At 72.1% G+C, this 48064-nt stretch carries 39 protein-coding genes and 3 pseudogenes; 24 read left to right on the top strand and 18 right to left on the bottom strand.

Annotation, left to right across the window (positions count from 1 at the left end):
* The 3 genes and pseudogenes from ACZ4Z1_RS39800 to ACZ4Z1_RS39790 all read right to left on the bottom strand — a co-directional run.
* Positions 1 to 398, bottom strand: a pseudogene (locus tag ACZ4Z1_RS39800) (two-component sensor histidine kinase); the annotation flags it as partial.
* 404 nt (positions 399 to 802) lie between these two features.
* On the bottom strand, positions 803 to 2026 hold the full coding sequence (locus tag ACZ4Z1_RS39795; RefSeq protein WP_468491584.1) for an ABC transporter substrate-binding protein: 1224 nt from the start codon (positions 2024 to 2026) through the stop codon (positions 803 to 805).
* A gap of 91 nt (positions 2027 to 2117) precedes the next feature.
* Positions 2118 to 3377: an MFS transporter gene (locus ACZ4Z1_RS39790; protein WP_468491583.1), complete on the bottom strand. Its 1260-nt coding sequence runs from the start codon at positions 3375 to 3377 to the stop codon at positions 2118 to 2120.
* A 109-nt stretch (positions 3378 to 3486) separates the two neighbouring features.
* Between ACZ4Z1_RS39790 and ACZ4Z1_RS39785 the strand changes: the two genes are divergently transcribed.
* Complete coding sequence (locus tag ACZ4Z1_RS39785) at positions 3487 to 3939, top strand: winged helix-turn-helix transcriptional regulator (protein ID WP_468491582.1); 453 nt, start codon at positions 3487 to 3489, stop codon at positions 3937 to 3939.
* Between the two features lie 97 nt (positions 3940 to 4036).
* Here the strand turns inward: ACZ4Z1_RS39785 and ACZ4Z1_RS39780 are convergent, their stop codons facing one another.
* Positions 4037 to 4411, bottom strand: coding sequence for a DUF6042 family protein (locus tag ACZ4Z1_RS39780; protein ID WP_468491581.1), 375 nt, complete (start codon positions 4409 to 4411; stop codon positions 4037 to 4039).
* A 32-nt stretch (positions 4412 to 4443) separates the two neighbouring features.
* Between ACZ4Z1_RS39780 and ACZ4Z1_RS39775 the strand changes: the two genes are divergently transcribed.
* Entirely contained in the window at positions 4444 to 5340 is an 897-nt protein-coding gene (locus ACZ4Z1_RS39775) for an alpha/beta hydrolase (RefSeq protein ID WP_468491580.1), read from the top strand.
* A gap of 123 nt (positions 5341 to 5463) precedes the next feature.
* On the opposite strand, the gene ACZ4Z1_RS39770 is transcribed toward ACZ4Z1_RS39775, so the two are convergent.
* From ACZ4Z1_RS39770 to ACZ4Z1_RS39760, 3 genes are all read right to left on the bottom strand, one after another.
* Positions 5464 to 6744: an FUSC family protein gene (locus tag ACZ4Z1_RS39770; RefSeq protein ID WP_468491579.1), complete on the bottom strand. Its 1281-nt coding sequence runs from the start codon at positions 6742 to 6744 to the stop codon at positions 5464 to 5466.
* A 160-nt stretch (positions 6745 to 6904) separates the two neighbouring features.
* Complete coding sequence (locus ACZ4Z1_RS39765; RefSeq protein ID WP_468491578.1) at positions 6905 to 7732, bottom strand: SigB/SigF/SigG family RNA polymerase sigma factor; 828 nt, start codon at positions 7730 to 7732, stop codon at positions 6905 to 6907.
* A gap of 370 nt (positions 7733 to 8102) precedes the next feature.
* Positions 8103 to 9020, bottom strand: coding sequence for an aminoglycoside phosphotransferase family protein (locus tag ACZ4Z1_RS39760; RefSeq protein WP_468491577.1), 918 nt, complete (start codon positions 9018 to 9020; stop codon positions 8103 to 8105).
* A gap of 262 nt (positions 9021 to 9282) precedes the next feature.
* Between ACZ4Z1_RS39760 and ACZ4Z1_RS39755 the strand changes: the two genes are divergently transcribed.
* Together ACZ4Z1_RS39755 and ACZ4Z1_RS39750 are read left to right on the top strand one after the other, a co-directional pair.
* Positions 9283 to 10431, top strand: a complete 1149-nt coding sequence (locus ACZ4Z1_RS39755; RefSeq protein ID WP_468491576.1) for a methyltransferase domain-containing protein — start codon at positions 9283 to 9285, stop codon at positions 10429 to 10431.
* A gap of 438 nt (positions 10432 to 10869) precedes the next feature.
* The gene (locus ACZ4Z1_RS39750) at positions 10870 to 11211 is read left to right on the top strand and encodes a hypothetical protein (RefSeq protein WP_468491575.1); all 342 of its coding nucleotides are present in this window, start codon (positions 10870 to 10872) and stop codon (positions 11209 to 11211) included.
* Positions 11212 to 11363: 152 nt separating this feature from the next.
* On the opposite strand, the gene ACZ4Z1_RS39745 is transcribed toward ACZ4Z1_RS39750, so the two are convergent.
* On the bottom strand, positions 11364 to 11825 hold the full coding sequence (locus ACZ4Z1_RS39745) for a MarR family winged helix-turn-helix transcriptional regulator (RefSeq protein ID WP_468491585.1): 462 nt from the start codon (positions 11823 to 11825) through the stop codon (positions 11364 to 11366).
* Positions 11826 to 12019: 194 nt separating this feature from the next.
* Here ACZ4Z1_RS39745 and ACZ4Z1_RS39740 point away from each other — a divergent pair, with 194 nt between their 5' ends.
* The gene (locus ACZ4Z1_RS39740) at positions 12020 to 12391 is read left to right on the top strand and encodes a VOC family protein (protein ID WP_468491574.1); all 372 of its coding nucleotides are present in this window, start codon (positions 12020 to 12022) and stop codon (positions 12389 to 12391) included.
* A gap of 9 nt (positions 12392 to 12400) precedes the next feature.
* Here ACZ4Z1_RS39740 and ACZ4Z1_RS39735 read toward each other — a convergent pair whose 3' ends face one another.
* Positions 12401 to 13507 (bottom strand): helix-turn-helix transcriptional regulator, encoded by a 1107-nt coding sequence (locus ACZ4Z1_RS39735; RefSeq protein ID WP_468491573.1) that lies wholly within the window; start codon positions 13505 to 13507, stop codon positions 12401 to 12403.
* A 221-nt stretch (positions 13508 to 13728) separates the two neighbouring features.
* Here ACZ4Z1_RS39735 and ACZ4Z1_RS39730 point away from each other — a divergent pair, with 221 nt between their 5' ends.
* Positions 13729 to 15180, top strand: coding sequence for an MFS transporter (locus ACZ4Z1_RS39730; protein WP_468491572.1), 1452 nt, complete (start codon positions 13729 to 13731; stop codon positions 15178 to 15180).
* A gap of 550 nt (positions 15181 to 15730) precedes the next feature.
* On the top strand, positions 15731 to 15907 hold the full coding sequence (locus ACZ4Z1_RS39725; RefSeq protein ID WP_468491571.1) for a transposase family protein: 177 nt from the start codon (positions 15731 to 15733) through the stop codon (positions 15905 to 15907).
* A gap of 41 nt (positions 15908 to 15948) precedes the next feature.
* On the opposite strand, the pseudogene ACZ4Z1_RS39720 reads toward ACZ4Z1_RS39725, so the two are convergent.
* From ACZ4Z1_RS39720 to ACZ4Z1_RS39710, 3 genes and pseudogenes are all read right to left on the bottom strand, one after another.
* Positions 15949 to 16847 (bottom strand): annotated as a pseudogene (locus ACZ4Z1_RS39720) (IS5 family transposase).
* A gap of 21 nt (positions 16848 to 16868) precedes the next feature.
* Positions 16869 to 17279, bottom strand: a complete 411-nt coding sequence (locus ACZ4Z1_RS39715) for a RacP protein (RefSeq protein WP_468491570.1) — start codon at positions 17277 to 17279, stop codon at positions 16869 to 16871.
* A gap of 2 nt (positions 17280 to 17281) precedes the next feature.
* Positions 17282 to 18063: pseudogene (locus ACZ4Z1_RS39710) on the bottom strand (DUF6192 family protein).
* A gap of 31 nt (positions 18064 to 18094) precedes the next feature.
* On the opposite strand from ACZ4Z1_RS39710, the gene ACZ4Z1_RS39705 reads away from it, so the two are divergent.
* Positions 18095 to 18244 carry a hypothetical protein gene (locus ACZ4Z1_RS39705; RefSeq protein WP_468491586.1) on the top strand — a complete coding sequence of 50 codons (150 nt, stop codon included), beginning with the start codon at positions 18095 to 18097 and terminating at the stop codon, positions 18242 to 18244.
* Between the two features lie 200 nt (positions 18245 to 18444).
* Here ACZ4Z1_RS39705 and pepN read toward each other — a convergent pair whose 3' ends face one another.
* From pepN to ACZ4Z1_RS39685, 4 genes are all read right to left on the bottom strand, one after another.
* Positions 18445 to 20877, bottom strand: a complete 2433-nt coding sequence (gene pepN, locus ACZ4Z1_RS39700; protein WP_468491569.1) for an aminopeptidase N — start codon at positions 20875 to 20877, stop codon at positions 18445 to 18447.
* A 261-nt stretch (positions 20878 to 21138) separates the two neighbouring features.
* Positions 21139 to 21696, bottom strand: coding sequence for a DUF1360 domain-containing protein (locus ACZ4Z1_RS39695; protein ID WP_468491568.1), 558 nt, complete (start codon positions 21694 to 21696; stop codon positions 21139 to 21141).
* A 195-nt stretch (positions 21697 to 21891) separates the two neighbouring features.
* The gene (locus tag ACZ4Z1_RS39690; protein ID WP_468491567.1) at positions 21892 to 22260 is read right to left on the bottom strand and encodes a cupin domain-containing protein; all 369 of its coding nucleotides are present in this window, start codon (positions 22258 to 22260) and stop codon (positions 21892 to 21894) included.
* Positions 22261 to 22459: 199 nt separating this feature from the next.
* Entirely contained in the window at positions 22460 to 23407 is a 948-nt protein-coding gene (locus tag ACZ4Z1_RS39685; RefSeq protein ID WP_468491566.1) for an SCO4651 family lipoprotein, read from the bottom strand.
* 370 nt (positions 23408 to 23777) lie between these two features.
* Here ACZ4Z1_RS39685 and ACZ4Z1_RS39680 point away from each other — a divergent pair, with 370 nt between their 5' ends.
* The 4 genes from ACZ4Z1_RS39680 (at position 23778) to dctA (ending at position 27938) form a co-directional block, all read left to right on the top strand.
* Positions 23778 to 24179 carry an STAS domain-containing protein gene (locus ACZ4Z1_RS39680; protein WP_468491565.1) on the top strand — a complete coding sequence of 134 codons (402 nt, stop codon included), beginning with the start codon at positions 23778 to 23780 and terminating at the stop codon, positions 24177 to 24179.
* 57 nt (positions 24180 to 24236) lie between these two features.
* Entirely contained in the window at positions 24237 to 25109 is an 873-nt protein-coding gene (locus ACZ4Z1_RS39675; protein WP_468491564.1) for a LysR family transcriptional regulator, read from the top strand.
* A gap of 252 nt (positions 25110 to 25361) precedes the next feature.
* Positions 25362 to 26420 (top strand): tartrate dehydrogenase, encoded by a 1059-nt coding sequence (locus ACZ4Z1_RS39670; protein ID WP_468491563.1) that lies wholly within the window; start codon positions 25362 to 25364, stop codon positions 26418 to 26420.
* 78 nt (positions 26421 to 26498) lie between these two features.
* A complete protein-coding gene (gene dctA / locus ACZ4Z1_RS39665; protein WP_468491562.1) occupies positions 26499 to 27938 on the top strand; it encodes a C4-dicarboxylate transporter DctA in 1440 nt (479 codons plus the stop codon).
* A 94-nt stretch (positions 27939 to 28032) separates the two neighbouring features.
* On the opposite strand, the gene ACZ4Z1_RS39660 is transcribed toward dctA, so the two are convergent.
* Entirely contained in the window at positions 28033 to 29040 is a 1008-nt protein-coding gene (locus tag ACZ4Z1_RS39660) for an SDR family NAD(P)-dependent oxidoreductase (RefSeq protein WP_468491561.1), read from the bottom strand.
* A gap of 234 nt (positions 29041 to 29274) precedes the next feature.
* On the opposite strand from ACZ4Z1_RS39660, the gene ACZ4Z1_RS39655 reads away from it, so the two are divergent.
* From ACZ4Z1_RS39655 to ACZ4Z1_RS39640, 4 genes are all read left to right on the top strand, one after another.
* Positions 29275 to 30081: an alpha/beta fold hydrolase gene (locus tag ACZ4Z1_RS39655; RefSeq protein WP_468491560.1), complete on the top strand. Its 807-nt coding sequence runs from the start codon at positions 29275 to 29277 to the stop codon at positions 30079 to 30081.
* A complete protein-coding gene (locus tag ACZ4Z1_RS39650; protein ID WP_468491559.1) occupies positions 30078 to 31349 on the top strand; it encodes a PP2C family protein-serine/threonine phosphatase in 1272 nt (423 codons plus the stop codon). Before ACZ4Z1_RS39655 ends, ACZ4Z1_RS39650 begins: the two co-directional genes overlap by 4 nt.
* A 59-nt stretch (positions 31350 to 31408) precedes the next feature.
* Positions 31409 to 31747, top strand: a complete 339-nt coding sequence (locus ACZ4Z1_RS39645) for an STAS domain-containing protein (RefSeq protein ID WP_468491558.1) — start codon at positions 31409 to 31411, stop codon at positions 31745 to 31747.
* Positions 31748 to 31844: 97 nt separating this feature from the next.
* Entirely contained in the window at positions 31845 to 32378 is a 534-nt protein-coding gene (locus ACZ4Z1_RS39640; RefSeq protein WP_468491557.1) for an SRPBCC family protein, read from the top strand.
* 147 nt (positions 32379 to 32525) lie between these two features.
* Here the strand turns inward: ACZ4Z1_RS39640 and ACZ4Z1_RS39635 are convergent, their stop codons facing one another.
* Positions 32526 to 32717, bottom strand: a complete 192-nt coding sequence (locus ACZ4Z1_RS39635) for a hypothetical protein (protein ID WP_468491556.1) — start codon at positions 32715 to 32717, stop codon at positions 32526 to 32528.
* 556 nt (positions 32718 to 33273) lie between these two features.
* Between ACZ4Z1_RS39635 and ACZ4Z1_RS39630 the strand changes: the two genes are divergently transcribed.
* The 8 genes from ACZ4Z1_RS39630 to ACZ4Z1_RS39595 all read left to right on the top strand — a co-directional run.
* Complete coding sequence (locus tag ACZ4Z1_RS39630) at positions 33274 to 35196, top strand: hypothetical protein (RefSeq protein WP_468491555.1); 1923 nt, start codon at positions 33274 to 33276, stop codon at positions 35194 to 35196.
* Positions 35197 to 35915: 719 nt separating this feature from the next.
* Entirely contained in the window at positions 35916 to 36497 is a 582-nt protein-coding gene (locus ACZ4Z1_RS39625) for an EF-hand domain-containing protein (protein WP_468491554.1), read from the top strand.
* A gap of 193 nt (positions 36498 to 36690) precedes the next feature.
* Positions 36691 to 38229, top strand: a complete 1539-nt coding sequence (locus ACZ4Z1_RS39620; RefSeq protein ID WP_468491553.1) for a PfaD family polyunsaturated fatty acid/polyketide biosynthesis protein — start codon at positions 36691 to 36693, stop codon at positions 38227 to 38229.
* A 104-nt stretch (positions 38230 to 38333) separates the two neighbouring features.
* On the top strand, positions 38334 to 43427 hold the full coding sequence (locus ACZ4Z1_RS39615; RefSeq protein WP_468491552.1) for an SDR family NAD(P)-dependent oxidoreductase: 5094 nt from the start codon (positions 38334 to 38336) through the stop codon (positions 43425 to 43427).
* A gap of 28 nt (positions 43428 to 43455) precedes the next feature.
* On the top strand, positions 43456 to 44949 hold the full coding sequence (locus ACZ4Z1_RS39610; protein ID WP_468491551.1) for a hotdog family protein: 1494 nt from the start codon (positions 43456 to 43458) through the stop codon (positions 44947 to 44949).
* Positions 44946 to 45986 (top strand): SDR family oxidoreductase, encoded by a 1041-nt coding sequence (locus tag ACZ4Z1_RS39605; RefSeq protein WP_468491550.1) that lies wholly within the window; start codon positions 44946 to 44948, stop codon positions 45984 to 45986. Before ACZ4Z1_RS39610 ends, ACZ4Z1_RS39605 begins: the two co-directional genes overlap by 4 nt.
* Before the next feature lie 218 nt (positions 45987 to 46204).
* The gene (locus ACZ4Z1_RS39600) at positions 46205 to 46687 is read left to right on the top strand and encodes a nitroreductase family deazaflavin-dependent oxidoreductase (RefSeq protein ID WP_468491549.1); all 483 of its coding nucleotides are present in this window, start codon (positions 46205 to 46207) and stop codon (positions 46685 to 46687) included.
* Positions 46688 to 46960: 273 nt separating this feature from the next.
* A partial coding sequence (locus tag ACZ4Z1_RS39595) for a PP2C family protein-serine/threonine phosphatase (RefSeq protein WP_468491548.1) occupies positions 46961 to 48064 on the top strand: 1104 nt, incomplete at its 3' end.

Below are 48064 nucleotides of genomic sequence, written 5' to 3'. Positions count from 1 at the left end.
CCGGCCACCCGCTGCGCGGTACGGGTGATACGGCCCAGCGGCGACAGCACCCGGCCCGCCATCGCGTACCCGAAGGCGAACGCCACGACGGTCAGACCCAGCAACGCCAGCAGGGAACGGTTGAGAAAGGTCTGCAGCACCAGGGCGCGCCGGTCGCGGAGGCAGTTGCTGATGGCCGCGTTGATGTCGTCGACCGTGGCGACCGACTGGAGGTCCCGGCAGTTGACGTTGCCCAGGCTGATGTCCCTGCCGGAGACCTGGAACTCCGGGGTGCCTTCCTTGAGGGTGTTGGCCGCGAACAGGTAGATGATCGCGAGCAGTACGACGCCGGCCATCAGGAACATGCCGCCGTACAGCAGCGTGAGCCGTATCCGGATGGTCGGCCGGAACCATCGCACCGGTCGGAGCGCGGACTCCGGGCCGGCCGAGGGCTTCGGGGGCGGGGAGACCGGTGGGTGCGGCTCGGTGGGAACAGTCACGGCGATCAGCCCCGGCGGCCCCGCCGAGCGGACAGGACAACCGGTACGGGGACGGGGACGGGGAACGAGCCCACTGCTGATCCTTCCTCAGGTGACGCGCGCTGCGCGACGGGTGCAAACCATGCCCATCCTGCCCGGAAGTGCGGTAAATCGGCTGTAAGGGCGGAGGCTCTCACCGGAGTACGTACGGCCGGAACCGGCATCGCGGCAGCAGACGGCAGACGATGGCCCGCAGGCCACGGACGACGGACCGCGGGCCAGGGCCGCGGGCCAGGACCGCGCGCCACGGTCGGCAGGCCGGCCGCGCGGCTTCGGCGCGGTCGCTACCGGTTCACCAGCAGGTCGGCGCTGACGGGCAGGCCGTCGGCTTGCGGGTTGGTCAGGACCGCCAGTTCGTAGTCGTGGCGGCGGCCCGGCTGCCACTGTCCGCCGGCGAGCGGGACGCTAGCGACGTTCGGTACCGGTCCCGCCGTCCAGTCCAGGCGGCCCGCGACGGTGTCCAGGCGCGTGCGACCGACCGCCTCGGCGACCGCCGCCGGGTCGGTGGGGTCGTCGGCGGTCCGCAGGGCGTGGGCGGCGACCTCGAACAGGGCGTGGGCCAGGCCGAGGGGCTGGAGCCACTGCCTGCCCGTGGCCTGTTCGTAGGCGTCGGCGAGCTGGGCGGCGGTCGTGCCGTCCAGGGAGGAGCGGTGGGGGTGGGCGGGTGTCCAGTAGACCAGGGTCGCCACGTTCGCCTGCGCGGGCTGTCGGCCGGCCCCGGTGACCGAGGGAGGGTAGGCGAGCCAGCGCGAGCAGGTGATGAGCCGGGGTGTGGCGCCGAGCTCGGCCGCGGTGGTGCGGAAGAGTGTCAGGTCGCGGCCGGTGGCCGCGCTGGTGACGAGGTCGGCTCCGGCGGCGGCGAACGCCGCGACGTGGCCGGACAGGTCGGCGGCGGGCTCGGTGTAGGCGGCCGGGTCCACCAGGTGGTGGCCGCGTGCCCGGGCAGTGGGGGCGAAGCCCCGCTCCCCGTCGCGGGACCAGGTCCCCTGCGGTCCGTCGTTCCACAGGCACCCCACCGTGCGTCCCGGGCCCCCGGCCAGTTCCCACAGGTCCGCGAAGGTGTCGGCGATGGCGTCGAGTCCCCAGCAGAAGTGGTACGCGTAGCGGAACGGTGTGGTGTCGTCCGCTCCTCGCCCGTAGTAGTAGACCTGCCACGGAAACGCGCTCGATACGCACGGTACGCCTGCCTCCTCGCAGGCGTCGGCGACGGCCGGCAGCACCTGCGTGCCGGCCAACGTCACGACGATCCGCGCGCCTTCGTCCGCCACCAGCTCCCGCACGGCCTGCCGCGCACCGTCCGCGGTGGACCGGCTGTCCCGGCACACCAGGCGCACAGGGTAGGTACGGCCCGCGTTGACGAGCCGGGTGAGCCTGGGCCGCAGGAAGGACACCGCGAAGTCGAGCGGGTCCCCCAGGGCCGCCAGCCGCCCGGTACGCGCGGCGACGACTCCGACGGCCAGGGTCCGGCCCGGTTCTTCCTGCCGGTCCCGCAGGTCCGTCAACTCCACCTGTGCCTCCGAGCGTTCGAGCCTTCGAACTTCCGCGCGCGTCCCTCGGACAACCGGTGGAAAGGCGCGCTGGGCACGGACACTCACCCGTTCAGCGGGCCACTGGGCAAGCAGGGCGGGCAGGACGGGGTCGGGTGAACCCCCACAGCGCGAGTCCGAGGCAGCTGATCCCGGCGCCCAGTGCGCACACGGCCCCCCAGCCGGCCACCGTGTAGAGGAAGGTCGCGGCGAGGGCCCCGGTGGCGCTGCCGATCGAGTAGAAGACCATGTATCCGCCGATCAGCCGGCTGCCCGCGTCCGGGTGCAGCGCGTAGATCAAAGTCTGGTTGGTGACATGTACGGCCTGCACGGCGAGGTCGAGGAGGAGCACCCCGGCGAACAGGGCCCAGAGCGAGCTCCGGGTGAAGGCCAGGGGCAGCCACGAGGCGGCGAGCAGGGCCAGGGCGATGCCGGTGGTCCGCCGGGAGAGTCCGCGGTCGTTCAGGCGGCCCGCCACGGTCGCGGCCAGGGCACCGGCCACGCCGATCAGCCCCAGCGCCCCGATCGCGCTGTGGGGCAGGAAGTACGGGGCCTCGCTGAGCGGCAGTGCGACGCTGCTCCACAGGGTGCTGAAGGCGGCGAAGACCAGCAGCCCGAACAGGGCCCGGAGCCGCAGCAGCCGTTCCCGTGCGAACAGGGTGATCGTGGAGCGCAGGAGCTGTCCGTAGCGCAGAGTCGTCGGCGCAGCGGCACTGTGACACGGAAGCACGCGGTACAGGACCAGGGCGAGCAGGGCGGTGAGCGACGCCGAGGCGAGGTAGACGGAGCGCCAGCCCGCGAGATCGGCCAGGAGGCCGGATGCGGTGCGGGCGAGCAGGATGCCGATGACCACGCCGCTGGTGACCGCACCGACGGTCCGTCCGCGTCCGGCGGGCGGAGCCAGCGCCGCCGCGAAGGCCACCAGCGTCTGCGTGACGACCGCGAACAGTCCGGTCGCGGCCATGCCCGCGAGCAGGACCGCCGCGGTACGGGCGGTGGCCACCACGGCCAGCGCCACCACCAGGAGCAGCAGCTGGGCCACGATGAGCCGCCTGCGGTCGGCCACGTCGCCCAGTGGCACGAGGAGGAAGAGTCCCAGCCCGTAACCGACATGCGTGAGGGTGACCACGCTGCCGACGAGCGCCGGGCTCATGGCGAGGTCGTCGCCGATGGCCACCAGGAGCGGCTGGGAGAAGTAGACATTGGCCACCGCGGCCCCGCAGGCGACCGCGAACAGTACGACGACGCCACGGGTCAGGACGGACGCGGCCCCTCCCCCGCTTCGGGTCCCGGTCCGTGTCACGGCCTCACCGTCCGCACCGTTGTCAGGCATCAGTGCCCCCACCCTCCACACATCTGGTTTCAACTTGCTACCAACGGCGATGAAGGTAGCCCGTGCGGTAGCATGTTGCAACCATCGCGAGAGGGAGTGAGGAACAGGCATGGTGTCCAGGACCCGCTTCGACGACAGCGCATGTCCCGTCGCCCGGTCGGTGGACGCGATCGGCGACTGGTGGTCCCTGCTGATCGTGCGGGACGCCTTCGACGGGAGCCGGCGCTTCGGGGAGTTCCAGCGCAGCCTCGGCGTGGCGAAGAACATCCTCACCGCGCGGCTGCGCACCCTGGTCGCCGGCGGCGTCCTCGAATCCGTGCCCGCCTCGGACGGCAGCGCCTACCGCGAGTACGTGCTGACTCCCAAGGGCAAGGCGCTCTTCCCCGTCATCGTGGCACTGCGGCAGTGGGGCGAACAGAACTTCTTCGCCCCCGGCGAGCCGCACTCGCAGCTGGTCGACCGCCGGCAGGGCCGTACCCTGCGCGCACTGGAAGTGCTGTCTGCGGACGGGCGACGGCTGGACCCCGACGACACGGCCGTCCACAAGGTCTCCACCGAGTGACCTCAGCCGGAGACCGGGAGCCGATACGCGTCGGCCGACCGGACGACATGCCACGGGATGGAGCGCACACCACCGCCCGTGGCTGGTGAAACGGCCCCTACCCGCGCCACATGACGGTGTCGAGGTTGATGCGGCCCCAGTCCACGGCGATCTGGAAGCGACTGTTCGCGGTCAGGTCCTTCGTCGCGACAGCGACAGGGGGCTGTCCGCGGTTCAGCCGGATCTCACCCGTGTTCGTGGCGAGGTGGTCCAGGGCGGCCCGCAGCTTGTTCGTGCCGAAGCCGGTGGCGCGCTTCAGTTGTTGCAGCGTCGTGACGAACTGTGCCGGGCGGCCGAGCGTGCGGGCGGCGTACTCCAGCAGGGCCTGCTCGGCGGGCCCGACGGTTTGCACCTGCCGGAAGTCCTGCAGACGTTCGGCCAGCCCTTCCGGCAGGGACAGCACGTCCTCCGGCCGGGGGAACCAGTCGGGCATCGTCCAACGCCCGTCGGCACACCGGGCACGGCATGGATCCCGAACTCGAAGCATTCATTCCGCTGTTCCCCAAGGCCGATCTGACCGACCCGGTCGCCGAGCGCGAGAAGTTCGCCGGGCTGGCGGCCTCGGTGCCGGCGCCGGACACCTCAGGCATGGACGTCGAGGACCGTACGGTGTCCGCCGGCCCGGACGTGCCGGTGCGGGTCTACCGCCCGCGCCGTGCGCAGGGCGCCGTCGTCTGGCTGCACGGCGGCGGATTCGTCATGGGCGGCCTGGAGACCGAGCACCCGTGGGCCGCCCGGCTCGCGGAGCTCTCCGGCACGGTGGTGATCTCGGTGGGCTACCGGCTGGCTCCCGAGCACCCGTTCCCGGCCGCCCTGGACGACGCGTACGCCGTACTGACCTGGGCGGCCGGGCACGCGGCCGAACTCGGCCTCGACGCGGAGCGGATCGCGGTCGGCGGCCGCAGTGCCGGTGGCGGGCTCGCGGCCGCGCTGGCGCTGCGGGCGCGTGACCAGCGGGGGCCTGCGATCTGCTACCAGTTGCTCAACCAGCCGCAGCTCGACGACCGGCAGGAGACGTGGTCGCAGCGGAACTTCACCGCTACGCCCTGGATGAACCGGGACAAGGTCTCCGCGGCGTGGCGGCACTACCTGGGTTCCGGCCCCGCCACCCCGTACGCGGCCCCGGCGCGCGCCGACGACCTGTCCGGCCTGCCGCCTGCCTACGTCGCCACCGCCGAGCTGTGCCCGAACCGCGACGAGGACATCGCGTACGCGCTGCGCATGCTGCAGGCGGGCGTGCCGGTCGAGCTGCATCAGTGGCCCGGCACGTTCCACGGGTCGCAGGCGATCCTGTCCGCCGAGGTGTCGCAGCGGCAGATCGCCGAACTCGGCGCCGCCCTGCGCCGTGCCGTCCGGCGCTGAAGACCACTCGGACAAGTCGGCACCTGGGGGAATCCGGCGGCGGTGGGTGGCCGGCGAGCGCCGGCCGGCTTCCGGAGGGGGCGTCGTCGAAGGCCGGTGGGTGCCGGCCACCGGCCTCCGCCCTCACCGGTCGACCTGCTGCCGGAGCACGGCGGAGGTGTGCCGGAACTCGTCCATCAGCCGAGTGGCCTCCACCACGAGCACTCCGTAGGGGTGGGCCGGGTCGGTCAGCGGCAGCCCGTCCTGCTCGGCCTGTTCGGTCACCCGGCGGCAGCACTCCTGCGCCTGGTCCGCGAGGTCGCACAGTTCGCCGGCCTGGTCGGACAGCGAGTCCTCGTTCAGCCGCCCGAGGACCTGGGTGATTCGGGAGACGGATTCCAGGAAGTCGGCGTAGCGGCGCAGGAAGCGCCGGTCCTGTTCGTCGCCGTCCTGGCGCCACTGGTCGAGGCTGCGGGTGAGCGAGGCCACCTGGTACATGGTCCGTTCCAGCGCCTTGAGCACCGCGCCGTACCCTTCGAAGTCCGTACGGCCCCGGTGGCGGCCCAGGCGGTTGCGCGGGTTGTAGTACAGGCTCTCCCGGGCCGTCCGCAGCCCGTTCTCGGCCTGGGTGATCAGGCCGCCGGTCTGCTCGGCCCGGCCGCGCCAGTGGATGATGCGCTCCTTCTCCATCTCCCCCTCCCGCATCGCCGGGTACATGTCACTGACCAGGTCGCACAGGGCGCGGGCGAGAGTGTGGATCCCGTGTTCGGCGCTGCGGTAGCGCAGTGGGGGCACCAAGGCGATGTTGACGATGACGCCGACGCCGCACCCGATGAGGACCAGCAGGATGATCTGCCCGAGGTGAGTGATCTTGCCGAGGCCGGACGGCGCCGAGACGTAGGTGGAGAAGGCGAAGAAGGCCGCCGTCGCCACCTGGGAACCCTGCGACCCCAGGGCGGGCCACCGGCCGATGGTGAGCGCCACCACCGCCACGAGCGCGAAGGTGAGCAGGTCAGGGCCGGCCAGATAACCCAGCGCCGCCTGTACGGCGACCCCGGTCGCCACGGCACCCACGTACCGCAGCGACTGCAGCAGGGACTGGTACACCGTCACCTGCATGATCAGAACGGCGGAGAACGGTGCGAACGCCGGCGACTCCGCGTCGAGCAGGTTGTAGGAGAACACCCAGGCGACGGTCGCCGCCAGCGTGCTCTTGCCGATCAGCAGCAGCGTGTGGCGTTCGTGCCCCGCCGAGCCCCAGGCCCGGCTCCACCACTGCCGGGCACGGGCGAGGTGCCCCTGCGCCGCGGGCTGCTCGCGGTGCCCTTCCGAGGCTCCCTGCTCCCCTGCCCCGGCCTCCCGCTCGTCCGTCCGACGGTTCCGCTTACGCGCCGGAAGCTGTGACTTCCGCGTCTGACCGGTCATGCACGCTCCGTTCCTCTCCGCTCCTCTTCCGGTCCGCTTCTGTCGGAGGACCGTACGTTTTCACTCGGTACCCCGTCGGCGCGGCCACACCGCATGCCTCCTCCGTCCCGGCAGCTCACTCACTCACGGCTGACGGTCCGCGCCATACGGGCACCACGGCTCAGGCGGCCTTGCGGTACTGCTCTGCCGGGGTCCGCGTCGCCTCCGCACGTATCCGGGACAGGGCCCGGTCGAGCAGGCGCGAGACGTGCATCTGCGACACGCCCAGTTCGGCGGCGATGGCGCTCTGCGTCATGTCCTCGAAGAACCGCAGGTACAGGATGCGGCGGTCTCGCTCGGGCAGCCGGGCCAGTACCGGCTTGGCCGTCTCGCGGTCCTCGACGAGCGCGAAGGCGTCTTCGAGCGCGCCGAGGACGTGCATCAGGGTGTGGCCGTCACCGCTGTCGTCGCCGTGATCCAGGGCGGCGTCCAGGGACAGGGACCGGTAGGTCTCCAGCGCCCGCAGCCCGAGGGCGACGTCCTTCTCGGGCAGCCCGGTGTACGCGGCGACCTGCTCGGTGCCGGGCGTACGGCCGTCCAGCGTGGTGCTGAGTTCCTTGACCGCGACACGGACCTTGTTGCGCAGTTCCTGGATACGGCGCGGCACGTGCACGTGCCAGGTGTGGTCGCGGAAATGCCGCTTCAGCTCACCCGTGATGGTGGGAACGGCGAACTGCTCGAACGCGTCGGCCCGCTCGGGATCGAAGCGGTCGACGGCCTTGACCAGGCCCAGGGCGGCGACCTGCTTCAGGTCGTCGAGGTGTTCGCCGCGCTCGCGCAGCCGGTACGCCAGACGGTGGGCCATCGGCAGCCAGGCGGTGATGACGCGTCGGCGTATCTGCTCCTTGACCGGCCCGTCCTCCAGCGTGGCCAGCAGACGGAACTCGTCGCTGGTGTCGACATCGTGGGCACCGCGCTCATGGGTACGCGCGGTCGCGGGGGTGGCCATCGCCGGCTCTCCTTTGCCGCTCAGGTGTGGTGGTCCACAGGCAGGCGAGAGGCCGGTCCGGAATACGGCAGACGGGCCCCTCGGCCGAGAAAAAGGGAAGGGTGCCTACGGTTCCGAAGCACTGCCGCTCGTGTGTCCCGGCCGGCCGCCCTTACACCCGGCATTCCGGCGTTGTCGCTGTGGTGTGAGTCACGGAGCCGAGCGGGACGGTGGCGGCTGGGCGGAGGGCCCCGAGTGGAGTGTCGGCCGGGCGGGCGGAAGGACGAGGAGTGGGGTATCAGCGGGTCAGCGGGTCAGCGGGTCAGCGGGTCAGCGGAGGGACGACGAGCCGAGCGCGGGGCAGGTCGAACCGTTCCGTACGAGCGGGCCGCTAACGGTGCGGCAGCGCCTCCGCGACGGCGACCTGGGACGGGGCGAGGGATGTCGCCCCGTCCTCGATGTCCCACAGGGAGTTCTGCAGCAGCCGGCCCAGCGTCCAGCCGGCCGCCCGTTCGCGGTCCAGGCCGAGCGCGTCGGTGAGCAGGTCGAACCGGCGCCGTACCACGCGGTGGGCCTCACCCGTCGCGGCGATGTCCGCCCAGCGGCTGTCCAGGGCGGGCCACAGGTCGAAGCCGGGGTCACCGGCCAGTGGTTCCGGGTCGATGGCGAGCCACGGTTCCCGGTCCCCGGCCAGCACGTTGTCGTAGTGCAGGTCCCAGTGCAGCAACCGGTCCCCCGGCTCGCCGGCCAGGTCGGCCACGACCGACGCCCAGGTCCGCAGGCGCTGCCGGTCGACGGGGTCGCGTAACGCCGTCTCCGCCGCGGGTACCTGCTCCAGCATGCCGGCGGCGATGCCGCCGAGTCCGCGCAGGCCCTCCGGGGCGGGGACGGCGACGAGGCGCCTCAGCAGGCCGGCCAGGACGGTCATCGCGGTGTCGTCGTCCGCGACGGACGCGAGCGTACGCGATCCGTCCAGCCGCTCCAGCAGCATGACGCCGCTCGCCCGGTCGTCCGCCATCAGCCGCACGGCGCCGTCGCCGTTCCATGTGCGCAGTCCGACCAGCGCGGCGTCGGTCTCCTCCGTGGGCATCTGCAACCGCAGTGCGGCGCGCGTCCCGTCCGTACGCACGACCGGCAGTACGAGTGAGGCCATCCCGGAAGCGGCCGCTCCGTCCCGCCTCAGCTCCCAGCGCTCCAGGAACTGCGCGACCTGGGCGGGCAGGGCGGCGAGCCATGCGCGTCCGGCGTCGCTCTTGCCGTACGACGCGGTCAGCGCGTCCGGGATGCCGACACTTTCCACCGTGCTCATCAGCATGACTCCTTCGCCGGGACGTTCGGGCGTGCGGGGGGGCGTGCGGTTCGAACGCGATGACCGTACGTCACGCTCTCGCGAGTGATCGCCGTACGGCAGGGTCCCGAGAGCCGGTTCCTGGGCAAGACTGGGCTCGTTTCGACCGGCCATGAGGAGGCAGAGTGGGAAATCACCGGGGCGAGCCGTCCGACAAGCCGTGGACGCCGCCGCCCGACCCGCCCAGTCCGGACGGCGACAACCCGGGCAAGATGAAGTAGCGGTGCGCTGGCGAGACGTGGCGCGCACCGCGCTCGCCGCGAAGGGGGCCTTCCGCCGGCCGTGGCTGGCGGAGGCGTTCGACGTGGTGGACCGGGAGCGGTTCGTGCCCTCCCGGTTCTGGGGGCTGCCCGCCCGTGACGACGGTCTGTATCCGCTGCTGGACCGTGCGCAGGACGAGGAGCGGTGGCGGCGGGCCGTGTGGGACACCCGCCGTTCCGCCGTCGTGCAGATGGACGACGGGGCCACCGCGCCCGACGGGCCGGCGCGCGGCGACTTCACCTCGTCGGTGTCCGCGCTGGACATCGCGTACGAGAAGCTGTGCCACCTGGATCTCGAACCGGGCCACCGCGTCCTGGAGATCGGCACGGCGTCCGGCTACAACACGGCGCTGCTGTGCGAGCGGGTCGGCAGCGCGCGGGTGACGACCGTGGAGGTGGACCCGGCGCTCGCCGCGTGGGGCGCGGACAACCTCAAGCGGGCCGGGTACACCTCGGTGCGGGCCGTCTGCGGCGACGGGCTGGCGGGCGGCCCGCCGGACCGGGCGAGTCCGGGCCCGTACGACCGTGTTCTCAGTACGGCGTCGGTGCGGCGCATCCCGACGGCGTGGCTGGAGCAGACCGCCGACGGAGGGGTGATCCTCACTCCCTTCGGGACGGCGTACGCCAACGCGGGCCTGCTCAAGCTGCGGGTGGCGGACGGCCGCGCCCAGGGGACGTTCGTCGGCAGCGCCCACTACATGTGGGTCCGGGGCCAGCGGCCCCGCCGCGTGATCGACGTACCGGACGGCTCCCGCCTCCACGCCTCGCCCCTGGACCCGGCGGAGGTGCTCCAGGGCAGCTGGCAGCAGGACTTCGCCATCGGCCTCCACGTTCGCGACATCGACTACACCCACCGCGGCGAAGGGGCGGACCAACAGGTCCAGCTCTGGGACGAGTCAGGTACGTCGGTCACCGTCGTCTCGTACGACGCCTGGTGGCGGCACGGTGCGGTCCGTGTCTGGGGGCCGCGCGACCTGTGGCGGGAGGTCGTCGCCGCGTACACCTGGTGGCGCACCCACGACCGCCCGGGCCTCCCGCGTCTGGGCGTGAGTGTGGAGGCCGACGGTACGCACAGCATGTGGCTGGACGAGCCCGGCCGGCGGGTCGGGTGATGGCGGCGTTCGTCGCCTTGCCCCCCGTGTGCCGTCCCCATCCGCCGTCCGCGCCGCCGGATCTGCCCGGGGCATGTGCAAGGTGACAAGCGCGCCAGTTTCGGCGGTCGGCGTCGGAGGTGCTTGGCCGGGGCATGGCTGCCGTCGGCGCCTCGCGGGCCCGTAGGCGACCCCGTACGGACCGGATTCCGCCAGATGCCGCCAGGAAGTTTCGCCCCTCCCGCACCGCAACCGGCACCACGCCCCCCTCCTCTCCCCGGAGCCCCTCCCTCACGAGAGAACGACGGGGCGGGAGGAAACCGCCGGGTGGCCGCTTTACCGGCCTGCGCACCGAGCGAACCAGTCGGCGTCATTCGCCCTGCGGTGCCCCGGCTCCGCACCGTTACGTTGGCTGGCGGCCCGGGGAGCGGCCCCGAGGCCGGAACCGAGGGGAAGAACATGGCGAACGCGGACTTCCGGGCCAGGACAGTCATCCGCCGGAACCAGGCCTGGACATCCGGTGACGGCAACACCCTGCTGCGCCTGCAGGAGGACGGCAACTTCGTCGTCTACCGCCACGGCAAAGCGGCCTGGCAGGCCGACAACGTCTACCCGAACGGCGAGACGGCCGCCTTCGAGATGGACGGCGACCTCGTCGTCTACGACTCCAACGGCCGGCAGATCTGGCACTCCGACACCAGCGGGAACCACGGAGCCACGTTCTCCGTGCAGGACGACGGCAATGTCGTCATCTACAACTCCGACGGCGGCCCGATCTGGCAGACCAACACCGCGGGCTGACACCCGGACGGACGCGGAGCCGCACCGGCCGCGAACCCCCGCCAGCCCACGGCGAGCCCCTGCCGACGTTCCGCGACACCGCGGCGGCGGGGGCTCGCACGCGCGGCGGAAGCCGTGGACGCCGGCACCGGGGGCCTGGGCCTGACGGGCCCTCAGTCGCCGAGCGCCTCCGTCATCCGGTCGAGGTCGGCGAGGAGGGCGGTCAGGCGCGGCTGGGGGATGGCGGCGACCATGCGGCGTTCGATGGCGTAGACGGCGCCGCGGGCCGCGTCGAGACGGTCGCGGCCCTCGTCGGTCAGATGGGCGGGAAGGGCGCGGCCGTGGTCCGTGGTGCGGGGGCGGGAGACCAGCCCGGCGTCCTGCAAGCCGCGGAGTACGACGTTCATGGACTGCCGCGTGACGAAAGCGCCGCGGGCGAGTTCGGCGTTGGACAGGCCGGGCTGCTGGTCGAGCAGTTCGAGGCAGGCGTACTGCGGCACGGTCAGGCCGTACTCGCGCAAGGCCTTGTCCATGGCGCCGCGCAGGGCGGCGGCGGAGCGTTTGAGGCGGTACCCGACGTGCTCGGTGACGTCCTGGGCGGGGTGCGGGGGCTCCACGGGCCTGCGGTCCTGCACGGGCTTCCGGTCTTCGGCGGGCTTCCGGGCTTCAGTGGGCTTCCGGGCTTCAGTGGGCTTCCGGTCGTTCATGTCAGGAGTTTGACACACCTTGCCGCCCTGCGTACCGTTCTGAATGTCAGAGTCCTGACATCACCATCGCGCACGGCACAGCAGTTCCGCCACGCCTGAACACCGTGAAACGAGTGATCCCTATGACCGCCACCCTCCTCGGCCCCGACTTCCTCGCCCTCCAGGTACGCGACGTCCAAGCGGCGGCCGCATTCTGCGAGACCCACCTCGGCCTGCGCCGGTCCCCCGCATCGCCGCCCGGCGCGGTGGTGTTCGCCACCGAGCCGGTCCCGTTCGCCGTCCGCGAGCCGCTGCCGGGGGTGGATCTCGACGAGGTCGCCCGGCCCGGCCTCGGGGTGGCCCTGTGGTTCCGCACCACGGACGCCCAGGAGCTGCACGACCAGCTCACCGCGGCCGGCGTGACCATCCTCAGCCCGCCGCAGGACACTCCCTTCGGTCGCGCCTTCACCTTCACCGGCCCCGAGGGCTACGCCATCACGGCGCACGGCAACTGACCGGCGGCGTCACCGCGTGGCGCTGCGCTCCTGCCGCGAGCAGGCCGCCTGTTGGGCCGGGCGGCCCGCCGCTGCCGCGGCGTACCGGTGGGCCAGTTCCTCGCACGCGGCGGTGAGTTCCGGCGGGCCGATCACCTCGATGTCGCAGCCGAAGGTGCCGATCAGGGCCGCCAGTCCCGGCCACGACCACGCGCCGAGGCTGAGCCGGCAGCGGTCCGGGGCGACTTCCTCGACCACGGCGCCACCGGGCGCCCAGCGGGCGACGACCGCGGCGGGGGCGTCGAGGATCACCTCGCCGTGGCAGGACCACTGGCCGGGGGTGTCACCGCGGTCGAACTGGCCGATGACGAACGCCGTGACGTCGGCGCCGGGCAGTTCCCGCGGCGTGAAGCGGACTCCGGTGGGGGCGTGCGGTGTGATCCGGTCGACCCGGAAGGTACGCCAGCGGGAGCGCCCCACTTCCCATGCGACGAGGTACCAGCGGCCCGACCACATGACGAGGTGATGCGGCTCCACGCGGAACGACGGTCCCGGGCCGTCCGTACGGCCATCGGGGTCGGGCCCGCGGCTGTCCGGGCGGCTCGGGCTGTCCGTGCCACCCGGGCCCGGGCGGCTCAGGCTGTCCGGGCGGCTCGCGTAGTCGAAGGTCAGCACCTCGCAGTGGCGGACGGCGGTGCCCACGGCGAGCAGCACCCGGGAGTCGACCGGGGGCGCCGCGAGATCCCAGGCGTTGTCGATGGACGTCACCCGTACCGAGTCGACCCGTTGCCGCAGCCGCTTCGGCATGACCTGGCGGACGGTGGCCAGCGCTCGGCCGGCCGCTTCTCCGAGACCGGCCACCGTCGAGGGGGCGGTCTGCAGTGCGACGGCGACCGCGACGGCCTGTTCGTCGTCGAACAGCAAGGGCGGGATCTTCGCCCCGGCGTCCAGGCGGTACGCGCCTCCCGGCCCCTTGGTGACGCGTACGGGGTAGCCCAGCTCCCGCAACCGGTCGATGTCCCGGCGCACGGTGCGCGGGCTCACCTCCAGCCGTTCCGCCAGTACCGGTCCCGGCCATTCGCGCCGGGACTGCAACAGGGAGAGCAGCAGGAGGAGGCGCGCCGATGTCTCTGCCATGGCGCAACCGTGCCAGGAATAGCGGCCGTTATGTGGCCGGTACTCCTGTGACGCTGGCGTGCATGACTCAGTCTTCCGCAGCACGAACGGCACAGCAGAGAGGCGCGTCCGCGTCCGGACCGGGACGAACAGAAGCAGAGGGAGGGGGTGGGGCAGGGGCTGGTCCGGGGCCGGAGGCCGGGCCGGGACCGGGGGCGGCCGCCGTCTGCGGTTCCTCCGCGGTGGTGGCCCTCGTCGTGGTGCTCATCGCCTCCTTCATGGAGCTTCTCGACGCGACGATCATCACGGTCGCCGCCCCGGCGATCGCCGAAGGGCTCGGGGCCGGTGAGGCCACGCTGCAGTGGACGGTCGCCGGATACACCCTCGCACTCGGCTCCGGGCTGATCACCGGTGGACGCGTCGGCGACCAGTTCGGACGGCGGCGCGTCTTCCTGATCGGGCTGGCGGGGTTCGCGGTCGCCTCGGCGGCCTGCGCGCTCGCGCCGGACCCGGTGTTCCTCGTCGCCACCCGCGTCGGCCAGGGGCTGGCGGGCGGGCTGATGGTCCCGCAGGTGTTCGGCATCATCCGGTCGTCGTTCGCGCCGGCCGCCCGGGCGAAGGCGTTCGGCGCGTACGGTGCGGTGCTCGGGCTCGCCTCGGTGGCGGGGCCGCTGCTCGGCGGCCTGCTCGTCGACGCGGACGTGTTCGGCCTGGGCTGGCGGACGATCTTCTGGGTGAACGTTCCGGTCGCGGCGGCCGGACTCGTCCTCGGCATGCGGTTCCTGCCCGAGTCGAACGCGGTCGGAAGGGCCCGGCTGGACCTGCCCGGCGCGGCGCTCGCCGCGGCGGCAGCGGTGTGCGTCCTGCTCCCCCTGGTCCAGGGCCACGAATGGGGCCGGCCCTGGTGGGGCTTCGTCCTGCTGTCCCTGTCCATGCCGGCCACGGCGCTGTTCCTCAGGAGGGAGCGCCGCTTGGTCGCGCGCGGTGACCAGCCCGTCCTCGACCCGGGCCTGTTGCGGGTACGGGCCTTCAGCAGCGGCCTGGCCGCCTCCGCGCTGTTCTTCGGCGCCATCGGCTCGTTCTTCCTGTTGCTGTCGCTCTACCTCCAGTACGGCACCGGGCGCTCGGCCCTGGAAGCCGGAATGGTCATCCTTCCGTACGCGGTCGGCTCGACCCTCACCTCCGGAGTCGGTGTACAACTGGCCGCGCGCGTCGGCCGTCTGCTGCTCGTCACCGGTTCACTCGTCCTGGCCGCTTCGCAGCTCCTGCTGCTGCTCGTCGTACGGAGCGGGGCCGTACCCGCGTACTGGCAGCTGGCGTTGCCGCTGTTCATCGGCGGGCTCGGGCTGGGGCTGACCTCCCCCTCGCTGGTCAACGTCGTCCTCGCGGGAGTTCCCGCACGGGACGCCGGTGCCGCCGGCGGTATGCTCACCACCGTCGGCCAGGTCGGGAACGCGGTCGGTGTGGCCGTCCTGGGCGTGGGGTTCTTCGCCACGCTCGAAGCGTCATCGGCGGCGGGGTCTTCCCCGCTCGCGGCGTACGGAGAGGCGTTCTCCTCCGTCCTGCCCTGGCAGATCGCGTTCTACGTCGCGGCGGCCGCGCTGATGCTGCTGCTCCCGAGGCACGCGAACGCCTTGGGGAGTGCTTCGCAAGCGACGGCCGTCAAGGGGGAACGAAGCGCCGGAGGTGGGTGAAACACCGTGAGGAGAGTGATGCGGCGCACGTGGAGTGCGGCACCGTAGGTGGAGGAGGGCCGCGCGAGGGAAGCAGGGCCCTGGGGGTGGAGTAAGGCCGCGCAGGGGAGGCAGGGTCCTGGGGGTGGAACAGGGACCGGCAGAGAAACAGGGTCACCGGGGGAAACGGGGCCTCTGGAGGGAAACAGGGCCCCGCGGATGGAGCGGTGGTGGCCGGGTTCCGGGCGTGGGCTGAGCGGCGTCCGGAGCCTGGTCGTGCGGTGGCTCCTGGGGCGGCGGACCAGCGGCGGGGTGCGCCGTCGATGGTTTCTGCGCCCCCTGGTGACGCCCCGTGCTCCGGTATGCGCATCGTGCGCCGGTTCCGCGCGTCCGCGGCCTCGGCGTAACCGTTCCTAGGGGGTTTTGTGATGTTTTTGTAGGCGCACTCTGTGCTTGGGGGAGTCATGGACTTCGGGGGCCGGGGGAAGGGCATCATGTGGGGCAGTCGATGCGGCGCCCAGGTCATCCAAGGGCCCGACGGCAGCTGGTCATGCAACTGCGGAGCATCCGGATGACAGAGAACCATGGTGTCCCGACGGAGGAAAGTGTGGGCGCGGCCGAACCGCTCCAGGCGTACTTCACCTCCGCCACGTGCCCGGAGTGCCAGAGCGCGAACGACGGCCTCAACGGCCGTTTCGCGTGCGGCGCCTGCGGCACCACGTATGCCTTGGAGCCGCCGACACTCTGACTGAGCGTTTGGTCCTGTAGCGGGTGTCTGGTTCCGCGGGGTCAGGTTCCGCGCCAGGTGGGGTGGTTTCGCCGGCGAGGCGGCGGGTCACGAGGTCGATCATCGCGAGCTGGATCAGGGCTTCGCTGCGGTGGGGGTGGGTTTCGTAGTCGCGGGCGAGCCTGCGGTGGTGCATGAGCCAGCCGGTGCTGCGCTCGATGGTCCAGCGCCGCGGAATGATCACGAAGCCGCGGCGGCCCGGCGGGCGGGCGACGGGCTCGACGTCGATGCCCAGCGCCGCGCCGTGGCCGATGGCGGTGGTGCGGTAGCCGGCGTCCACCCACGCCTTGCGGATGCGGGGGTGGACGGCGGCGATGCGGGAGAGCAGCTGCACGCCGGCCGCGGTGTCGGAGACGCTGGCGGCGGTGACCAGGACGGTCAGCAGCAGGCCGGGGGTGTCGCAGCCGAGGCGGCGCTTGCGGCCGGTGATCCGTTTCCCGGCGTCGGTGCCCTGGCCGGCCAGCGGCACATGGGCGGAGGTCTTGATGGCCTGGGAGTCCAGCACGCACGCGGACGGCTCGCCGTCGCGGCCCTCGGCCTCGCGGACCCGGCGCCGCAGCAGGCCGGCCAGCTGGGCGACGACGCCGTCCCGCTGCCCCTTGGCGAAGTAACCGTAGACGGTCTGGTGGGGCGGGAAGCCGTGGGGCAGGTAACGCCAGGGGATGCCGGTGCGGTCCACGTACAGGATCGCATCCATGATGCGCCGCAGGCCGTGCTCGGGCGGGCGGCCGATGTCGCAGCCGGTGTCGACGAGATAGCGCAGGGCATCGACGATCTCGCGCCGCGGATGCGCTTCGGGGCGGCCGCCGCGCGGGGTCTGGCAGGCCGGCACCGGCAACAAGGGCTCGATCAGAAACCATTCGAGGTCACTGGTGTCGGAGGGGTAGCGCCGCTGGCGCATCGTGCCCGCCTCCCTCTTCTCTCAGGCGATCAGGTCGAGGGTGGACTCGACGGAGTTGAGCTGGGCGACGATGTGGCGGATCCGCTTGTCCTCCGGGTCAAGTGCGGCGTGCGGCGCTATGGTGCCGGTGATCAGACGGCGGACCTCTGTGAGCAACACGTGCACCCGGGCCGTCTCGTAGGTCTCCAGCTCGTTCGGGTCCGCGCTGAACGCGTAGCCGTCTGCCCTGGTGTAAATCACCGGTGGCCAGCCCTTCTTCGTGATGATGTCGCGCATCATTGCCATGCCCGACTGCACTTGGCTGCGGGTGAGTTCGGTGGCCCGCATCAACTGAGGCATGTGGAGACCTGCCGGACGGGCCTGCATGAGCGCTCTGAAGATCGCTTCCGCGTGCTCGCGTGCCGCGTCGCCCCGGTGCCGTGACCGGGGCATTCCTACTCGCCCCGCGGGAGTTTCGCGAGCTCCTCGTCGACGTCGACCTGGCCGGTGTGCACGGCGGTGAGGATCCACTCACAGGTCGCACGGACACGGTCGACGTTGCGGTGCACGGTGTCGCGTTCGTCGTCGGAGAAGGGCCGCTCGCGCAGTGACGGGACGATCCGGCCCGTGGCCGCGACGAACCGCTGCAGGCCCCGACCAGGTCGAGGAACTCCAGGGCGTGGTTGATCCGCCGCACGGTCGGCTCGAACGGTTCCCCGGCGCCTTCGAGCTGCTGCTCGTGGGCCTCGCGCAGCTGGCGGGATTGCTCGACCTGAGCGTGATTTACCTGGTGCCGGGCGGTGTCGTCGGTCATGGCCTTGAACGCCACCGATGGGCGCCGCAGAAGACCGGTCGCCACCTGCGCGGCAACCTTCTCGTCGGCGACCAGGTCGTGCACGGCCTCGATCTTCTCCTGCGCCGTCTCCGGGTCCGGACCGTGGTAGCCGACGCGCTGCCGGGAGGTCTCCGGTGTCCACCGCCGTTTGCCGGTCCGCTCGTCCAGCGGCGGGTTCTTGATCGCCGCCCACCGTTCCTCGTCGTCAGAGATCGCGGCCAGCGTCTGGTGGGTACTGAACGCCACTCCAGAGCATCGGTGCTGCTCAGGCCACCGGCTGGCCACCCACCGATACGACTTCAGGGTGTTGTAGGGAACGTTGACGTCTTCCGACAGCCGGTGCAGCCATGCCGACACCCCGAACAAGTCGTCCCGCACCGACCGGCCGCCGTGACCCTGCATCGGGACGACTTCCAGCGCACCGTCGCCGATGATGAACGAACTCTTCGACAACTTCTCGACGGCCTCGCGCAGCCTCCCCACGATCTGCTCGTACCGGTCCACGCTGACGTTGCCGACCATCTCCGAACTCGGCACCACCCCCACCCCCTGCCAGGCCGGAGCACGGCACCCGTGGCCGTGAACGGGAACCCCGGCCCGCCCGGTACCGGCAGAATCCGCCCGCCGACCCGCACCGCAAAGGCGTACCGACACGGCGCTCGGAGCGCCCGAAAGCTCTCCGCATAGCCCGTTGCTGAGTCACAGCGGACGGAGAGCCTGATGCGCACCGAGCCCTCCACTGTGGCCCGTGTACGAGATCAACAGGGTTTTAAGGATGGGCTCTCAGCCGCGGGAGCGCAGTATGCGGCGCATCCGGTCGGCCCGGTCCAGGAGGTTCGTGCGGACGACTGGGATAGCCTGTGCCGCCAGGTCTTCCGCTCGTTCCACGAAAGTCAGGTCGATACCGAACAGCGGGAAGAGGGTTTTGGTGTAGATCGTCGCCGGCTGGGTTCCGCTGCGGTGGATGGTTGCGACGAGATCGAGGTAGGCCTCCGTGTGGGGCCTGAGCAAGTCGTCCTGGCCGGCGCTCCAGAACAGCGTCGCAACTGAGTGGACCGAAGCGAGAGGCACCGCGCGGTCCGTCGCCAGCGTCTGCCAGACTGCTTTCTTCTCGGCCGCGTCCGGGGTGGCCGCGCGGACCTGGAGCCTGCTGATCCATGCGTCGGGATCCGGGTCGCGGTCGAGCAGAGCCTGTACCTCGGCTGCGGTCGGGCTTCCGAGCTGAGCCTTGCGAACCAGTGCTCGCCACTGGAGATCGATGTCGTTCCCGGCCTCGGTCTGGAGCCACGCAATCTCCTCCGGTTCGGCCGCGGTGCGAGCGAAGCCGCGCAACGCCGCTTTGCGGTAGGTGCCGACGCCGGAGAGGCTGCGGCACGCCGCAGCCACGGCTCGCAGCAGCTCGTCCCGGTGCGACTTTGGGCTCCACAGATCTGCGGCCTCGACAGCCAGGTTGAGATACGGCTCGATCACGGACGCGGACGTCTCGACAGCGAGCACTCCGGTCAGGCACTCCACGGCCTCGGCGGCTGTCGCTTCGCCGTTGATCAGCATGTCCCAGGCCGTGGTGACGGCGACACCCCGCGCGGTCGCAGTGGGCAGGCGGGCGGCGTTGCGGAAGAACGCGTCTTTGGTCGTGGCGTCAGGTCTCGTCGAGGCGAAGGTCAGGTCTTCATCGTTGACCAGATACAGGTCGGCTCCTGCTGGTAGGTCGAGCCGGGTTCGTTCGCCCGCTACCTCGACTTCGACGAGTGCAATGCGCTCAAGGTGGTCCCCGCAACGCTCGTAGGCGCCGACGGCAAGCACATGCGGGCGTGGCCGGCCACCTGGGCCCTGAGCAACCAGGGCGAACCCGTCTGCGTCGTGGTCGAGAGCCAGCCGGTCGGTGCCCGCTGTTTCCAACCATCCCGTGCGCCACTGGTCCAGGTCACGTCCGCTGGCGTCGGCGACCGCGTCGATCAGGTCATGCAACGTGGTGTTGCCCCAGGCATGCGTGGCAAAGTAGCTGGTGAGACCGGCGGAGAAGTTCGCTTCGCCGACGTACGTCATCAGCTGGTGCAGTACGGATGCACCCTTGGGGTAGGTGATGGCGTCGAATGTCGCTTTCGCCTCGGAGACGTCGCGAACCTGCTGGCGGATCGGGTGCGACGTCGGTCCCTGGTCCATGAAATAGGCTCTGACTTTCTCGCCGGCCAGATGTGCCGTCCAGGCATCGGTGTACGACGTCACGCTCACGGCGGCCCAATTACTTGCGAACTCCGCGAACGCCTCGTTCAGCCACAGGTCGTCCCACCAGCGCATCGTGACGATGTTGCCGAACCACATGTGCGCGAGTTCGTGCAGCAGGTACCGCGAGAAGATGTCCCACTCCGCCCTGGTCGGCGTGCTCCTGCGCAGGAACCAGTCCATCCAGGTGACGCAGCCGAAGTTCTCCAACGCGCCGGGGAACTCGGGCGTGAAGACCTGGTCGTACTTGTGCTGCGGAAACAGCATGCCGAACTTGCCGGCGAAGAACTCGAGCCCCTGAGTGGTCAGGGTGAACAGCTCGTCGGCGTCCCGTTCCAGGATCGAAGCCAGCGACTGTCGGGCGAAGAGCCCGAGATCATGACCAGCTCCGCGACGACGCAATTCGTAGTACGGGCCCGCATTGATCACAGTGTTGTACGCCGCCAGCGGCGGCGTCGGCGGGAAAGTCCAGCGTCGCATGGAGCCGAGGTGTTCGATCTGCGGGTCACCGCTGTTGCTCAGAACCCGCCAGTCGGCAGGAGCGGTCACGGTGAACGCCCACGGCGCCTTGAGGTCCGGCTGATCGAAGCAGGCCAACACGTACCGGGCGTAGTCGGGACTGAAGTCGGTGTAGACATACGTCTCGCCGTCGACGGGGTCGACCGCCTTGTGCACGCCCGGGACATCGGCCGAGCACTCCGTCACCGAGACCACCGTGAGGACGTTGCGCTCGGCAAGATCGGTCAGCGCGATCCGGCCCTCAAAAGCCGACCGCAGTACGACCCCGTTGAGCGTGGCGCTCTCAACCGCCGCCGCACAATCGACAAAGGTCTCAGCCCCGGGCCGGTGACACGTAAAAGTGATCGTCGATTCGCACCGAACCCGCGAACCGGTCATCAACTCCGAAAGATCGACGGCCACGTCATACCGCTCGACCGTCAGCAGCCTCGCGCGCCCCTCGGCCTCGGTTTGAGTCAGACTCTTGCCGCTCATCGCTTCCCCTCTCAGTCTGACTCCCCGGGCTCCTGCCGGAGCCGAGACCGTGACCACGGTCGACATCACACGCAGGGCCGTGGCCGCAACCGAGATCACAGGCCAGGCGCGGCCGTGTTCGAGTTCACACGCAGGGCCGTGACCGCAATTGACATCGCAGTCGGACCGGAAGCCACGACCGGGACCACAGCCGGGTACGGGACCGTCGGGTCCAGGACCGCCGGAACCGGGGTCGGACCAGCGCCACCGCCGACCGGTGCCTCACCCCTCGGCCCGCTCCTGCGTGGCGCTCCAGGCGTACTGGAGCCAGTCCGAGAGGGCGACGGCACTCAGCCCGCAGGCGACCAGCCGGGTGGCCCGCGGGGCGACCGCGTAACCGCAGACCAGCGACGTAGCGATCCAGGCGGCCAGGCAGAAGGGGCAGGCGACCAGTTCGCCGGCGGCCAGGCGCAGGCCGTGCCCGCGGGGTTCGTCCATGACCTCGCTGGCACTGACGGCCTCCTTGCGCCGGGTGAACGGTGCCCGCACAAGACTGGTGATCTTGTCCTTCGCGAGCAGCCGCGACGCCTTGTACGTCGCCGCGCCCAGGAGCAGCACGTCCCACGGAGGGACACGCGAGGGCAGCGTACGTCCGGACTTCCGGTAGCCCAGGGCGAACAGGGCCGTGGCCGCCGTGTAGGTCCCGGCCAGCACGGCATAGCCCCGCATGGGCACCTCCTCCCCCTGCGCGTACGTCCCGTCCGCCGGGCCGGCCGCCGAGCCGGCGCGGTCGGCCGTGCCGCCGGGCTTGCCTTCTTCCGGGAGCGGGTTGAATGCCATGCTGCCTCCTACGACGACGCTGAGGCTGGACCGGTACCCCCGAAGCCGCCCGGTGCACGTCGATGCGGCGAGATGCCACCGAACGTGTCGCCGGAAGGGGACGGCCGTCCGGCGGCCGGCGGAGCCGCCGTGCGGCGGCGCTCCGGCCGGCGCCCCTCCCCCTCGGCTCACCTCACCCGACCCGTTCGCGTCCGCCTACTGGGCCCACGGGGGCGGGAAGGTCGCGTCCCCGAGGGTGGCCTGGATCCCGGCCGAGGTGATGACGTTGACGGTCGCGGGCGCGTCGCCGTTGCGAAGGCACAGTTCCGTGTGGGCGGGCACGATGACGGCGTCACCGGGCCCGGCGACGACCTCCTCACCGCCGACGGTGGCCACCAGCCGGCCGTCGAGGACGACGAACACCTCTTCGCGGTCCAGGCTGTGCGGCTCGCTCGTGGCCCCGGGGGCCGCGTGCAGGGTCCAGACCGCCAGTTCGGTGCTGCCGCGCGAAGGTATCGCGAGGGGCCGGAAGGTGAATCCGGGGCGTTCGAAGGTGGGAGCGTCGGCTCCGGTGGACAAGGGCATGGCGCGTCCTCCACAGATGCGACTCGCAGGGGGCGGGCCACGGGGCCAGGCACAAAGGTAGTCAACCTGGTTGTCTTGTCGGAGGCCAGACGTCCGCACCCCACATGGTCAACTGGGTTGTCTACCGCTGCCGGGCCGCCGTGGCTACAGCCACAGCCGACGCCCTGCCGCTCCCACGGAGCCGGGGGCAGAGGGCCCGTCAGGCGGTACGCCCCTTCGCCTGGGCCCCGAGGTCCTTGAGCATCTGTATCAGGTCGGCGGTCTCCCGGGCCGGCGGCGCCTTCACCGACGCCTTGGTGCCGTAGTCGGAGTAGGTCTGAGTGATGCGCATCGTGCCCTGCGGCGTCTTTATCTGCGTGTCCATCTTCACCGGGTACTGGTCGCCGTCGACCCAGACGTCGTAGTCGTACCCCTTGATGCCGACCTTCTCCATGTTCGCGAGCAGCTTCTTGCGCTCCTCGGGCGTGAAGGTCTCCAGCGTCTTCCGGCCCTTGAGGGCTTCCTGGACCGTCAGCGAGCCCCGGTAGTGCTCCACCTTCCGGCCGCCCAGCTCGGCGGAGCCGAGGTCCTTGATGTCCCGCGAGTTGAGCAGCATGGCGAGCTGCTGGGCCGGGTCCTGGTTCATCTCCTCCAGGCCGGCGGTCATCTGCTGGGCGAGCTTGCCGTTGCCGGACTCCGCCGCGGCCGCCTTCAGATCGATCTTGGCCCACTTCTTGTCGCCGAGACCGCCGACCTGCTCACCCATGCCCGTGCCCAGGTCCACGTAGATGACGTCGTCGGCCCAGATCATGTGGTTCTTCTCAGCAGCGCCGGCCGCCGCGCCGGGCTTGCTCTCGCTCACCGTCACGTCCATGACCAGGGGGTTCCAGCCCATGACACCGGTCATCCGGGTCTCGCCGCCGCCCTTGACCGCCGCGGGCACCGACATGGTCATCGAGACCTTCGCGGACTTCGCCGCCGCGGTCTTCTTGTACGCCGCCGTGAGCGCCTCCACCGGCGCGGTCTTCCCCGGACCCTGCTCGGCGTTCTGCTCGGCGCCCTGTGCCGCCTTCGTCTTGTCGCCGCCGTCCTCGCAGCTCGTCAGCCCCGCCACCACGGCCACGGCCGCCAGCGTCACGCCCACGCGCCGCGCGATGTACTTCTGCACGTCCCACCCCTGTTGCTCCACCCGTGGCGCGCCTGCGCATGACGCCAGCTGGGTCATTCCCATTACCTACGCAACGCACAGTAATGCATAGGTCTGACATTCCGGTTTCACCTGGGCAGACCCCCGCCACCCGGACGGCCCCAGGCACCGCGCACCACCCAGGCCACCCGCCGTTCCGCCGACGCCGACACCCCGCACATTCCGCGTGCCGCCGGTGTCGTCTGCCAGCACCACCGCGTGCAAGCGTGCGACCGCTCGATAGGAACTGATTTTCGCGTACGTCGGCGGGGGCGTAACACCCGCGTTGCCGGAGCACCCGGGAGGGCGCGCGACCCAGCTCCCGAACCGTTCCGACGAAAGGTGGCCGGCCATGACCACGCCTGCCGCGGGTTCCCACTACCACTTGCTCACCCTCACCGGCCACCCGCCGACCGCCGCCAGCCGCCTGGTCAGGGCCGTCCGATTCGGAGCGACCACCCCGACCGTCCTGGTGGACGTGACCGCGACCGGTGATCTGGACGTGGAGACGCTGGGTGCGCTGGCCCGCCTGTCGATGCTGCTGCGTTCGACCGGGGGCGGTGTGGTGCTGATCGGCGCCAGTGCCACGGCGCGCCAGCTGACCGCCCGTACCGGCACCGCCTGGCTGCTGCCCGCCCACCCCGATGTCGAGGCCGCCGTGGCGTCCTTGCCCGCTTCCGGGCGGCCGTGGTCGGCCACCGAACTGGCCCCAGGGTGCGGCAGCGCCTTACCCCAACCCGCGGAGGGCGGCTGAGCTGCGGCGGAAGAGGGCGGCGAGGGGCCCGGCGGCCGTGCGGGTGAGAATCGGCGGATGGACATCCGGCAGCTGGAGTACTTCCTCGCGATCGTCGACCAGGGCGGCTTCCACCGGGCCGCCGCGGCCCTGTACGTCTCCCAGCCGTCGCTGTCCCAGGCGGTCCGGGCGCTCGAACGCGACCTGGGCAGCGACCTCTTCCACCGCATCGGCCGGCGCGCGGTGCTCACGGAGGCGGGCCGGGCCCTGATCGAACCGGCACGCGCGGCGGTACGCAGCCTGGCGACCGCGCGGTCCAGTGTCGCGGCGGTGCACGAACTGCGTACGGGCCGGGTGGACGTGGCCGCCATGCCGTCCCAGGCGGTGGAGCCGCTGACCTCGATGATCCTTGCCTTCAGCAGCCGCCACCCGGGGGTGTCCGTGGCCATCAAGGCCGCGTTCACCCCCCGGGACGTGGTCGAGATGGTCCGCACCGGCACGGTCGAGCTCGGGCTGCTGGCCACCGTGGGCCCGTTGCCGGACCGGGAGGTGGCGTCGCTGCCCGCCGGGGAGCAGCGCTTCGTGCTCGTGGTCTCCCCCGACGGCCCGTTCGCCGGGCGGCGCGACGTGGCCTGCGAGGAGCTGGCGGGCCGGCGGCTGATCGTCGGCCAACGCGGCACCGGGATGCGCGCGTACGTGGACGGCCTGCGCGAGCGCGGTGTCACGTTCACCATCGCCGCCGAGACCGAGCACCGGGTCGCCCTGCTCCCCCTGGTGCTGGCCGGGGTGGGGTCGGCGGTGGTGACGGAGTCCTGGCGGGCCATGGCCGAGCGGGCCGGCGCCCGGGTGCTGGACATCGAGCCGCGGACCACGCTGAACATCGGGCTGGTCAGCCGCCGTACGGGACTTTCGCCGGCCGCGCGGGCCTTCGTGGCGGCGGCGCTGCCCTGAGATGCCGGTGAACTGTTCCGCCCTGAGCTGCCCGAGCTGCCCTGAGGTGCTGCCTACTGATGGGCCGACCGCTGACGGGGCCACGCACGGCCCCGGCCGCCGCCCACCGTTCACCACCCGCCGCCCGCCGCCCGAGGCTCCCGATCCCCGGCCCCAACCCCACTGACAACCCCCGCTGATAGCCCCCGCTGATCAGCCAGATCGGAACTGCGTCTTGGACCGTTCCCCGGTCCCGTTGCTGCAATCGGACGCATGACGAACCACCGCATAGCCCTGATCCCCGGCGACGGCATCGGCACGGAAGTACTGCCCCCGGCGCGGCAGGTGCTCGACGCCGTCGGCCGCCGCCACGGCTTCGCGTTCTCCTACACCTCGTACGGGGACTGGTCCTGCGAACGCTATCTGCGGGAGGGCGCGATGATGCCCCCGGACGGCCTGGACCAGCTGCGTGACAAGGACGCCGTCCTGCTCGGTGCGGTCGGCCGCCCCGACGTGCCGGACCATGTCTCGCTGTGGGGGCTGCTGATCCCGATCCGCCGCGGCTTCCGCCAGTACGTCAACCTGCGGCCGGTGCGCGTCTTCGAGGGGATCGACAGTCCCGTGCGGGGCGCGGCGGCGGGGGAGGTCGACTTCGTCGTCGTACGGGAGAACGTCGAGGGCGAGTACAGCGAGATCGGCGGGCGTCTGTACCGCGGGCTTCCCGAAGAAGCGGCCGTGCAGGAGTCGGTGTTCACCCGGGCCGGGGTGACGCGGGTGCTGGACCACGCGTTCAGGCTGGCCGCGAGCCGCCGGGGCAGGCTGACTTCGGCCACCAAGTCGAACGGTATCGTGCACACCCTGCCCTTCTGGGACGAGCTCGTCGCCGAACGCGGCGCCGCGCATCCCGGAGTGGCGTGGGATCAGGAGCACATCGACGCGCTGGCCGCCAAGTTCGTGCTCGAACCGGCCCGTTTCGACGTGGTGGTGGGCTCCAATCTGTTCGGCGACATCCTCAGTGACCTGGCGGCCGCCGTGGCCGGTTCCATCGGCATCGCGCCGGCCGCCAACCTCAACCCGGAGCGTGACTTCCCCTCGATGTTCGAGCCGGTGCACGGTTCGGCGCCCGACATCGCGGGGCGCGGCATCGCCAATCCACTGGGCGCGATCTGGTCCGCGTCCCTGATGCTCGACCATCTCGGGCACCCCGGGGCGGCCCAGGACGTCACCGACGCCATCGCGGCGGTGCTCGCCAAGACGGACGTCCGCACGCCCGACCTGGGCGGTACCGCCTCGACGGCGGAGTTCACCGAGGCGCTCCTCGAACTCCTGTGACCCGTCGGCCCGTCCGCCCGTCCTCCGCTGTTCCGGCCCGCGCCCGGCTGCGTCCGTTCCCCGACGAGGTGATACGTCATGGCACCACCCGAGCCCGCCGTGCCGGCCCGGCCACCGGCCCCTGATCCGGTTCCCGCTCCAGGCCCCGATCCGGCTCCAGGCCCCGCTTCGCCGTCGCCCACCGCTCCAGCTCCGCCCACCGCTCCGGCCCCGGCTCCCTCCCACCCCTGGTACCGGCAGCTCTACTTCTGGGTGCTGACCGCGATCGTCACCGGCATCATGACCGGCTGGCTGTGGCCGGCGGCCGGTGCGGCGTTGGGACCGGTCGGCACCACCTTCGTGTCCGCGATCAAAATGCTCATCACGCCGATCGTCTTCCTGACCGTCGTGGCCGGTATCGGAAGTGTCGACAGCCTCGGCCGGGTGGGCCGGGTCGGCCTGAAGTCGCTCGCCTACTTCCAGGCGGGCACCCTGCTCGCCCTCCTCCTGGGCCTGCTCGCCGTCAACGTCTTCCAGCCCGGCGCCGGCGTGCACGCCCACCCCGGCGACCTGCGGCTGGAGGGCGACGCCGCGCGGTACGCGGAGAGCGGGTCGGACCAGAGCTGGTGGCACTTCCTCACCGACCTGGTGCCCAGCAGTACGGTCGGTGCCTTCGCCGAGGGCAACATCCTCCAGGTCATCTTCTTCTCGGTCCTCTTCGGCGTCGCCCTGAAGACCGTGGGCCCCGTCGGCGAGCCGGTCGTCGACGGCGTGAACCGGCTGAGCGCCGTGGTCTTCAAGATCCTGCACCACGTCATGCTGGCCGCTCCCGTCGGCGCGTTCGGCGCGATGGCGTACACCATCGGTACGTACGGCATCTCCACCCTCACCAGCCTCGGCCGGCTCATCGCGCTCTTCTACGGTACGTCCCTGTTCTTCGTCGTGGTGGTGCTGGGCGGGGTGACCGCGCTACTGAGGATCAACGTCTTCCGGCTGCTGTACCACCTGCGCGAAGAGTTCCTGCTCGTCCTGGGCACCTCGTCCTCGGAGAGCGCCCTGCCCCGGCTCATGGTCAGACTCGAAGGGCTCGGCATCCGTCGCGACATCGTCGGCCTGACCGTCCCCACCGGGTACTCCTTCAACCTCGACGGCAGTTCGATCTACCTCTCGCTGGCCGCCGTCTACATCGCCCAGGCCACCGACACCCCGCTCGGCCTCGGCGGGCAACTCGGCCTCCTCGCCGTCATGCTGCTGACCTCCAAGGGCTCCGGCGGTGTCACGGGCGCGGGCTTCATTGCCCTGGCCGCGACCCTCTCGACCGCAGGTACCGTCCCGGCCGCGGGCATCATGCTGATCTTCGGCATCGACAAGTTCATGTCCGAGTGCCGCGCCCTGACGAACCTCGCCGGCAACAGCGTCGCCACGCTCGTCGTCGCCCGCTGGGAACGCGTCCTCGACAGTGCGCGGGTCAACCAGGTGCTGCGTGCCGATCGGGCCACCGCCCGGACCCGGACGGCCCTCGGTACGCGTAAATCCTGAGGAGTCCGACGGGTCCTGGCAGGACCTGACGGAAGCGCCGGCGGAAGTGCTGATCGCGGCGGGCCGCGGGAACGTCCCGCGGCCGCCCAGCCGTTCACTCGAAGCCCAGGTCCGGCTCCGCGCCGACCAGCTCACAGCTCGCGTCCCACAGGCGTGCCGCGACGGCGGTGTCCTTCAGGTGGTCCCAGACCGGCTCGGTACGGGGCTCCCCGCGCAGCCCGAAGACCCGGGGGCCCCACAGCTGGCCACCCGTCGCCCGTGGGTCGAGCACCGCCCGCACCACGGGCCACGCACCGGCGTCCTTGCCCTGTACGAGGAGGCCCGCGGGCAGCCCGCGCAGCCGCTCGCCGGAGGTCCGTACGTGCACCGGTGGACGTACGGGCGTGAGGGAGTCCAGTGCGCCTCCGGGGTGGGCCACCAGGCTGCGCACGGGGCTGCCGGCCGCGCGCAGGCGGCGGTCGAGGGCCAGGGCGAAGTACATCTGCGCCAGCTTCGAGCGGCCATAGGTCCGCTTCGGACGGTAATCGCCCCCGGCGGACTGCAGATCGGCCAGGTCGAGCCGCTCGGACTTCGCCGCGAAGCTGCCGACGGTCACGACACGGGCGGCCGGCGCGGCCGCGAGCAGGGGTGCGAGCCACCGGGTCAGGGCGACGTGGCCGAGGTGGTTGGTCCCGAACATCAGCTCGTGGCCGTCCTCTGTCTCCCTGCGGGGCGGGTCGTCGAGCGCCACCCCTGCATTGTGGACCACCGCGTCGAGGTGGTCGAGTGCGAGGGTGTCCACGGCGGCCTTGAGGGACGACAGGCCGGCCAGGTCCAGCAGGATGTGGCGTACGCGTGCGCCGGGGACGCGGGAGCGGATGCAGGCCTCGGCGGCCGCCGCCTTGGTGTGGTCGCGGCTGCCGAGGACGATGGTGGCTCCCGTTCCGGCGAGCTGTTCCGCGACGAAGTAGCCGATGCCCGCGTTGCCGCCGGTGACCAGGAAGGATTTGCCCTCGGCGGGCGGCAGCCGGTGCACGTCCCACGGCCGGGACGACGGCCGGCGCGCGGGCCGGGGGCGAGGCCGGGGCGGGGACCAGGCAGGGGGTTGGGCTTCGGAAGGCATGGTGATTCCTCGGTCGTGTGATCGCGTCGGTGGGCAGCCGTGACGGCGGGCGGGCCGCAGCGGCGGCAGGTGGCCCGGCCGGCCGCCGCCGGCGCCGGACCACCCCGTACGCCAAGATCGCAGCGGCGTCCGACACGCCGCCGACACACCACCGACACCGCCTCGGCATGCGGGCGGGCGCCCCTCCGGCGGGCTGCTCCGGGCCGGTCACGGACGGATGCGAGGATGGGCCGCATGGACATCCTGCGCAGGAACAACGTCACCGTCACCGGTAACCCGGCGGGACCGGCGGTGGTGCTGGCCCACGGCTTCGGCTGTGACCAGAACATGTGGCGTCTGACCGTGCCTGCCCTGACCGATGCCTACCGGGTGGTGTTGTTCGACTACGTCGGCTGCGGCCGCTCGGACCTGTCGGCGTTCCAGGAGGATCGTTACGCCTCCCTCGATGGTTACGCCCAGGACGTCGTCGAGGTCACCGAGGCCCTCGACCTGCGCGACGCCACCTTCGTCGGGCACTCGGTCAGCGCCATGACCGGCGTGCTCGCCGCCCGGCGGGCCCCGGGGCGCATCGGCGCCCTGGTCATGGTCGCCCCGTCCCCGCGCTACATCGACGACGAGGGCTACCGCGGCGGCTTCACCGCCGAGGACATCGACGAGCTGCTGGCCTCGCTGGACTCCAACTACCTGGGCTGGTCGGCCGCCATGGCGCCGGTGATCATGGGCAATCCGGACCGTCCCGAGCTGGGCGCGGAGCTGACCAACAGCTTCTGCGCGACCGACCCCGACATGGCCCGCGTCTTCGCCCGTACCACCTTCCTGTCCGACTCCCGCGACGACCTGAAGACGGTCGAGGTACCGACGCTGGTGCTGGAGTGCACGCAGGACGTGATCGCCCCGCGCGAGGTCGGCGCGTACGTGCACGCGCAGGTCCCCGGCTCGGCGCTGGTCACCCTGGACGCCACCGGCCACTGCCCGCACCTGTCCGCGCCCGAGGCCACCAACGCGGCGATCACCGGCTTCCTGGCGGGGCTGCGCCGATGAGCCGCGCCGGACAGGAGGAACCCGACCCGCACGAGACGAACGGCGACCGCGCCATGGACGCCGCGTTCGCGGCCCTGCTGGAGGACAGCGCCGAGGAGCTCTACGACTCCGCACCGTGCGGCTACGTGTCGACGCTGATGGACGGCACCATCGCGAAGATCAACGCCACGCTCCTGGACTGGCTCGGCCTGGCCCGCGAGGCGGTGGTGGGGCGGATGCGGTTCACCGACCTGCTCACCGTGGGCGGCAAGCTCTACCACGAGACGCACTTCGCGCCGCTGCTGCGCATGCAGGGCGAGATCAACGGCATCGCGCTGGAGGTCAAGCGCGCCGACGACACCCGGATACCGGTACTGGTCTCCTCGACCGTCAAGCACGGCAGCGAGGGCGAGCCGCTGCTGATCCGTACGACGCTCTTCGACGCGCGGGACCGCCGCGCGTACGAGGAGGAGCTGCTGCGGCGCCGGCAGGAGGCGGAGGAGGCCCGCAAGCGGGCGGAGGCCGACCGCGCCCGGCTCCAGGAGGCGCTCGCCGCCCTCCAGCAGAGCCTGCTGCCCGCCGTGCTGCCCGACATACCCGGCCTTGAGGTGGCCACGTACTACCACACCGCCTCCCCCGACCGGCTCGGCGGCGACTTCTACGACCTGTTCGCCCTGGACGGCAAACGCTGGGCGTTCTTCCTCGGGGACGTGAGCGGCAAGGGCCCCGGAGCCGCCGCCCTGACGTCGCTGACCCGCTACACCCTGCGCGCCGCCGCCCTGCACGACCCGGACCCGGTGGCCGCCCTGGCCACCTTGAACACGGTCCTGCACGAGCGGTACAGCGGCGGCGACCCGCGCTACTGCACCGCCGTATTCGGCATCCTGGAACCCGACCAGGACAGCGGAGAGGTGAGCGTACAGCTCGCCTCCGGCGGTCACCCCCCGGCGCTGGTCCTGCGCGCGGACGGCACGTGCGACTTCCTGCCCACCCCGGGCGGGCTGCTCGTCGGCATCCTGCCCGACCCGCGCTTCGCGACCGCCGCCACCACCCTCGCGCCGGGCGACAGTCTGCTGCTCTACACCGACGGCCTCACCGAGGCCCGTACGGGGCCAGACCGCGCCCTGTACGGGGACGACGCCCTGCGTGCGTTCGCCACCGGCCACAGCGGATCGCCACCGCACGCCGTCATCCAGGCGCTGACCGGGCTGCTGGACAGTTTCGGTGACGGCCTGGACGACGACACCGCCCTGCTCGCCCTCGGCGTCCCCGCCGGTACCCGGCCCTGAAGCTCCCCCGAGCTCCGCCCACCGGTTCCTGTCCCTGTTCCTCCGACCCCACCCCAGAGATGAGCTCGCTGAAGATAACCCCCCGAGACGCCGCGACCGGTCCCGTACTGGAGATCGCCGGGGACCTCGATTACGACCACGCCGACGAGCTGCGCTCCGTCGTCTGCGGCCTCACCCTGAAGCCGGGCCAGCGCCTGGTGCTCGACCTGGGGGCGATGGAGTTCTGCGACTCCAGCGGCATCACCGCCCTGCTGGCCGCCCGCAACCGCGCCATCGCCGCCGAGGCGGACGTCGCCCTGGCCGCCGTACCCGCCAACACGCTGCGCGTCCTGCGCTACGTCGGCCTCGACCAGGTCTTCACCTGCCACCCCGACAGCCAGGCCGCTACCGTTCCCTGACGAGGCGGCCGGCAGTGAGGCCACGGCGCGCCCGTGTCGGAAACGTCCCTCCCGCGCCTGCGGGAGGCCCGCTGAGACGACGAGGAGCGTGCACACCGTGGACCAGGAGAAGGTGAGCGCCACCCTGACGGTCGCAGCGCCCGCTGCGCGGGTGTTCGCGGTACTGGCGGACCCGACGGCTCATTCCGCGATCGATGGCACCGGCTGGGTCCAGGCACCCGTCGACCGGGCGCCGCTGACCGAAGTCGGGCAGATTTTCCGGATGGCCATGTATCACGTCAACCATCCGAACGGTGACTACCAGGTGGCCAACAAGGTCCAGGTGCTCGACCCGCCGCGCACCATCGGCTGGCTGACGGGGGAGGAAAAGGAGGACGGCCGCCTGGAGTTCGGCGGCTGGTTCTGGCGTTACGGCCTTACGCCGCTCGGTGCGTCCGAGACCGAGGTCACGCTCACGTACGACTGGTCGGCGGTGCCGCAGTCCATCCGCGAGTACCTCCGGTTCCCGCCCTTCGGTCCTGAGCACCTCACCAACTCGCTGCACCATCTGGCCGAGCTCGCCGCACCGGCGTCCCGGGGGCGGACGCCGGCGAAGTCACCGCAGGGTCATGCGACCGCCGAGGGTGAATAGCCGCCTTGCTCCAGCCTGATCTGCTGGTGTGCCCACCGTGGTCGGGCTCCGGCGTGACGACTGCCGGTTTTGTCGGCGTCTGGGTCCAGCAGTCTGCCCGGATGAGTGGTTCGGAACTTTCTACCCGCTGCTGTCGGGAGGGCGCTTCTACCGTCGGTGCGTCCGGTTCCGCTGGTGCCGGGGGTCGGTGTCGACAGTGCAGTGGTGCGCTATGCCCCGGACCGGGCCGGTGACCTGGCACATGCCGTCGCCGTCCGGCTCGCTGATGTCGGCCACCAGGTGCGCGTCCGCGCGCCAGCGGCCCATCGCGTTGGAGCCGCCGATACGGTGCCAGCCCATCCGCGCACGGTCCTCCCCCGGATCGCACAGGCGGATCGCCCCCGGCCCGGCAGGCTCCGGCGCCTCGATCGGCACCACCGCCTCAGCGCCGTCCCTGACCTGCTACGCCTGTGTCGTCATGCTCCGTCGCTCCTTCCTCGCGAACGATCACACGACCACGCCTGCTCCCCCCGGCCGCCGCCCGAAGCATCGTTTTTCAGCCCCGCCCCGCCGGCTGCGGCGCCGCCCCGGGCGGGGCCCAGAAACCGCGTCCGCCAGTCCACGCGAGGGCCGGCCCGGCACGCGTCCGGCGCGACAGGCGCGGCGCCTGGCTTTGCACGGCAGCCGGGCCGGCCGCCGGCTGACCGACCACCACCTGGACTTCGCCCGTCGAGTCGGCCGGCGTACGGATCAGCCGCCGCCTCGCCGAACCGGGCCTGTGACCGCCGTGTCCACGCGGTAACCCCTTCGGCATTCACTCGTTTGAAGGAAGTAAGCGCCCTGCACCTCTCAGCCTCCGGAGGCACCCCGCTCCATGGTCACGTCGCAGCGCCGCTCTCCGGACGGCCGTGCCCGGATGACGCTCGACGAAGCCGAGGCCGACCTCGTCGAGCACTACACCGGTCTGGTCCGTCTCGCCTACCTCACCCTCCCGCCCTCGCTCAGCAGGCACCGCCGAGTACTGACCGCCCACCGCCTCGTGCAGCGTGCGCTGCCCGGCTTCCGGCTCCGGAAGACCGCCCTGCGGGTACCGGCCCAGCGGCCGGGGCCGGAGCGGCCGGGGCCCGAACGGCTCGGGGCGGCATGGGTACGGGAGCGTGTGCTGCGCGCGGCCCTGGCCTACGAGCGGCGCCCACGGGTGTGGCCGGGGAGTCTGCCACCGCCGCGTGCGCTGCGGCCCATGCTGCCGGTGGTGTGGGGACTGCGGCTGTCCCCGCGCGCGGGCGGGCGCGAGGAGACCGCGCTGGGACAGACGCTGTCCGGGCTGTCCGCCGACGTCCGCGCGGCCTTCGTGCTCTCCCGGGCGGACGACCTGCCCGACACCGAGGTCCGGGCCCTGCTCGGCGCCGCCGGCGTCGGTCACCCGGACCGGGCCCTGCGAGTGGCGCGGCAGCTCGACGCCCCGGCCGTCTCCGCCGCCCAGACGCTCCTGCGCTCGGCGGAGTTCAACGCCTGCTCGGTGCGGACCCGCCCCACGGACCTGCTCCGCCGCAAGCAGCGGTTCCGCCTCGCCTGGGCCGTCACCGCGGTGGTGACGGTCGGCGCCGTGGTCCTGACCGCCACCGGATCGGCGACGGGCCCGCGGCCCCCGCACCCGGCTGCCGGCCCGGTCACCGCCGCGGACCTGGTACGGGTGCCCCGCGGGGAGTGGGCCCGCACCTCGCGGGTCGACTTCACCGTCTGGCCGTCCCGCGGCGGACGGGCCGAGGACCGGGACCTGCTCGACCGCGCCCTCGCCACCTGGTCGAGGCCGCCGCGCGGCACCCGCGTCAGCCGTACGCCCGGCACTTTCACGGGCCCTCCCCCAGACGGTACGCAGCTGCTGTACGCGGGAGAGGTGGACGGCGACGCCGTGGTGCTGCTCCACGACGGCCTGCGCACCGTCCGCTACCGCGAGCCCCTCTCCCCCGGCGGTCACGCCACGCTCGACTTCGCCCGCACGGACAGCAGCGACGTGACGACGGCCGCCGCACTCGTCGTCAGCCGGGCGCACGGCACGGCCCGTTATCTGACCGCCCCCTGGGTCGCCGGCGCACAGGCCCGTGCTCTGCTGCGTCCCGACGTGCCCGCACGGCCGGTACGGGTCTCGGCGGACGGCATCACCGAGCCCCTGCGCGGCACGGCCACGCCCGGTCCCTGTGCTTCCCGGCCCACGCTGCAACTGCGCTCCTCGGCCCGCATCGCCGAGAAGCACTCCTTCCTCGTCACCGATCTCGGCGGCCTCGTGCCCGCCCACCTGACGTACGCACCACTGCCCGGCGGCGGCGCGCCGACGCGGCAGCCCCGCGAGGCCACCGGGGCTGCGGCGCTGGCGAGTTGGGCGCGCACGGCCTGCCACCTCGCCGAGCTGCCGGACGGCGTGCGCGCGGTGGGCGTGTGGGACTTCGCCGAGCAGTCACTGCCGGAGGGCGGCGGCCGGGCCGTGTGGTCCTGCGTCCGGGCGGACACCTGGCGCGGCCCGGGCGAGGCGAGCGTACGGTTCACGGCTCCCGGGACTGCGGCGCGGGCAGTGGCAGGGGAACGGTCGACCGCGGCATGCAGCCGCTTCGGCCGGCACGTCGTCGCGAGCGCCGCATGGCGGGCTGCATCCGGGCACACCTACCTGCTGGCCGCGGGCAGCCGGGCCGTCACCGGTATCGAGGTGGCGGGGGCCGTACGGGCCTCGCAGAAGGGGCGGGTCCTCGCGGTACGGGCACCCGCGAACGCGCGGGCGCAGGTGAGCGCACGCCTGGCCGGCGGCGGGAAGACGGCCGGGATCGGCCACTCCACGGAGGACTGACGGCCGTTGCCGGGCGGGGCGGCACGACCGGCGGACGCCCCGCAAGCCACGATGCCACTCGCCGCCCGGGGCGGAGGCAGCCCGCGGACCTCCGCACCCGGCCATGCCACCTCGCACACATGTCCGTTTCCCGCGGCTTCGGAAGCTCACGGCAGTCGCCCGCAGGAATCTGCGGCCGCGCTCACGCGTGTCACTGCCTGTCGGTGGCGTGGCCTTCCCGCTCTCGGCCGTCCTGGTCGCCGTCGGCATGTGGGTCAGGCTGCGCGTGCATGAGCCCCCGGTGTTCCGGCAGGCCCTGGCCAAGGCCGGGGCACGCCGCGCCGAGGAAGGCGCCACGCCTGGGCTGCCGGCGGTGGAGGTGGTGCGCCGACACGGCGAGGCCGTCGTGGTGACCGGGGCCGTCACCCGTCGGACACGCTGTAGGACACGCCACCTTGTTCGGTACGTCCCCAGGTCGGGGGAAGCAGGTAGGCACTCGGGTTGAGCCTGACGGCTTCGGCCGATGCTTCTTTCAGGTGGCGCGACAGTAGGTCCGAAGAGGACTCGTGCGCCGTTCCGTCTCCCGCACCTCGCTACGACTCTCCTGACCGGCGCCATGGCGCAGACCGCGTGCACGGGCTGCGCGCCGGCCGGCCCTCTCCCGACTCGCCGAAGCACGATTCCGGCCCCGCCGTACCGCGGGCCGACCGGTCTCCCGCTCCGCGGAGGTGTATCACAGCATGCCCTTCCCCGAGATCACCGCCCCCACGCCCATGTCCGATCTCCGCCGCCGCAAGATGAACCGGATGTTCGAGATCCTCGACCCCGAGCGCTCCGGCGTCGTCACCGAGGAAGGGTCGCTGAGCCTGGGCCGCGCCTTCGCCGAGGCGGCCGGGAGCGGGGCCGATGCGCGGCGCCAGGACCAGCTCGCGGCCGCGGCCCGGGAAATCTGGCGGGAGTACGATCCGTCCCCCGACGCCTCCCGAGTACGTCGGCTCGACCGGGAGCGCTTTGCGCAGGAGATCGTCACCGACCTGGTGCGGGACCCCGACAAGGTGATCCGTCTGATCGGCTCGCTCACCAATGTCCTGTTCGGGATGGCGGACCGGGACGGCGACGGCTGGATCAGCAAGGACTGCACTGTCCCACTGATGGTGAATTTCTTCCGTATCTCCGAGGACGCGGCGACCGCGGCTTGGGAGAGGTTCGACGTGTCGGGCCGGGGACGTCTGGATTATGGGACGTGCCTGAAGGCGTTCACGGAATATGTGGTGAGCGAGGACCCACAGGCCTCCGGGAATTGGGTCTTCGGTCATTTCTGAGGGACAGATTTCCAAGGGATGGGCTTCTGCCAGTCGGGCCCCTGCGGGTCGGGATCCTGACGGGCCGCTTCCGGACGTCCCGCCTCCTGACGGCCCCCTTCCTGACGGGCGACGCGGAACGGACTCGCCGGTGCTCGACCGGCGACAGCCCGGGGGCGGTGGCGGGCACGGCGCCGTGTTCGACGGCGATGGCATGACGGAACTGGCTCAGCGAGTGACGAGGCCGGTGCATCTGGTCGCCCGCGTGTCCGACGGGCTGCTGGGGCTGGCGGACGACCGGTCGGCGGCCCACCGCCTGGCCCCAGGTCTGGTTCTGGCCGGGACCGTTCCCGCGCTGTATCCGGAATGGCTGGGCGAGCGGGCGTTCGGCCGGGCCCACGGTGTCCGTTTCCCTTACGTCGCGGGCGAGATGGCGCGCGGCATCTCGACCACGTCCCTGGTGATCGCCATGGCGCGCGCCGACATGCTCGCCTTCTTCGGTGCCGGGGGTCTGCGCCCGTCCGAGGTGGAGCGTGCCGTGCACGAGTTGCGTACCGAGTTGGCGGGCCGCCGGAACTGGGGCGTGAACCTGATTCACACGCCGAGCGACGCGTCCTGGGAGGAGCGGGTCGCCGACCTGCTGCTCCGCGCGGGCGTCCCGTGCGTCTCGGCCTCGGCCTTCATGGAACTGACGCCGGCGGTGGTGCGCTGCGCCGCCACGGGGCTGCGGCAGGACCGGGCGGGTCGGATCATCCGTCCGGTGGCGCTGTTCGCCAAGGTCAGCCGTCCGGAACTGGCGCAGGCGTTCATGCTGCCGGCGCCCACCGCGCTGCTGCGGCACCTGGTGGAACACGGCCGGCTCACCGAGTACGAGGCGGGGCTGGCCGCGCGCGTACCGGTGGCCGAGGACGTCACCGTCGAGGCGGACAGCGGCGGTCACACCGACCGCCGTCCTCTGGCCGCGGTCCTGCCCGCCGTCGTCTCCCTGCGGGACGAGCTGGCGGCCCGCCACCACCTCGCCCGTCCGGTGCGCGTGGGGGCGGGCGGTGGCCTCGGGGACCCGGCCGCGGTCGCCGCCGCGTTCGCACTCGGTGCGGCGTACGTCGTCACCGGGTCGGTGAACCAGATGTCCGTCGAGGCCGGGGTCTGTGCCGATGCCAAGGCGATGCTCGCCGAGGCAGGGGTCGCCGACACGGCCATGGCTCCCGCCGCGGACATGTTCGAGATGGGAGCGCAGGTGCAGGTGTTGCGGCGCGGCACGCTGTTCGCCGGGCGGGCGGCGCGGCTGGAGCGCGTCTACCGCGGGTATCCGTCGCTGGACGCCGTGCCGGCGGCCGAGCGCCGGGTGCTGGAGCGGGAGGTGCTGGGCGCTTCGCTCGATGCCGTATGGGCGTGGACGTCCGCGTACTGGACGCGGCGGGACCCGACAGAGCTGACACGGGCGCAGGCGGACCCGAAACACCGGATGGCGCTGGTGTTCCGCTGGTATCTCAGCCAGTCGAACCGGTGGGCCATCACCGGGGAGCCGCACCGGCGGGCCGACTACCAGTTGTGGTGCGGCCCCGCGGCCGGGGCGTTCAACCGGTGGAGCGCGGGTTCCTTCCTGGCCGAGCCGGGTCACCGGACGGTCGTGCAGATCGCGTTGAACCTGCTCCAGGGAGCCGCCGTGGTGACCCGGGCCCACCAGCTTCGGACCTGTGGCGTCGACCTCCCTCCGCAGGCATTCCGCTTCCGGCCGCGCCGGCTGCGCTGACCTCGGTGCCCGAACGATGCCCGCCGCGGTCTGCCGACGATGCCGCGGCCCCCGCACGGTGCCCACCACGTCCTTTGCACATGTCTTTCGAACGGAGCAGGCTCATGCCCGACAACCGGCCGGCCGTACCGGAACCGATCGCCATCGTGGGGATGAGTGCGATCATGCCGGGCGCCCCGGACCTCGACGCCTTCTGGCAGGCCGTCGTCGAGGGCCGGGACCTGGTGACCGAGGTGCCGGCCGACCGGTGGCTGGCGGCCGACCACTACGACCCCGACCCGCAGGCCGAGGACCGGACGTACTGCAAACGCGGGGCTTTCCTGCCGACGGTGGACTTCGACCCGATGGCCTTCGGCCTGTCGCCCCGGACCGCCGCCGCCACCGACACGGCCCAGTTGCTCGCCCTGATCGTCGCCGACCGGCTGCTGGCGGACCTGGGGCCGGGGCCTGGGGGCTCGGACGGCGAACGGGTCGGCGTGTACGTGGGCTGTGCGGCACTCCAGCTGATGGGAGAGATGAGCGCGCGCACGGGACGCCCCGTCTGGCACAAGGCCCTACGGGAGGAAGGGATCACCCGGGAGCGGGCGGAGGCGATCTGCGACCGGATCGCCGGTCACTGCGCACCGTGGCAGACGGCCACCTTCCCCGGCCTGCTGAGCAACGTCGTCGCCGGGCGGATCGCCAACACCTTCGACCTGCACGGGACGAACCTCACCGTGGACGCCGCGTGCGCGAGCTCCCTCGCCGCGCTGTCCATCGCCGCCGACGACCTCGTACTCGGCCGGGCGGATCTCGTCATCACCGGCGGCGTGGACACCTTGAACGATCCGATGACGTTCACCTGCTTCAGCAAGACTCCGGCCCTCTCCCCCACCGGTGACTGCCGCCCGTTCGCGGAGGCGGCGGACGGCACCCTGCTCGGCGAAGGCGTCGCCCTGTTCGCGCTCAAACGCCTCGCGGACGCCGAGCGGGACGACGACCGGATCTTCGCCGTGGTGCGCGGCCTCGGTTCAGCCTCGGACGGCAGCGGAACGTCCGTCTACGCACCGCTGGCGGCCGGTCAGGTCCGGGCCATGCGCCGGGCCTACGCGGCAGCGGGCCACGGTCCCGGCACGGTGGGCCTGGTGGAAGCCCACGGCACCGGCACCGTGGCAGGCGACACCACCGAAGTGGCCGCTCTGCGCGAGGTGTTCGAGGACCCCGGCCGCCGTGGCCGCCAGTGGTGCGCACTGGGCTCGGTGAAGTCCCAGATCGGTCACACCAAAGCGGCCGCCGGCGCCGCCGGCCTGCTGAAGGCCGTACTGGCGCTGCACCACAAGGTACTGCCCCCGACGATCAAGGCCGAGCCGCCCAACCCCGCGCTCGAACTCGACCGCAGCCCCTTCTACCTCAACACCTCGGCCAGGCCCTGGGTCCATCTCGCGGACCACCCGCGGCGGGCATCGGTGTCGAGCTTCGGGTTCGGCGGCTCCAACTTCCATGTGACGCTGGAGGAACACGTCTCGGCGGACGCGGCCCCCGGCGTGCGCCGCACCGCTCCGCGGTGCGCGGCCCGGCCGACCGAGCTGGTGCCACTGTCCGCCGCTACCCCCGAAGGGCTGCTCGCCCGGTGCCGAGAGCTCACAGGAACCATGGGCGAGCGCGACCGCCTGTCCGAAACGGCCCGGCAGGCACAGTACGCCTTCGACGCCGCCGCGGAATGCCGCTTGGCGCTCGTCGCCGCCGACCCTGCGGAACTGGCCGTCAAGCTGGAGGCGGCAGCCAAGGTGATCGAGCGGCAGCCCGCGGATGCCTTCTCAGGTCCTTCCGGGATGCACTACGGCACCGGTGACCCGGGGGCCGGCCGGATCGCCTTCGTCTTTCCCGGACAAGGCACCCAGCATCCCCACATGGGCACGGACGTGGCCCTGCACTTCCCGCGCGCACTGTCGGTATGGCAACACGCAGCCGAACTGGATCTCGGTGAGCGGCCCCTGACCGACGTGGTGTTCCCCAGGCCCGCGGCCACCGGGGACGAGCGGAGGCGCCACCGGGCCGAGCTGACCCGTACCGAATGGGCACAGCCGGCCCTCGCCGCACACGCTCTCGCCCTGCTGGCCGTGCTGGACGCCACCGGAGTACGGCCGGACTGCGTCGCGGGCCACAGCTTCGGCGAACTGACCGCGCTGCACGCCGCCCGGGCGTTCGACGCGGACAGCCTGCTGCGGCTGGCCCGCAGGCGCGGCGAACTCATCCGCGATGCCGGTTCGGGTCAGGCCGGCGGCGCCATGCTCGCCGTCGACGCCTGCGCGGAACGCGTCAGCGGCCTGGTCGCCGACGGCTCGAACGGAGACATCTGGATCGCCAACGACAACGCGCCCGGCCAGGTGGTGCTGGCAGGCTCGGATACGGAGGTGGCGCGGGCAGCGGAACGCTGTGCCGAGGCCGGCCTGGCGGCCCGTCCTCTGGATGTGGGCACGGCGTTCCACAGCCCGCTCGTGGCCGGCGCCGCAGAGCCGTTGGCGGAGTTCCTTGCCGCACAGACGGTCCGGGCCCCGCTGCTGGACGTGTACGGCAACACGGACGCCACCGTGTACCCCGTACAGCCTGACCTGGTGCGCCGGACGGTTGCCGGGCACCTGGCCGCGCCCGTCCGGTTCACCGACATGATCGAAGCCATGTACCGCGACGGTGTACGGACCTTCGTGGAAGTGGGGCCGGGCAGCGTACTCAGCGGCCTGATCGGTGAGATCCTCCACGACGTCCCCCATCACGCCGTACCCACCGCCCCGTCGGGAACCCATGGGGTGACCGGCCTCCACAACGCCCTGGCGAGGCTGACCGTCCTGGGCATTCCCCTGCTGCCTGCCGGACTGTGGGAGCACCATGCCACCACCCGGCCCGCACTTGAGCCGCGCCCCGGGCCCCGGATGCGCATGGCGATCAACGGCGGCAATTACGGGCGGTGTTACCCTCCCCAGGGGGGTGCGCCCCAGGCGGGTGCCCCTGAGGCGAACATCTCCCGGATGAGTGGTTCCCGCCCGACCGTGCCCGGTCTCGCCGAGCGGACGGCTCCCGCCATGCCCGCGGCCCCTGTAGCCGGTACCGCCCCGCCGCCCGTCTCGGCCACGCGCGCGCCGGACGCCGGGACCGTACAGGCGCTCCTGGAGATGCAGCGGCAGACCGCGGAAGCCCACGCCGCGTATCTCGGCCTGGCGGCCAAAGCGGTCGAAGCACTTGTCGGGACCGGGACCGGGATCGGGACCGAGGGCATCATCGGGCAGGAGCCGCAGGAGGCCGGCTGGACCGGGAGTGGCTGGGGCCACGACCTGACCGATCCCACTGGTGTCGCAGCCACGGCCCCGGCCGTCGCGTCCGCGGGAGAACACCCGGCCCCGGTCGCTGCTGGGACGGACCGGCCCGCGCCCCAGGAGGCGCCGCCGTCACCGGGCCAGGAGGCGCCGCCGTCACCGGACCTGGACACCGCAGCTATGGAATCCCTGGTGCTGAGGACGGTGGCGGAGAAGACCGGCTACCCCGTCGACATCCTGGCGCCGCACATGGAACTCGAAGCCGACCTGGGCCTCGACTCGATCACCCGGATGCAGGTGCTGGCAGCGCTGCGCGAGGCATTCCCGCACCTGGAGGCCGTCGACCGGGCCGACATCGCGCAGCTGGCGACCCTGCGAACCGTAGGAGAGGTGGCCGGAGCGCTGCGCGAACTGCTCGCGTCGAGAACACCCGCCCACGGTGCACCGCTCCCAGCCACCGCAGGGGCAGCCGTGGCGGAACCGCCCCCGGCCGTCGCCCTCCCGTCGGCCGCACCTGCCCCGCCGGAGGCACCGGTGCACCGGCAGGTCCCGACGATGGTGGCCGAACCCGCCGCCGGCACACCGCTGCCCGGACTGGGCGAGGGCACCCTGACGGTGGCCGGGGGCAGCACCGGCCTCGCGGACGAGGTGGTCCGCCTGCTCGGCCGGCACGGCGTCGCCGCCGAGCGTCACAGGGACGTTCCGGCCGGAGCGGCAGGCGTGATCTTCCTCGGCGGCATGACCGAGCCGGCGTCGGTGGCCGACGCCGTCGCATGTCAGCGGGAGGCGTTCCGGGCGGCTCGCGCCGTCGCGCCGCGGATGGAGCGGCACGGTGGCGTCTTCGTCACCGCGCAGGACACGGGCGGCTGGTTCGGGCTCCGTGCCCGCGCACCGCGCCGGGCATGGCTCGGAGGCATCGCCGCTCTCACCCGTACCGCGGCAGCCGAGTGGCCGCTGGCCTCGGTCAAGGCGATCGACTGTGCCCGCGGCCCCCGCACCGACGGCGAGGTCGCCGCGACGGTCGTCGGAGAACTGCTGCGCGGAGGGGCTTCGCTCAACGCCGGTTTCCCGGAGGACGGCGTACGGCGCACTTGGGCCGTACGCGACGAAGAGGCCGCGGGGGACACGCCGCCGGCGTCGGTCCTCGGCCCGTTCCCCGTGATCGTCGCGACGGGCGGTACCGGCGGCGTCACCGCCGGGGCGCTGGTCGAGCTAGGACGAACGTGCCCGGCCAGGTTCGTTCTGATCGGCCGTACGAAGCCGGACGGCCCGCAGGCGAGCCGAGTCCGCGCGACGCTGGCCGCTCTGCGGAAGACCGGTTCGCAAGCCCGGTACGTGAGTACGGACATCCGTGACCGTGAGCGCCTGCGGTCCGCGCTCGCGGACGTCCGGGCCGAGTGGGGGCCGGTCACCGGGCTGGTGCACGCGGCCGGCGTGCTGGCCGACCGCCGTATCAAGGACAAGACGTCCGCGGACTTCGACGAAGTCGTCGGCGTGAAGGTCGACGGGCTGGCGGCACTGCTCCAGGAGACGGCGGCGGACCCGCTGCGTCTGCTGTGCTGCTTCTCCTCGGTCGTCGCGTCGTTCGGCAACGCCGGCCAGTGCGACTACGCGATGGCCAACGAGACCCTCAACCATGTGATCGCCGCGGAACGGGCCGGCCGTCCCGAGGCGTTGCTCCGCTCCCTGGCCTGGGGCCCGTGGCAAGGCGGCATGGTCACGCCGCAGTTGGCCGGCCTCCTCCGCCTGGGCGGTGTTCCCCTGCTGTCCATGGAGGCCGGAGCCCGCGCCTTCGCCACCGAACTGGCCACCACGGCACCGCAACCACAGGTGATCATCTCTGCCGGACCGGCCGGGATGCTCTTCGGGGAGGCTTCCCATGCAGCCCACACAGCCCGTACCGCCTGACGCCGGACCGACCGGGGAAGAGGAAGTGATGCCCAGACCGCCGGAGTACGGAAGGGACGGCCCGGCGGAGAACGGCCCGGCGGACCTGTGCCCCCGGACGCAGGCGGTTCACGGGCCCCCGGCCGGCCAGGCGTCCGACGTACTCGCACTCGTCACCGAACAGCACGGCCGGGCGACTCTGCTGCACCATCGATTTCTCCGATTGCAGGGCCTGGTCGACGCCTACCTCGCCGGCCTCGGAAGAACACCTGGCCCGCTGCCCGCGCTTCCCCCGGTACCGTCCCCCGGCCCTGCGCAAGACGAGCCGTCTGCCATGGAGACCGTGCTCGACCCGGCCGTCGATCCATGGCTGGCCGACCATTGCCCCACCTGGACCGTACCGGCCCTGCCCCTGATGTCGATGGCGGATCTGCTCGCGCAGGCGGCCACGCGCCATGGCGGCCGTACCGTCTCGGCGCTCCGCGACGTGCAGGTGCGGCGCTGGCTGCCCCTGCCCGGGCCCACCAGAATCCGTATCACCTGCGACGGGCCACCCGAGCGCCCGCACCTCACCCTGTCCACCTGGCTGGAGGCCGGCAACGGCGACCCCGCGCTCTCGCGCTTCGCCCCGGTCGCCACGGGCACGGCCCTGTCCACGCCACAGCCACCGCCACGCCGGTTCGCCCCGCTCCCCCGCACCCGCCCGGTTCCCGACCCGTACGAGACCGGCGAGTGCTTCCACGGCCCCAGCTTCCAGTACCTCCGCTCGGCGCGCATCGGCAGCGGCGGCTCCTCGGGCGTACTGGACACCACCCGGGGCCGGGTTCCGCGTGGGCCTCTCCCTCACGGGCTGCTCGACGCGGCGACCCATGTCATCCCGCACACCTGTATGGCGCAGTGGTCGGCGGACATCGACCGGGACAGCGTGACCTTTCCCCACCGTCTCGCCTCGCTCGACATCCACGCACCGGTGCCGAAGACCGGTCTGCTCGACGTCGAGGCGCGCTTCACCGGGTTCGACTCCAGCGCCCCACACCTGCCCGGCTCCCCGCTCCTGCCCTGCGTCGACCTGCAGCTGTGCGCGGACGAGCGGGTCCTGCTCGCCATGCGCCTCGTGCTCGTCGTCGTTCCCGTGAGCGGCTTGCTGAAAGTGTCCGGCCTGCTGCGCCGCGCCTACCTCAGGGACCACCGGTATGTGCCGGACCTGTTGCTGTCGAGCCGGGACGGCGAGGTGACCGTGCTGCGTCGCGCGGCGGTCTCCCGGCTCGACCACTTCCCCGGTACCGTAGCCGCCGTTTACGGCCTCGCCCCGGGGGCGCGCGGGCGGGACGACACGCCGCTGATCGCCGCGAAGGAGCACGTCGCACGCAAGACAGCGACCCACCCGAGCCGTATCACCGTGGACGCGGACCTGCTCACCGCCTGGTCGGCAGACGCGCCGGACAGCCACCACACGCTGGAGGTCACCGCGGACGGCACGGACGTCCGAGTCCGTGACCGCGCCACCGCCCCTCGGCGCAGGCCCCGGACGGAGCGGCCATGACGTCGGTACCGGTGGTTCTGCTGACCGGAGCGACGGGCGTGGTCGGCTCCGCCGTCCTGCGGACACTGGCCGGCCAGGGCACCGAGGTCATCGCCCTCACCCATCACAAACCGGCCGCGGGCAGAGCGGTGCGCGGGGACATCACCCGGCCCTGGCTGGGGCTGCGGCCGGCCGACTACCGGGAGCTGGCCGCCACGGTCGATGTGGTGCTCCACTGCGCGGCCCGGGTGAGCTTCGGCGCGTCGGCACGCAGCCTGCACCACGTCAATGTGCGCGGTGTCGGCCACGTCCTGCGGTTCGTCGAGGACGCCGGGGCCCGGCTGGTGCACGGCTCCACCGCCTTCATCGCCCGCAACGGACCGGGCACCGCCCTGGCCTCGTACGCCGACTCGAAAGCGGCGGGGGAAACGCTGGTGCGGGAGTCGGGCCTGCCGGTCGCCGTCGCCCGGATCTCCACCGTCATCGGGGACACCCGCACCGGCGAGCTCGCCCGGCTACAGGCGTTCCACCACTTGGTCGGCATGGCCATGTGGGGACAGTTCCCCTTCCTGCCGTGCGAAACGGGCACCCGCGTCGACATGATCCCGGTGGATGTGGCCGCCGCGGCGCTGACCGCCCTCGCGAGGGACGGGGATGCCCGCGGTGACTACTGGCTGACGGCCGGGACCGCGGCACTGCCGATGCGGCGGATCATCGACGTGGGGTACGAGGCGGCGGCCGCCCGGATGCGCGCGGACCGCGGTCTGCCCGACGTGGACCTCTCCTTGCTCAAACCGCATCTGGTCGAACCGGACACATTCGACACCGTCGTCTCCGGCGTCTTCGCCGCCGCCGGCCCCGGCCACCCGCCGAGCGTGTTCCGGAACATCACCGGCCTCATGGCCTCCTTCAACGGTTGCGCTCCCTTCCCCACCTCACTGGGCACCATCCCCGACGGCCCGCCCGTCCTCTCCGAGGAATCCGCCGGAACCGCCCTCCGGGCCATGTTCCGCCACCTCGCCGCCTTGCCACGGAGCACTTGGGGGTCCCGGAAGTGAGCGGAGGGCGGCGTCGGCAGGTCGGCGACGGGAACCCGAACACGGGCTCGGACGCCAACGGCAACTCGCGGCAGAAGTGGCCCGGTCCCGGCCGGCGGCCGGCAGGCCAGGGCCTCGACCTGGGCTGCCGGCAGGGCAGTAGCGGCAGACTCCCCTTCGCGCGAAGCTTGTGCTGGGCTGTCCCGAGATAGTCCGTACACGACAGTGGGGTGAGTGCGATGCCTCTTGAAGGCGAGTACGAGCCGAGTCCGGCGCAGTGGGTGCGCGAACAGGTCGAGCTGTACGAGAGTTCGGGAGGCACACAGGGCACAACGCTCTGGGACACGGGCCTGCCGGTCGTCATTGTCACGATGCGCGGCGCGAAGAGCGGCAGGATCCGCAAGATTCCGCTGATGCGCGTGGAGCACGAGGGGCGGTACGCGGCGGTGGCCTCGAAGGGCGGCTTCCCGCGCCACCCGGCCTGGTACTTCAACCTCAAGGCCGACCCGCAGGTCGATCTCCAAGACGGCCCCGAGCGCCGGGGCATGGTGGCCCGTGAGCTCACCGGGGACGAGAAGGCCCAGTGGTGGCAGCGCGCGGTCGCCGCGTACCCGCCGTACGCCGAATACCAGGAGAAGACCTCCCGCGTGATCCCGGTCTTCATACTCGAACCCGGGCACCTGGCCGGGCCGGCGAAGACCTCGGCGCCGACGGGGAACTGAGCTTCGGACCCCCGCTCGCTCGGCCCGGTTGCGGGCCGCCCTGTCCAGCCGGATCGTCATCGGGCAGGCCAAGGGCATTCCCGTGGCACGCTGGAGCGCCAGTCGGCGCCCGGAGTCCCATCTGTTCATGGACGTATCCGATCGCCGCGGCCCCGAGCCCTTCCACCGGCACGTTCCTCGGCTGATCGTCATGGGGCCGGTGCGGTTCAGACCCGTGACTCCCGGCGCCCTCTACGGTGCGGAGCGGGAAGCAGCCGGAAACCAGGGAGCGGCATGACGGTCGACAAGCAGGACGGGGAACAGGGAGTCGCCTGCGAAGGCGGCCGGGAACGCGAAGCGCAACGTATCGCGGCGGTACGCCGTTACGACATCCTGGACACCCCGCCGGACGGGGCGTTCGACCGGATCGCCGCGCTGGCCGGACGCCTCTTCGCCGTCCCCATGGCGACGGTGACCATCGTCGACACCGACCGGGTCTGGTTCAAGGCCGCGTACGGACTGGAGGGTGCCACCCAGACCGGCCGGGACGCCGGCCTGAGCGCCTCGGCGATCCTTTCCGACGCTCCCCTGGTCGTCCCCGACACCCACGGCGACGTCCTCACCCGCACACACCCCATGGTGGCCGGCCCGACCGGCATCCGCTTCTACGCCGCCGCGCCGATCACCACTCCCGACGGCCACCGGCTCGGCGCCGTCGAGGTCCTGGACACCCGGCCCCGGCGGATCACGCCCGACCAGACCGCCGCGCTGACCGACCTGGCCACGCTGGTCATGGATCAACTGGAACTGCGGCTGTCCGCCCTGCGGATGCTGCGCAGGGAACGCGAACTGCTGGAGGCCGCGCACGCGGCGCGCGACCGGGCCGAGCGCGACCGGGCGCGGACCGCCGTGTTCGCCGCGGCCCTGCAAAGTTCGCTGCTGCCGCCGGCCCTGCCCCAGGTGCCGGGCCTCCAGGCGGCCTGCCACTACACCACCACCTCCGCCCACGACATCGGCGGCGACTTCTACGACGTCTTCCCCCTCGGCACCGGCCGGTGGGCGTTCTGCCTCGGTGACGTCAGTGGCAGGGGTACCGCGGCGGCTGCGCTGACCTCGATGGTCCGCCACACCCTTCGCTCCACGGCACTGCTGGAGCCCGGCCCGCGCACCGTGCTGGAGACGCTCAACACGGCCCTGCTGGCGGACCCGGCCGCCGACGTCCGCCTGTGCACCCTGATCTTCGGCACCTTGGTCCCCGACCCCGCCGGTGGGTTCACCCTCACCCTGACCGGAGGCGGCCATCCTCCCGCGTACCACCTGCGTCCGGCCCGCCGGGGGCTGCGTCCCCGTGCCGAACCGGTGGAGTTGCCCGGCGGCATGCTTCTCGGCGCGCTCGAC

It is taken from the genome of Streptomyces sp. NPDC030165 (assembly GCF_055573595.1).
This window is presented reverse-complemented; position numbering and strand designations above follow the sequence as displayed.

Coding starts and splice junctions, on each gene's coding strand:
- ACZ4Z1_RS39600 (WP_468491549.1), top strand. CDS start 46,205: ATGCCTCTTGAAGGCGAGTACGAGCCGAGTCCGGCGCAGTGGGTGCGC.
- ACZ4Z1_RS39765 (WP_468491578.1), bottom strand. CDS start 7,732: ATGGCCACCCCCGCGACCGCGCGTACCCATGAGCGCGGTGCCCACGAT.
- ACZ4Z1_RS39690 (WP_468491567.1), bottom strand. CDS start 22,260: ATGCCCTTGTCCACCGGAGCCGACGCTCCCACCTTCGAACGCCCCGGA.
- ACZ4Z1_RS39725 (WP_468491571.1), top strand. CDS start 15,731: ATGACAGAGAACCATGGTGTCCCGACGGAGGAAAGTGTGGGCGCGGCC.
- ACZ4Z1_RS39660 (WP_468491561.1), bottom strand. CDS start 29,040: ATGCCTTCCGAAGCCCAACCCCCTGCCTGGTCCCCGCCCCGGCCTCGC.
- ACZ4Z1_RS39625 (WP_468491554.1), top strand. CDS start 35,916: ATGCCCTTCCCCGAGATCACCGCCCCCACGCCCATGTCCGATCTCCGC.
- ACZ4Z1_RS39750 (WP_468491575.1), top strand. CDS start 10,870: ATGGCGAACGCGGACTTCCGGGCCAGGACAGTCATCCGCCGGAACCAG.
- ACZ4Z1_RS39650 (WP_468491559.1), top strand. CDS start 30,078: ATGAGCCGCGCCGGACAGGAGGAACCCGACCCGCACGAGACGAACGGC.
- ACZ4Z1_RS39695 (WP_468491568.1), bottom strand. CDS start 21,696: ATGGCATTCAACCCGCTCCCGGAAGAAGGCAAGCCCGGCGGCACGGCC.
- ACZ4Z1_RS39675 (WP_468491564.1), top strand. CDS start 24,237: ATGGACATCCGGCAGCTGGAGTACTTCCTCGCGATCGTCGACCAGGGC.
- ACZ4Z1_RS39630 (WP_468491555.1), top strand. CDS start 33,274: ATGACGCTCGACGAAGCCGAGGCCGACCTCGTCGAGCACTACACCGGT.
- ACZ4Z1_RS39735 (WP_468491573.1), bottom strand. CDS start 13,507: ATGGCAGAGACATCGGCGCGCCTCCTCCTGCTGCTCTCCCTGTTGCAG.
- ACZ4Z1_RS39740 (WP_468491574.1), top strand. CDS start 12,020: ATGACCGCCACCCTCCTCGGCCCCGACTTCCTCGCCCTCCAGGTACGC.
- ACZ4Z1_RS39780 (WP_468491581.1), bottom strand. CDS start 4,411: ATGCCCGACTGGTTCCCCCGGCCGGAGGACGTGCTGTCCCTGCCGGAA.
- ACZ4Z1_RS39760 (WP_468491577.1), bottom strand. CDS start 9,020: ATGAGCACGGTGGAAAGTGTCGGCATCCCGGACGCGCTGACCGCGTCG.
- ACZ4Z1_RS39790 (WP_468491583.1), bottom strand. CDS start 3,377: ATGCCTGACAACGGTGCGGACGGTGAGGCCGTGACACGGACCGGGACC.
- ACZ4Z1_RS39655 (WP_468491560.1), top strand. CDS start 29,275: ATGGACATCCTGCGCAGGAACAACGTCACCGTCACCGGTAACCCGGCG.
- ACZ4Z1_RS39785 (WP_468491582.1), top strand. CDS start 3,487: ATGGTGTCCAGGACCCGCTTCGACGACAGCGCATGTCCCGTCGCCCGG.
- ACZ4Z1_RS39715 (WP_468491570.1), bottom strand. CDS start 17,279: ATGCCCCGGTCACGGCACCGGGGCGACGCGGCACGCGAGCACGCGGAA.
- ACZ4Z1_RS39635 (WP_468491556.1), bottom strand. CDS start 32,717: ATGGGCTGGCACCGTATCGGCGGCTCCAACGCGATGGGCCGCTGGCGC.
- ACZ4Z1_RS39605 (WP_468491550.1), top strand. CDS start 44,946: ATGACGTCGGTACCGGTGGTTCTGCTGACCGGAGCGACGGGCGTGGTC.
- dctA (WP_468491562.1), top strand. CDS start 26,499: ATGGCACCACCCGAGCCCGCCGTGCCGGCCCGGCCACCGGCCCCTGAT.
- ACZ4Z1_RS39645 (WP_468491558.1), top strand. CDS start 31,409: ATGAGCTCGCTGAAGATAACCCCCCGAGACGCCGCGACCGGTCCCGTA.
- ACZ4Z1_RS39620 (WP_468491553.1), top strand. CDS start 36,691: ATGACGGAACTGGCTCAGCGAGTGACGAGGCCGGTGCATCTGGTCGCC.
- ACZ4Z1_RS39770 (WP_468491579.1), bottom strand. CDS start 6,744: ATGACCGGTCAGACGCGGAAGTCACAGCTTCCGGCGCGTAAGCGGAAC.
- ACZ4Z1_RS39775 (WP_468491580.1), top strand. CDS start 4,444: ATGGATCCCGAACTCGAAGCATTCATTCCGCTGTTCCCCAAGGCCGAT.
- ACZ4Z1_RS39705 (WP_468491586.1), top strand. CDS start 18,095: ATGAACGAACTCTTCGACAACTTCTCGACGGCCTCGCGCAGCCTCCCC.
- ACZ4Z1_RS39670 (WP_468491563.1), top strand. CDS start 25,362: ATGACGAACCACCGCATAGCCCTGATCCCCGGCGACGGCATCGGCACG.
- ACZ4Z1_RS39615 (WP_468491552.1), top strand. CDS start 38,334: ATGCCCGACAACCGGCCGGCCGTACCGGAACCGATCGCCATCGTGGGG.
- ACZ4Z1_RS39610 (WP_468491551.1), top strand. CDS start 43,456: ATGCCCAGACCGCCGGAGTACGGAAGGGACGGCCCGGCGGAGAACGGC.
- pepN (WP_468491569.1), bottom strand. CDS start 20,877: ATGAGCGGCAAGAGTCTGACTCAAACCGAGGCCGAGGGGCGCGCGAGG.
- ACZ4Z1_RS39680 (WP_468491565.1), top strand. CDS start 23,778: ATGACCACGCCTGCCGCGGGTTCCCACTACCACTTGCTCACCCTCACC.